Below are 57,671 nucleotides of genomic sequence, written 5' to 3' on the forward strand. Positions count from 1 at the left end.
TACATTTATCTTCCGTACAAACGATACAGCTAATAACGGTTGGAACAATGCTAAGATGCAAGTTTTTCAAAACGGCATCGTTGTTCCAGTAACCTTTGGTGGTGCTGATGTTCCAAACGGATTGATTGGAAATAATGTTACTGGACCAGCGGCTCAAGATTTTGAAGTTAAACTTTGTCCAAACATTCCTTTTGAACTAAAATGGCAAGCTCAAGGTTCAGCTCCTCAACAATGTATTGTAGCAATTATAAATCCGTTCGGACAAACCATTTATACTCATACTTTGCCTAGTAGTCCTGTTCCACCGGCGGGAACTTTGGTAGGAACTACGGTATATTCGGAAGTAGTAAATTGTTCTGTACAAGAATGTGATATTGCGCCAATAAATGTAGCAGTAGTTGCTGGAAGTTTAGGTACTACAAACGTAACAATAGATTGGGAAGCTCCGGCTACTGAAACGTTTGGATGGGATATATATGTTGTAGAAACTGGTGGAGCTGTTCCAACTGCTGCAACAGTTCCGACTTATTCTAACGTAACAACGGCAGATAAGCCATTTACGATTCCAAATGCTATCAATCCTGGATTTACACTTATTCCAGACACAGCTTATGATGTATATGTGAGAGTACAATGTACACCAAATGATTCTCCATGGTCTAGTGTTATGACTTTCACCACTATTCCAACTTGTCCTAAACCGACAGATTTGGGAGTGGTTGAAGATTCAATAACACAAACAGGAGCTACATTATCATGGACAAACGGAACACCAGGGGATAACGCTTGGGAAATCTTGCTAGTTCCTGGACTTTCAATGACACCTCCAACGGAGATGCCACCATTGAATCCTATTCCAGCAGTAGGGGATGAAATAAATGACGGGTTGTTTTATACCGTTGCCGGACCATTAACACCAACAACTTATACTGTTGTAGATGATTTGGAAGCAGCAACAATCTACTACTATTATATCAGAACAGTTTGTCCTGGTGATGATAAGAGTACTTGGGCGGGACCTTTTGTATTCCATACTGTAACTTGTGATGAAGAAACAAAATGTGAGTACAAGTTCTATCCAACAAATACAGGAGCAAACAATTGGGGCAATGGTAGAATGGAAGTAAGACAAAACGGAATTATAGTTGCCGTGATTGGAGCTTCGCAAATCAACAGTGCCAATCCAGTAATTGTAAAACTTTGTCCTGATGTTCCATTCGATTTATTTTGGAGCATCGCTGGAAACGCACCAGAAAACATTGGAATTACAATACAAAATCCTTTCCTAGATGTAATTTATACTAAACTTCCTGGACAAGGAACTGTTGAAACAATTCTTTATGACAGCATAGGAAACTGTACTGATGCTCCGTGTGCTAAACCAACTGATATTACAGTTAGTAACGTAGGGCCAACTGCTGTACAAATTACATGGACAGATAATTCACTTTCTCCATCGCTATCATTTGATTTGTATGTTGTAGAGACTGGTGGACCAGCACCAATAAATAATCCAGCAACAACACCAACTCATACAGGTGTTCAAAGTGGGGATATTTTATCAACATTGAATGGAAATTCATTATCTCCATCTACTTCTTATACATTCTATGTTAGAGCTGTTTGTTCGGATACAGATACAAGTACTTGGACAATTCAAACTCCAGTTACATTTATCACGACTCCAGTGAATGACTTGTGTATTAATGCTACTCCGGTAACTATTAATCCAGGACAAGAATGTGTAGCTGAAAATACAGCAACAGGTAATACGTATGGATCTAATTTTACAGATATTACTACGGTTGATCCTATCAGCGGAGCAGGGTGTAACCCAACCAATCAAGATGTTTGGTATAGTTTTGTAGCTACAGCAACTTCTCACACGATTGTAATTTCTAATATTGTTGCAACTCCAGAAACTGCAAATGTTACTTTAAACCATTCGGTTTTTTCAGGACCATGTGATAATATGGAATTACTTTATTGTAGTTCGCCTCTTGTTAGTGGAGCTTCTGGTTTAACAATTGGTGAAACATATTATATTAGAGTATATAAATCATCGAATATTGCATCTCAATCAGCGACTTTTGAGTTATGTATACTTTCTCCACCAGCAAATGATGAATGTTCAGGTGCTATCACAGTAACTCCAAATTCAGGACAAGAATGTTTGTCTGAAAATGTTGTTTCTTCTGGAACTTTAGGGGCTACTAATTCACCAGTTGCATTAGACCCAGCTTCTGATCCTTTAGCACCAGCTAACTTGTGTGGTCCAACAAATGACGACGTTTGGTTTAAATTTATTGCAACATCTGCAAACCATACTATCATTGTTTCAAATGTTGTACCTACACCTTCAAATGCAACTGTAAAACTAAACTATGCTTTATTTTCAGGGCCATGTGATAATTTAAATCTATTATTTTGTAGCAATACCTATACGACTCCTACTTCAGGATTAGTGATTGGAAATACCTATTATGTTAGAGTGTATAAAACAACTACAAACCCAGTTCAATCTGCAACGTTTGATATTTGCATTATTTCACCTCCTGCTAACGATGAATGTGCTAACGCAATTCCAGTAACAGTGAATCCTGAACAATTCTGTCTAGATGTAAACACGGTTAGCGGTAATACAATTGGTTCTACTGCTTCTATGCCTGATTTAACTCCACCATTATCTGGAGCGGGTTGTGGAGCATCAAACAGAGATATTTGGTATAGCTTTGTGGCTACTGCTACATCAAATATGATTAGCTTTAGTAATATCGTTACAAATCCAAGCGGTTTAGCTGCATTGCGATTGAACCACTCTGTTTTCGCAGGAACATGCGAAGGATTGGAAAAGCTATATTGTAGTACTGCAGAAGTTAGTCAGGCAACTGGATTAATTGAAGGGAATACTTATTATGTAAGGGTTTATACATCAACAACACTTAATGATCACTCATTAAGCTTCGATATGTGTATCACTTCTCCTCCTGCAAATGACGAATGTCCAGATTCAATGGAAGTAACAGTTAATACAGGACAAATATGTGCACCTGAAAATGTTATTGCTGGAAGTACATTAGGGGCTAGTCCTTCTTTACCTCAATTGACACCACCTTTAACTGGAGCCGGATGTTTTCCGAACAATAATGATATCTGGTATCATTTTGTTGCAACACAAACTTCACATGCAATTAACTTGTCAAATATTTTTATTACACCATCAAATGCTAATGTTAGCTTAAACTACGGTGTTTTCTCAGGTTCTTGCGATAATTTGACTAAACTATATTGTAGTACCAATAACTATTCTAATGCTACAGGTTTAACTATTGGAGAAACTTATTACATTAGAATCTATACTACAAATACAAATGTTCAGCATTCAATTACATTTGATTTATGTATTACTTCGCCACCAGTAAACGATGACTGTGCAAATGCAATTGTTGCACCAGTAAACGAAGACTTCTCTTGTGATGATAGAATTTTCGGAAGTACTATTGGAGCAACACAATCTCTCCCTACTATCACTGGTGCGGGATGTACAGGAACAAACGATGATGTTTGGTATAAATTTACAGCTGGTCCGGGAGGAATTCATTTTATCAATTTAAATTCTTTAGGAGCTAATAACAATACCGTTACGCTAAGTCACGCTGTATTTGCTGGAACTTGTGATGCTTTAGGAACACCTTTGTATTGTACTACAGAGCCTAACAGTACTGCAATGAATTTAACTCCAGGGCAAGACTATTATATTCGTGTTTACACCGCAGGGGTTTTAGCAGGAGACTGGGTTAATTTTAACTTGTGTATCAAAACACCTCCACCACCGGCAGAAAATGAAGATTGTGACACAGCAACACCAATTATTGCTAATATTGGAGGTCAATGTATTACTATAGGTTCAGGAAATTTAATTGAAGCAGGTCCATCCGGAGTTGCAAATACTTGTGTAGGAAATGCTGATGACGATGTTTGGTTTTCATTTGAAGCAACTTCTACTCAACATTTCATCAATATTTTTAATGTTGAGGGTACAACAAATAACCTAAACCATGCGGTTTACTCATCAGACTGTAGTGACTTAGATTTATTATACTGTTCTGCAGGAAATACATTGAATAGCACAAACGGTGGTTTTGTTGTAGGAAATACATATTTTATAAGAGTTTGGTCTAACACCAATACACCTCAGATTGTCGCTTTTGATATTTGTATCAAATCGAAATCAACTTGTGAAACAGCGGAACCATTCTGTGTAACTGATACTACACCGTTAATTTTCCCTAATTCAACTCAAGTTCCTTCAGTTGGACAAGTAGCGTGTTTGTTTACAACACCTAATCCAACCTACTATTACTTGCAAGTTCAAAATTCAGGTAACTTAGTGTTTAACATTAGACAAAGTACAGATCCAAATAACTTCCCAGCAGCAGGAGCTCCTGGTATTGATGTGGATTTCGTAGCATGGGGGCCATTCGAATCTCCAGAAGCATGTGATGAGATTGTATTAGGGCCTTGTACACCAGGATGTCCAAACAATACTGGAAATCCAAATTTCTATTTTGATGATTTGGACAACAGTAACGTTGTGGATTGTAGCTATGATGGAGCTGTAACCGAAAACTTTACAATTCAAAATGCGGTTGCTGGACAATACTATATTCTATTGTTAACTAACTTTAACCAACAGCCAGGTTATATTAGATTATCACAATCTAACTCAGGAGAGCCAAATTCTGGAACTTCTACTAACTTATGTTGTGAAGTAGATTTAGGAGAAGATATTGTAACATGCCAACCATCAGTAATTCTTGATGCGATAGGAGAACCAACAGCTGCTCCACAAGAAGATTCTTATGTATGGTACTACAATAATGGAATTATTCCAGGTGCAACTTCTTCAACTTATGAAGCAACTCAAACAGGTGTTTACAGAGCTGAAGGGTCTTGCGGATTGAACAGCGCTTCTGATGAGGTTTTTGTTGAGTTCTTGCCGGCTGTTGTTTCAACTCAACCTGCTGATTACTTAGTTTGTGATGATGCAACGAATGACGGCGTAGCTACTTTTGATTTGCAAACAATCACTCCTGCAACCGTTGTGGTAGACGGATTATTGTATTCAATTTCAATTCATGCAACAGAAGATGAAGCTTTAGAGCCTGCTTCTGCTATCGATGTAACAGTTCCTTATGAAACGGTTTCAACTACATTGTTTATCAGAATTCAGTCGAACTCTATTACAGATTGTTATACTGTTCAGCCAATTAATTTGGTAGTGAATGTTTTAGAAAACTCAGAATTTGAATATGATAACATTCAGTATTGTCAGTCAGCTGTAAACCCTTTACCGACGTTCTTGAATAACGGTATTGCTGGTAATTTCACTGCGACACCGGCTGGATTATCGATCAACCCTACAACGGGAGAAATCAATTTGGCTTCAAGTGCAGCAGGAATTTATACCATTACAAATACATTAGACAGCAATGGAGCTTGTAATCCAAGTCCATCTACATTTGTACTGACCATTGCAGCTCAAAAAGAGGCATCGTTTACTTATGATTCTACTGAGTACTGTAACGATGGAACAACAGCACCAATTTTTGGAGCTAACGCTGAAGCGGGTACATTTACCGTAGCACCTACAACAGGTCTTGATATTAATCCTACAACAGGACAAATCAATCTTACAAACAGTACTTTAGGAGTATATGTAATTACAAATACAATTGCTGCTACGGGAGGTTGTTTAGAAGATGTTGCTGAGTTTACGATTACCGTTACGGAATCTACAACTGCTACAATTGCTTATAACGATCCATTCTGTCTTTCATTGTCTGAAGTTCAAAATGTGATTTTAACAGGGAATGCTACTGGAACATTTAGTTCAACACCTGTTGGATTAAGTTTAAATGCAACAACTGGAGCAATTACTCCAAGTACAAGCACACCAGGAACTTATACTGTTAACTATTTCGTAGCTGCTCAAGGATCATGTGATGAGATTAATGCTTCAGCAACTGTTACTATTTTGGCAGCAGCAACGTATGAGTTTGTTCACGGATGTGAAGGTGGTGCCTATAAATTGATTGTTCAACCTTTAAACAATTCGTTTGATATTACAACATCAACTTTTGTATGGGCCGGAGTAGATTTTACACCTGTCGCTGATGAACCTAACGCAATTATTGTAAGATCTCAAGGAGAATATAGCGTTACGATAACTACTGCTGAAGGATGTATAACAGTTACAGATTTTGTGAATCTTACATCTATTGGCTGCCAGATCCAGAAGGGTATCTCCCCAAACAACGATGGTGACAACGACAGTTTCGACCTAAGTGCCTTCAATGTTAGGGAGATCAGCATCTTCAACCGTTACGGTACCGATGTCTACAACTATTCGAACTATGTTGACCAGTGGTATGGCCAGAGTAGCAATGGCAAGGAATTGCCAGACGGTACTTACTTCTACGTTTTCCAGACAGTGGATGGGCAGAAGGTTACGGGCTGGATCTACATCAACAGGTAAACAAACAAAACAGGAAACCAGGGATTCCGTCCCGCTAGATGCGGGACGGCTTACCCTTCAAAGAAAAAACAATCAAGGAGATGAACAAACTATATCTAGCGCTACTGGTATCGCTGCTTTCCCTGTCCGAGGCCTTTGCCCAGCAGGATCCGCACTATACCCAATACATGTACAACATGAACGTAATGAACCCTGCCTATGCGGGATCCAAGGAGAACCTTTCCTTTGGATTGCTTTACAGGAAGCAGTGGGTTGACATCGAGGGTGCACCCTCTACCTTCACGTTCTCGGGTCACACCCCTGCGGGAAAGAATGTCGGGCTCGGACTCTCGGTGATTGCCGATGAGATCGGTCCTGTAAAGGAACAGAACGTGTATGGTGATTTCTCCTACACGCTTAACCTTGGTGGCGAGCACCGCCTTGCCCTTGGTATGAAGGCAGGTTTCACCCTGCAGCAGGTTGGGCTCTTCAGCGAGATCTCCCCGACGCTTCCGGTTCCTACCGATGATGGATTCAGCGAGGACACCAACAATACGTATTTCAATCTTGGTACGGGACTTTTCTATTATACGGACAGGTACTATGTTGCCCTTTCGGTTCCGAACATGCTCAAGGCCAACCACCTTGACTTCAACGGGGTGAAGTATGGCACCGAGACCCAGCACTACTTCCTTACCGGTGGATACGTCTTTGACCTTAACCCGAACCTGAAGTTCAAGCCCTTCGCGATGCTGAAATCGGCCTTCAACTCCCCGAGCTCCCTAGACGTTTCAGCCAACTTCCTGTTCAACGAGAAGTTCGAGCTTGGCGCGACCTACAGGATTGACGACAGCTTCGGAGCGATGGTGAATGTGGCCATCAGCCCATCGATCAGGATCGGCTATGCCTATGACAACATCATCTCGGAGATCAAGACCGTTGCACCGTCCTCCCATGAGATCATACTGCTGTTCGATGTGAACTTCCCAAAGAAGGTATCACGCTCACCAAGATATTTCTAACATAAAAGCAACACCGATAATGAAAAGACTATATATCCTATTAGGTTGCGTGTTAGTAAGCGCGACCAATTTGACAGCCCAGACCAAGGAGACCAAGAAGGCCGACCTGCTCTTCAACCAGTTCGAGTATGTCGAGGCTACCGAGGAATACCTCAAGCTGGTAGAGAAGGGCAAGCAGGACCCCTATGTATACAAGCAATTGGCCGATGCCTATTACAACATGTTCAACACTGCCGAGGCGGCCAAGTGGTATGCCAAGGTAGTGGCCACCCCACAGGATGCCGAGACGTATTACAGGTATGCCCAGATGCTCAAGGCCAACGGCAAGTATGAGGAGGCCAACAAGCAGATGGCAACCTTTGCCAGCAAGGCACCAAACGACCAGAGGGCCAAGACCTTCAAGGAAAACCCGAACTACCTTCCAAGGCTATTGGACAAGCAGAAGAGCTTCGATATCAAGGCCCTGAACATCAGCAGCGAGAAGTCGGACTTCGGTCCATTCCTTGCCAATGACAATACGCTGTATTTCACCAGCTCAAGGAACAAGGCCAAGAGGACGGATGGGTGGAACGACGAGCCTTACCTTGACATCTACAAGTCGACCTTCAATGCCGACAAGACCTATGGCAAGCCTGTGGAAGTAGCAGAGCTGAACACCAGATGGCATGATGGCCCTGTGGCAATCACCGCCGATGGCAACACGATGTACTTCTCAAGGGACAGCCACGCGGAGAACAGCTTCGAGAAGGACAAGAAGCTCAAGGCAAAGTTCAGCCAGGTGCACCTTTTCAAGGCCACCAAGCAAGGTGATACCTGGGGTAACATCACGGCACTTCCCTTCAACAGCAAGAGCTATTCTGCCAGCAGCCCAAGCATCAGCAAGGACGGCAAGACGCTATACTTCTCATCGGACATGCCGGGATCCATCGGCCAGTCTGACATCTGGAAGGTATCGGTAAACGGTGACCAGTATGGCAAGCCTGAAAACCTTGGCCCAAAGGTGAACACCGAGGGCAAGGAACAGTTCCCTTTTATAACAGACGACAACGTGCTATACTTCTCTTCCAATGGAAGGCAGGGACTTGGTGGACTTGACGTGTTCTCGATCGATCTGAACACTACCGAAGAATCCAAGAATGCAGGAAAGCCCGTAAACAGCGAGAAGGATGACTTCTCCTTCTCGTTCAACACGGTAAAGAACATCGGATTCTTCGCCAGCAACAGGACCGGAACCGACAACCTGTATGAGGCCAACCCGCTTTGCAGTGTTGAGGCCACCACGGTTGTTACCGATGCCAAGACAGGAGCGTTGCTAGCCAATGCAAGGGTTGCGATACTTGATGCCAAGAAGAACGTGATCGAGACCAGGACTACCGGAGCCAACGGCGAGGTGGTCTACAATGTGGAGTGCAACACGGCCTACACGATCCAGGCAGCCAAGGACGGATATGAGAGCGGGGTATTCCCGATCATGCCAAACAAGGGTGGCAAGGTGAAGGTTGACGCCCCACTGAACCCGATCGACGTTATCGTGAAAGAAGATGTAATCGTCCTGAAGGAAATCAGTTTCGAATACAACAAGAGCAACATCACACAGGATGGAGCGTTCGAATTGGACAAGCTGGTTCAGGTGCTGAAGAACAACGACAAGTTGGTGATCATGGTAAAGGCCCACACGGACAACCGCGGAAGCGACCAGTACAACCTGGACCTGTCTGACCGAAGAGCCAAGGCTACGGTCCAGTATGTGATCTCCAAGGGTATCCCAGCCAGCAGGATCTCCGGAAAGGGCTATGGCGAGAGCGAGCCGAAGGTGGACTGCAAGGAAGCCTGCACCGAAGAGGAGCATGCACAGAACAGACGAAGCGAATTCCTTATCGTGAAATAGCACCACGGGAAACCATCATAAAGCAAGAATCCCTTCCAGGCAACTGGAAGGGATTTTTTTGGGTAATGTTTCAGATTAGGTGTTTTTGAAAAGTATCACCCTAACTCCTTGAAAAACAATGTATATTTTGAGATTCCAAATCAATTAGAGGTGACCCAACAGGTCACCTCTTCTATTTTTGAGGTCGGATAAGGCCTAAAAAAGCTTTTCTTGTATCTTAATGTATCAAAATAGGTCATGGAAATAAAATGTAATTTTTGTAATGGTAAATGCATAAGGAATGGATTTCAAAACAATGGGAAACAACGTTATAAATGTTGTATCTGTCAAAAGCGGCAACAGTCTTGCTATGGGTACAATGCTTATAAGTCAGACCTCAACCAGAACATTATCCAATTAACCAAGGAAGGCTTGGGAATAAGAAGCATTGCAAGGGTATTGAAAATATCAGCCACAACCTTACTAAAAAGGATTGTTTCGATAGCCAAGAGCATTCAGCAACCCATCATCAGTAAGGGAAAAACCTATGAGGTTGACGAGATGTGCACCTATATTAGACACAAGCGAAACTTTATCTGGCTGGTTTATGCCTTGGAAAAGGATTCTAAAAAAGTTGTGAGTTTCAATGTAGGCAAGCGGACCAATAAAACGCTAAACCGTGTTTTGGAAACTTTAAAATTATCGGAAGCAAAAAAAATATTTACTGATAGGTTGAAAAACTACAGGTATCTTATAGAGGAAAAATTGCATACTGTGAAGCGTTTCGGCACGAATCATATTGAAAGGAAGAATCTGACATTGAGAACCCACATTAAAAGATTGAATAGAAGGACTATCTGCTTTAGCAAAAGCTTGGTGATTTTGATTTCAGTTTTAAAGATGTATTTTTGGATTTGAGTAATTAAAAAGTACATTTATTTCTTAAGATTACATTCTTAGAAAAATACGGCAGTGTATCAGATGTATCGAGTACTGATTATTAAAATCTGTGGTAGAATCAACAAACTACATTGAGGAATTGAGGGTTGAAAAATGAGAAACAAAAACAGAGGAAAGTTTTTCTATTCTTCCTAAAAATCTTCTCTAACAAACTCATACCCCAAAACTTCCATAATCTTGGTGGCCTCAACTGTTTTTCCAACCGATGGTTTTTCGTGGTTAAATATTGGTGGTTCCAATTCCATTTCGAGTGTTTTTTTAGTGTAATATTGTTTTCGGGTGGGATGGAAAGGAGCTACGGCATTAAAGGTTTCTCCCCACGAGTTGGTGTCGATGATCTTCAGGATAATCCCGATGCAGTCGTCCTGATGAATCATGTTGATAGGGGCTTCAGGGTTTTCAACGTCTTTTCTTCCGGCCAGGAATCGGGCAGGATGACGGTCTTCGCCTATGAGTCCGCCAAAACGGAGCACCGTGGTCTTGAACGAAGTGTTATCCTGCAAGAGCTTTTCGGTAGCCACTAATTGCCTTCCTGATTCGGTGTCAGGATTCACAGGAGTAGCCTCGGTGATAAGTTGTGTTTCATCACTATAAACCGATGTGGAGCTGATAAAAAGCACACTTTCAACCGAAGATTGTTTGATAAACGGAATAAGGTTCTCGATCTTGGCGACAAAATTTTCTTTCTCCACACCGCGAAGCTTCGGCGGAATATCGATGATCAAAACAGACGCATTTTCGAGAAACCCCATGATGTCGCCCTGTGTTTCTTCCGCTTTAAGCGAAATCAAAAAAGGACTGATTCCGGCATTTTCGAGTAGGGCTAATTTCTCTGCCGATGTGGTGGAACCTTTTACCACAAAGTCTTTTTGTAGCAAGGCTTTCGCCAAAGGGAAACCGAGCCAGCCACAACCGAGGATGCTAATTTTCGACATTTGGTGTTGTTATAGTGTCCGAAACCGGGAGGATGATTTCGGCTTTTGGTGAAGGTTTTATTTTTTGTTTCAACACGATGGCATCGTTCAGGATAAACGGTTTTGGCATCATAGAAGCGGGACGGTTCGGGATGCTAAACATCGAACTTTCGAGCAAATCGAACGAGGATTCCATGAGCTCTAGATCGAGAACAGTGGCTTTTGGGGTGCTGAACTGCAGTTCGAGCGGTTCGTTATCGGTTACATAATAGCTCACCAAGATTCGGCCATGCCTCGGATGAATGGATCCTTCCTGACCCAGCAGCTTCTGGTTGTTGGCCCTTAGATTGTGGATAACGGCTTTTTCTTCTGCAAAAATATCATAGCGGTTTACGTTTCGATTAGGCGAAATCTTGATCTTCAAGTGCCTTTGATTGCCTATGATGGTGTCGCGAAGGAACGAGATGGTGGGTTGCTGGAGTTCCTTTTCGGGAGCGGGAGCCATAAACGATAACCCCGAATTGTATTTGCTTAGCAATGCGTTTTTATTGAGTCCGGTAGCGGGTTTTGGGTCGTCACCAAGGTAGTTTCTAGTCCACTCGTCGAGCTTCTTGTCATAGGTCGTCCAAACAGCTTTGTCTTGATCGGCATCATACACATAGAGCAGGCTGTTTGGTTTTGCAGTTCCGGCTTCAAATCCCGAGTGGATATGGGCATCTACAAAAAAACCAATTGAAACAAGCAACATCAGGAACGACCAAGCGCCTTTCTTGTTGAATTTTCCCATAACCGGCAGTAGCAATCCAAAAACCAAAACCAATAGCATGGCACTGCCAAAAAGCATTTTGAGTCCGAGCCCTACAGGAAACATTGTCACAAACGGTACGTAGATAATGAGGGCCGGAAGGGCAAATAGAAGGTTGATGAAGGTGCTGGTTCGCTGGGTGAGGATAAAATAGCTGAACATGATGAGCGAGCCGAAAACCGGAAGGATAAAAAATCCTGCACCCGGAAGGGCTATTGCCAAGGCTAGATTGATGATGATCCAAACGAGCAATGGGGCAATCGAGAAATTCATGAGTTGGTTTTCCGGGATGAATTTTCGATAGAAGAAAAATAGAATCGAGAGGGTGAGGAATAGGAAAGCACCAATGTAGGCATGGCCATTATAGGTAAAGCCTTGGAGGATTTCCTTATATTCTGGGTAGATTTCCAGGACAATTCGCCACCCTAAAAAGGTAATAAATCCTGCAACCAATAGAGCTCCGAAGAACAATACAAAGCCTTTAAGAATTTCTCTTCCGTTGAGGATTCGTTTCCCGAAGCCTACAAAGCAGAGTCCTAAAAACAAGACAAAAGCAATCACTACCAGCGGAATATTCCATGAAAAAGGGTAGCTCATGAAGGCAATTGGCGTGTTAAAATAGACCTTGTCTTCGGTTGCATCAAGGGTTTTCAAATCGATATTCGAGAAGTGATTGAGCAGTGGCATAAGGTAGGTTCCTTGATGTGCCAATGTATTTTTGCTCATGTGTTGGAGGTCGTCCTGTGCGGTATGGTAATTGAAATGCCCGTCGATAAAGGCAAAATTAAAGCCTTGGATATTGGCCCTTTCCCGAAAAACGGTCAGGTCGGTATCATTGGGCAGCATTTTGTATATGCTGTACATGAGCGAATTTGACACTGGAAACCTCGGATTGGCTTCGGTAAAAGCATTGACCATATTGGCGTTTCCTTGGTTCACTTCCATCAGCATATACGAAGGGCCGGAGCTTCCTCGTGCTTCAAAATTGATGACGACGCCCACATCTTTGGCCCATTGGTGCTGGGTGACAAAAAGTGCCGCACCGTTGAGACCGAGCTCTTCGGCATCCGAGAATAAAATGATGATATCGTTTTTGTGAGGGGTTTTGTTGTGGAGAAACGTTCGGATGCCTTCGAGGATCGTAACGATTCCCGAACCATCGTCGCTGGCGCCAAGGGATTTGGAGTGTGGGGCACTGTCATAATGTGACAAGAGCATGAGGGCTTTGGAGTTGTCGGTCCCTTTAATTCGGGCGAGGATGTTTTTAGATTTTACTAGATTTCCCCATTCGCTAAAGCTGTAGCCTTCCTGTATCGAGGTTTCCAGACCCAGAGCTTCTAGTTCTTCTTTGAGATAGCCTGCAACGGTTTTATGGTTTTTAGAACCTACATAATGGGGTTCCTGAGTGATGTTTTCGAGTTTCTTTAAAGCCCGAAGCGTCGAGAATTCCGACAAGGAACCTTCTGTTTCGGGGACAGATTGTGGCATTATTAAAAAATAGACCAAGTAGGTAGTAGCCACCAGAAACAGGGCCGATAGAAAAGAGGCATAGTATTTTTTCATTTCAAGAGAAGTTATGGGGTCAGTCTTCTGTATCTTTTTGTGTTCATCCACCAGGTATAGCCTCCTTCGAAAATAATTCCTCCCACTATAAATATCAACATTGAAACAACTACTTTCGGCATTTTAAACATTTCATCAAGGCTCCCGTCCAGGAATGAAAAGATAAAGGTAAACAGAAATATCAGGAAACCAAAAATACTGCCATGCAAAAGTGCATATCGCAATCTTCCGCGTTTCATTACAACTTCCCAGTAGGCTACAAATTTTACGTCTTTCTCTGTCATATCAAAGTTTAAAATTCTTTCTTAACCAAAATATAATAATCGTTTTCCAAAGCCATATAGCCTTGGTCATATAGGAAATAATAAATATTTCCTGTTTTAGTGTTCAACACATTGGTAAAAAACTCAAAGTCGAAACCCTTGCTCAGCAATTTGGTTCGTGTAGTTTTGGTTTTTCCGTCGAGGTTCAGTTCCATCAGGATGCGGTAATTCTTGCGTAATTTGTTGTTGATGTTCCGCATATAATTGGTGCTGTCCTTGTTCATTTTGTTGTTGTAGGCATTCCGGCAACCGTCACTGCAGAACTTCTTGTCCTCCCGACCTACAATTTTATCTCCGCATTCTAAACATGCTTTTTCCATATATTTTTTATCAGAAGCGAATAGCTTGGTTTGTATTTGGTATCCATTTCCTGCTGTCTTTCCAAAGCTTTTGTGGCTCCCGAAGCTTCGGGACCGCCACAAAAGGCTTTTCCCTTACATCAGGGCTAGTGGGAAATTTTGTTTTTTGTTTGGAGACTTTTCAGGAGTATAAATTTGTGATTGTACTAATTTAACCACAGATGACATTGATACAACGTATTTACACACCTGCTAAAATCTGTGTAATCCTTTTAATCTGTGGCAAAAAGCTCCATTTTGTTGATATTAAACGATCTACTTCAACTTTTTAATCTGATACAAATCTTTTCTTCTATCTTTCAAAATCCTCACACTTCCCATCTCGTGCAGTTTTTTCAGCATATCTAAATCGACATCGGCAATCAACGTCATCTCAGTATTTGGAGTGGCTTCGGCCTTTATTCCATTACTTGGGAATGCAAAATCAGATGGGGTGAAAACCGCAGCTTGGGCATATTGGATGTCCATGTTGTTTACTCTTGGTAAATTCCCCACACATCCTGCAATGGCTACATAACATTCGTTTTCGATGGCTCTTGCTTGAGCACAAAGTTTCACTCGCATATAAGCATTTTGGGTATCGGTAAGGAACGGAACAAAGAGGATTTCCATTCCTTCGTCAGCCATTAATCTTGATAATTCAGGGAATTCCACGTCATAGCAAATCATGATCCCAATCTTGCCGCAATCGGTATCAAAAGTTCGTATTTGTGAACCGCCTTTCATTCCCCAATATTGCACTTCGTTTGGCGTGATGTGAATCTTGGTATACATTTCGGAAGTTCCGTCGCGTTTGCATAGAAAGCCAACATTGTAGAGATTTCCATCTTCGGTAAATGGCATGCTTCCCGTAATGATGTTGATGTTATAGGCAATGGCAAATTCCTGGAATTTTTTTCGGATAGGTTCAGTAAAATGCGAGATTTCTCGGATGGCATCGGCTTCGTTCAAGTGATTGAAATCCGCCATTAATGGAGCGATAAACAATTCGGGAAACAGGCAAAAGTCACTTCCATAACCCGAAACCACATCAATAAAAAACTCCGATTGTTCGAAAAGGGCTTCCAAATTGGCTAACGGTCGCATTTGCCATTGTACCAATCCAAGACGAATAACACTTTTCCGGGAATTAATCAGCTTCGGACTTTTTTCATAATAGATATTGTTCCATTCCAGCAAAACCGCATATTCCTGCGAACTGATATCGCCTTCCAGATAGTTTTTCATGATCTTGATTACGTGGAAGTCATTGCTCAATTGGAATGAAAGTACAGGATCGTAGATTTCTTTCAGTTTCACCTTCTCAATATAATCTTTAGGAGTGGTCGTTTCGGCATGTTCAGTATATCTCGGAATCCTTCCTGCAAAAATGATGGATTTGAGATTCAATTGTTCACATAGTTCTTTTCTAGCATCATAAAGCCTTCTTCCTAGACGAATTCCTCGAAATTCAGGGTCGATAAAAACATCGATTCCATATAAGACTTCTCCGTTGAGGTCGTGTGTCGAGAAGGTATAATTTCCTGTAATTTTTTGATAAGTGTGGTTGGAAACCGCTTTTTTATAATCTACAATTAATGAAAGTGCGGCACCCACTACTTTATCGTCCACTAAAATAACCAACTGGCCTTCTGGGAAAATATCGAGTAAATTTTCGATCTCTTCCTCCATCCAGTAGGCTCCATCAATTTCACAATAGGCTTTGATCATGGAGTTTTTCAGCTGCTTGTAATCTTCTAATAATAAATTTCGGAGTTCTACTTTGTTAATTTCGGTCTGCATAAATCTTTGTTTTCTTGAAAGATAGGAAAAATATTTTCCAATTACAAACGGTTACAATTATTTACAACCGAAAGTAAACGGTTGTTAACCGACTAGTTTTTGGAATCTGCCACAACTTTGCCTCGTTGAATAATTACAATTTCAATTGCAAAATTCAATAACCATAACAAATTCAATTTTATTAATTTTTAAATTTAAAAGCCATGAATGCATTAAGAAACAGAGTACAGTTGATTGGAAACGTAGGAAACGATCCAGAGATCAAAACCTTTGAAGGCGGAAAGAAAGTAGCCAACCTGACTGTTGCTACAAACGAAAGCTACAAGAATGACAAGGGTGAAAAAGTAGAACAAACCGAATGGCACCGTGTTGTCGCCTGGGGGAAAACAGCCGAAATCATCGAACGATTTGTCACCAAAGGCAAGGAAGTTGCCATCGAAGGAAAGCTAACCCACAGGAGTTATGACGACAAGAATGGTGAAAAGCGTTACATCACGGAAGTAGTGGTGAATGATATCCTTCTTTTGGGTAATAAATAGGCGGTGTATGAAAGTGAATATTTTTACCATCCGACTCACTTCGGAAAAATTTGTTAGCGACCAAAAATTCCTGAATGATTTTCTGGAAACGGTTGAGTTCATTAAATCCGATGTTCATTTTGTGGAAGGTGATGTCAATTATTGGTCGGTTTTGATCCATTTTGAAGAAAAGAATTCTCAAAATACAACTTCTATAAAACCAATTACAATCAAAGAAGAAGATTTGGAACCTGATCAGAAAGCAATCTATGAAGAGCTAAAAAATTGGCGTTTTCAAAAGTCGCTGGATATGAATATTCCCTCATACATGGTTTGCCATAATTCTGAATTGCTAAATGTAGTAGTAAAACAGCCCAAAACGCTTTCGGATCTACGAAGGATTAAAGGTTTTGGAGAACTAAAAGTAGAAAATCATGGGGAGGAAATTCTCAAAATCATAAATGCCAAACAAAATTAAAGGGTAAAACCATTCCCTCTTCAAGGTGGAATGGTTTTTATTTTTTTAAAGAAGCGATACTTTGTTCAAGTCGTGCCAATCTATCTTCGAGTAGCATTTCCTTAGAATGCAATGCATGATGAAAAACATGTTCAATACTCCAAAGAGCTTGAATTTCGTCAGAATTTATAATAGAATCTGCTACACCATGATGATCCGCTTTTAAAATAAAAAGGTTGTTTTGGAACGAGATCCTTCTTAATACTAATTGTTGATTTGCAAGAACCATCACGAATTGATTTTCTCTGATGGTGTTTTTGTCTACTTCAATTCCGATAACAATATCTTTTGGAAAAAATTCGATAGATCCACCTGTCATCGATAGATCATCGATCATAAAAGCAAATCGATGCAGCGTTTCAATATTGGGAAGTCTCACGAGTGGGAAATGCTCAACTTTAAAACTTTCTTTATAAGTGGTAACAAATTCTAATTTCCTATCTGTTGCGATATAAGGAATGCCATCAAATTCTTTTAAAATATGAGAATCCGATTCGGTAGTCATTCGTTCATTAAATTTCAAAAGCCGATTAACGGTTAATTCTTTCGTTAGCAACTCTTCTATCCCAATGCTAAAATAATTAGCAATTTTTAAAACGGTTTCAAGTTTAGGATTGCTTCGTTCTTCTTCGTAAGCCCCTAAAGTTCCGCGTTTTAAGTCGAATATATCAGCAAATTCTTGCTGGCTTATGCCACGAACACTTCTAATTTTTTTAAGATTTTTACCAAACATCAACATTATTTTGCTAATTTTATTTGCATTAATAAATTATTCTCGTATATTTGCCTAATATATTTAGCAAAGCTACTGAAATTATGCTAACGATTTGAGTTTAATAGTGCTTAATTTGAATATTAGTATTTTGTTAAGAACTTTTTGAAACTTAATTTGTAAGTATTTTCTAAAACAGCGATTTTTATAGAATCATTATTGTAAACCTATGAAGAATTATTTCGACACCGTTAAAAATTATCTTCAAGCATTGCAGCTTGACATCAAACATGAAAATCAAAAGGAGGGGATCTTCATTGTTAGTAATGAGCAAGATGGAATCCTGAATTTGATAATTTGTGTGGCACATCCAATTGTGATTTTTGAACAATTTATTTTTGAAATCAAAAATCCCCAAAATGAGGTGTACAAAGCATTGTTGCAAAAAAACCGCGACATTATTCACGGAGCTTTTGTATTGGATGATTCAGGACGTAAAGTGATTTTTCGAGATTCGTTGCAACTTGAAAATTTAGATCAAAATGAATTTGGGGCTACGCTAAATTCGCTCAGCCTTTTGCTCAGCGAATATTCTGAACAGATTATTAATTTTTCAAAAAACACGTAATTATGAAATTTCTAAAAAGATTATTCAAGATTGGTCAGGCCGAAGTGCATTCTGCAATCGACGGAATGGAAGACCCTATAAAAATGACCGAACAAGGAATTCGTGACATGAAGGATGATTTGGATAAAAGTCTTGAGGCTTTAGCTCAAGTTAAGGCCATGAGTATCCGTGCCAAAAACGAAGTGGAAGAATATGCAAACAAAGCCGAAGACTATAACGAAAAAGCAATGCTTATTCTGAAAAAGGCTCAATCTGGAGGATTAGATGCATCCGAAGCCGATCGTTTAGCGACAGAAGCACTCATCAAAAAAGAAGAAGCAACTGCAGGACAAAACCGGGCCATTTCTGATAAGGAAAAATTTGACCAAAACGTTTTGCAGATGGAAGGCAATGTGCAAACCATCAAACAAAATATTTCCAAATGGGAGAATGAGTTGAAGATTTTACGTTCAAGGGTGAAAGTGGCTGATGCTACCAAGAGTTTGAACAAGCAAATGGCACAAATTGATAGTAACGGAACTGTGGCACTTTTGGAACGTATGAAAGAAAAAGTGAATCAAGAAGAAGCTTTGGCAGAAGCCTATGGCGAAATCGCGAATTCAGCAAAATCAATCGATCAGGAAATAGATAAAATCATAGATGTGCCTCGAACAAAAGCCTTCAGTGAATTGGAAAAATTGAAAGAACAACTGGGAATTAGTGGTCCAAAAGAATAAAATCAAATGAAAGAACTGATAGAAATTTCGTTTTCGCCAGTGAATGCCTTTTTCAGCATCATGTCTATCATCATGGTCCTGTATTGGATTTTGGTAATTGTAGCTGGAATCGATCCGGATCTTTTGAGTGTCGATTTTGACTCTGCTGATTTAGAAACCGATTTTGATCATCACACTCAAGATTTGCCAGACAGAAGCGAAACTTCAAGCGATGGTGGTTTTATGAAAATCTTGGAATTCTTCAATTTTGATGAATTGCCATTGATGTTCATCCTCACGATTATTTTCTTCAGCATGTGGCTCATCGGAGTTAATGTAACGTATTATTTAGGTGTCGAAAGTACGTTGTTGGGTTTTTTATTGTTGATTCCAAATTTTATCGTGAGTCTTTTTGTTGTAAAAATTTTCAGCAAACCTTTGTCATATCTCTACAAACAGGTCAACCACAAAGGCGAACCCGAAATTGATTTCCTTGGCAGAAGATGTGTTGTTTTTTCGTCTATGGATCAAAATAAAGTAGGTCAAATCCAACTTTCAGTCAATGGCGACCCGATGCGATTGTCAGCCAAAAGCAATACCGAAGAGCAATTAATCGCTGGTCAACAAGCCATTATTGTTGGCGAAAGCGAAGATAAAAAATACTACCTCGTAGAAAAATTTGACTATTAAAACAGTAAAAAATGATTACAATAATAGTTTGTTTAGTTGCCTATTTTTTGCAACTATTAATTGTCGTAATATCTTCTTTCTTATAAAAAAACAAAAATCAATCATAATTTAAAAACAACCAAAAACATGTTAGGAAATTCTTTACTTATTACAATGATTGCCATAATCGTGGTGGTAATCGGGCTTCTTGTTTGGATCATTTCGATGTACAAAAAAATCATCCAAGGAAAAGTAATCGTGAGAACTGGAGCTGGAGGAACAAAAGTTTTCTATAATGCAGGACTCGTAGTTCCTGTTCTGCACAAGATGGAAATCATGGATATTTCGGTAAAAAAACTCGATGTCGAAAGAACCGGAACTAACGGTTTGATTTGTAAGGATAATATTCGTGCCGATATCAAAGTGACGTTTTTCATCAAAATAAATAAATCTACAACCGATATTATAAATGTTGCCCAAACGATTGGTTGTGAAAGAGCTTCGGAAGTGGAAGTTTTGAGAACTTTATTTGATGCAAAATTCTCCGAAGCCTTAAAAACGGTCGGAAAGAAATTTGATTTCATCGAATTATATGAAGCTCGAAGCGAATTTCGTGGAGAAATAATCTCCATCATCGGTACTGATTTGAATGGATACATTCTGGATGACTGTGCCATCGATGATTTGGAACAAACTTCTTTGAGTCATTTGAAATCCGATAACATCTTGGATTCTGAAGGTATCAAGAAAATCACCGAATTGACAGCTGCCCAAAATATCAAGTCGAATCTCATTCGCAGAGACGAAGAAAAAACAATCCGCAAACAGGATGTTGAAGCTAGGGAAGCAATTTTGGCACTCGACCGACAATTAGCCGAAAAAGAAGAACAACAAAAAAGAGAAATTGCCAATATCAAATCACGCGAAGAGGCCGAAATTTTGAAAGTTGCCGAAGAAGAAAGACTAAAATCGGAAACAGCAAGGATCAACACTACTGAAAAAGTGGCTGTAGCCGAAGAAAATAAAGACCGTTTGGTAATTGTTGCCCTAAAAAACAAGGAAAGAACAGAAGCTGTCGAAACCGAAAGAGTCGAAAAAGACCGTGCTTTGGAACAAACCGAACGCGAAAGGGTCGTTACCTTGGCCCAAATCGAAAAAGACAAAGCCGTTGAGGTAGAAAAGAAAAACATCCAGGATGTTATTCGCGACAGGGTTGTTCTTGAAAAAGGAGTGGTGCAAGAACAGGAGAATATGAAAGATATCGAAGCTTTCAAAACCGCCGACAGACAGAAAAAAGTAGCCGTTACTTTGGCCGAAAAGGAAAGCGAAGAATTGTACATTAAACGCCTTAGAGCTGCCGAAGCCGAAAAAGAAGCTGCAAAACAAAGAGCAGAAGAAATCAATATTGATGCCGAAGCTCAAATGATTGCGAGTGAAAAAGAAGCTCAAGCTAGGAAAATTTTGGCGGAAGCCAAAGCCAAAGAAGATGCAACACTCGGACTTTCTGAAGCTCAAGTAATGCATGCAAAAGCCGATGCCAGCGAAAGACAAGGAATTGTAGATGCAGTTATTGTCGAGAAAATGGCTCTTGCAGAAGCAGCCGGAATGAAAGCAAAAGCCGAAGCATCTAAAGATCTTGGTTTAGCCGAAGCTGAAGTAGTTAGGGAAAAAGCCTTGGCAGAAGCAACCGGAATCGAAGAAAAAGCAAATGCAATGAAGAAACTCGACGGTGTTGGAAAAGAACACGAAGAATTCAAATTGCGTTTGAACAAGGAATTGCAGGTGGATTTGGCACACATCAACATCCAAAAAGACATTGCAGATGCTCAAGCTAGCGTGATTGGCGAAGCCTTAAAAGCTGCTAAAATTGATATTGTAGGTGGCGAAACGATGTTCTTTGACCAAATTGTGGGTCAGATTACAAGAGCAAAAGGTTTCGACAGATTGGTAAACAGTTCTGAAAATATTACAGAAATCAAAGAAGCAATTCTTGGTGATGGAACTTTGGATCAAGGAAATCTTTTGGACAAAATAAAAGGTTTTGCTGATAAATACGGCATCTCATCGGAAGATATTAAAAACCTGACCGTTTCAGGCTTGCTGCTTGAATTGCAAAGACGAAGCAGTGACGAAAGCGAACAAGGTTTGTTTTCAAACTTGATGTCGATGGCCAAGAATTTTGGCTTGACCGATAAAAAATTAGGCTAAAAATTACTTATTTTATTCCTGCAAGACTTTGGTTTTGCAGGAATTTTTAAAGACTGAATAACCAAATCAGACTTAGTTATATTAACCACCAACTACATTTTATAGTATGAATGCACTAGAAGGCGGCACTTACGAAATTATACAAAACCGTTTAGAGGCTCAAAAGAAGGATTTAATCGAAAGATTGAAACAGCTCAATGAAGCCCGAAAAGAAGTTTTTGGTAGTATCGAAACCAAACTGATTGCCAATAACCGAATCATCACCGAAAACAATTGCATTTCGAGTGATATTGTTAGCATTGGCGATTTGTGCATCTTTGGTTATAATGTTCATTTTGGACTTCGAACAGAAATCAAGGTAGAGGACGTTTTTAGTATCTACGAATTTGAAAACCAAGAATTCAAGCCTCAAAATTTGGATTTGATTAATGATGAAGCCTTTCTTTTCGATTTTCTAAATCTTTACAAATACTATCGCGATACTGAATTTAGGAAGTTTTTCATTGCCGGAAATTACCTTCACATGGTGTTTCAGTTGAGCGACAGACTTTCGGATATCAAAACCTTCAAATGGCTCATTCGTGAAAACAGCTTGGAATATATTGACAACCGGAGCGATCACGAATATAAGTTTCCGAAACAACACGATTTTATTTGGCTGGAAACTACAAGAGAAATGCAGAAGTATGGAAAACATCCTCACGTTTCCATTCTCGACAAAGTTTTTGTAGAAACCGTTGGCGGAACTTTGACCATTAAAATTGAAGACAACACGGCTTCTGGAAAAGGAATTCTGGAAGAAGAAGTGCAACATCCTGATCAAACATTAGATGATGGAAACTATAAATTTGCCGATCTTGGAAACCTGATTGCCTTGCAAATAAAACCGTTTCAAGAAGAGGCTCGTTTTTTTGTTTACAACCATAAATTACAACAAGTTCAAAAGATCGACAGTATCAAGAATGCTGCAATTTTGTTGCCAGACAATCACGGTTTGATTTTTTCCAATGGCTATTATCTCCAAACTGGAGAATACAAAATATTTGAAAACAGCCTCGAGAATTTACTTTTTCAGGAACGGATTGCTTCGCCAAACGGGGAAGATTTCATGTATGTTTTCTACGAAGAAAAATACGGTCAATATGTGCTGATTTCTTATAATTTGATTTCGCATGAAGTCAATACACCGATTATTTGCAACGGATTTACCATCTTGGAGAATGGGGAATTGTGTTATTTCAAGTCCGAAAACGAACAGACAAAAAATCATGTTGTACAAATTTGGCAAACGCCGTTCATCAAAGGCACAATTATTCCGTCACAACACAAAGACAGTTTTATTTATAAAATTGGGAATAAAGACATCGTGAAAGCAATGGCCGATTCCAATTCTATTGTCACACTTTTGAATAAAAATGATGACTACGATGGATTGTATGTGGATTTGGCAAAACTATCCCAAAACATTTTAGATGGCTATTATTGGATTGCTGGAAAGGAAACATTTGAGCTTCAGGTTCCGCTTTTGGAAATAAAAAATACGGCAAATGCCGCTATCGATGAGTTCGAAAAAGTGGTGCAATTGCGTCATCACGCCAAAGAAATTACAGAGCAAACCCAAGAAAAAGCCAACAAGCTTTTCAGCACTATAAAATCAGCACCATTAGATAATATTGATGTTTTTGTTAGTAATTTGGCGAATCTGAGAATGCTTCGAGGTGAAGTTATCAGCTTGAAAGAAGTTCGATATGTGGATGTGGCTTTTATTGCAAATATTGAGAAAGAAATCATCGAGCAAACCGAACGAATTTCGCAGCATTGCGTTACATTTCTGTTGGATGAAAAAGCTTTGGAGCCTTATCATATCCGTGTCAACGAAAAACAAAATGCTATTGAAAGTATTTCAAAAGTGGCAGAAGGAAAGAAACTAGAGCAGGAAGTCAACCAGATTACGACTGATTTGGAAATGCTGATTGACATCGTTTCTAATCTGAAAATCGAAGATACTTCACACGCGACACAAATCATCAACACGATTTCGCTGATTTTTGCCACGCTAAATAAAGTCAAAGCCGAAATCAAAAATAAGATGGGTGCTCTTGGCGGAAAAGAAGCCACGGCAGATTTTGTAGCCCAAATGAAATTGATCGATCAGAGTATTGTCAATGCTATTGATCGTGCTGATTCGCCTGAAAAAATTGCCGAATCGCTCAACAAAATGTCGGTTCAGTTGGAAGATTTGGAAGCTCGTTTTGCCGATTTCGAAGAGTTTACGGGATTAATTATCGAAAAGAGGGAGGAAATCTACACGGCTTTTGAAGCTAAGAAAAATAGCCTGATTGAAGCACGAAACAAAAAGGCAATTGCGGTTGAAAATGCTTCCAAGAGAATCTTGAAAAGTGTTGCCACAAAAGCAATGACGTTTAATTCTGCCGAAGAAATAAACGGATATTTTGCTTCTGATTTGATGATTTCTAAATTGCGTGATCTGGTAAAACAGTTGCACGATTTGGAAGATGTTGGCAAAGCCGAAACCATTGAAACCGAGCTAAAATCGGCTCGTGAAGATGCTTTGCGAAAGCTAAAAGACAAACATGAACTCTATGAAGATGGCGAAAATATCATCCGTTTAGGGAAGCATAAATTTGCAGTAAACCGTCAGGCTCTTGATTTAACTATCGTTTTTAAAGACGAAAAATTGCAGTATCATTTAACGGGAACTGATTTTTATCAACCGTTGACAAGCGAGGCTTTAAATTCAGGAAAAAAATATTGGAACCAGGATTTGATTTCTGAAAATGATCAGATTTACAGAGCTTCCTATTTGGCGTATAAGATTTTTAAAAATCATCCGATTGAGAAATTGATGGCACTGACATTTGAAAATTTGCAAAATTTGGTTGCCGATGAAACCTCAAAAAATTATGCCGAAGGTTATATCAAAGGAGTTCATGATGCTGATGCATTGTTGATTTTAAAAGTGATTTTAGAAAAACACCACGCTTTAGGAATGCTTCGATATGATTCCAAAACCAGAGCTTTTGCACGGTTTTTTTGGAATGATTTGGAAGAGGATCGAAGACAAATTTTGAATCAAAAAATAAAATCGGCAGGCGAAGTTTTATCGATTTTTACAAATAGCACGGCTTTTGACTACATTCTTTTGGAGATTGAAATAGAAGTAGGACTGTTTTTAGAAAAATATAGCTTTGCTAAAAATAGTGCTGTCAATCAGGAAAAAATGGCTTTGTATATTTTCGAAGAATTACGACAGGACGATATCTTTGTTTCGAGCTTGAAGGCGAAACAGCTTTTGGAAGATTTCAAAAAAACGCTTGAAGCAAAAGAAACACTGCTAAAATTCAAACAAGGAATTGAAAAAGCGATAGACCTTGAAGCAAAAATCCAATTAGCAACACAATGGGTTTTGTCCTATTTATCAGATGCAAAAACGGCCCATGATTTGGCTTATGCTTTCGAGATAGTGTCTTTATTGCTATTTGCGAGCGAAAGTAGCGAAAAAACAATTACGATTGAAGCCGATGCTTTAATTCAAGGATTATCAGGCTCACATTCCACAATTTCGGAAGGAAATTTCGAGTTCAATTACCATCAATTTGTGGAGTTGATGGAGCATTATTTTGAATCAGATGTCCCAGGTTTTGAAAAATTCAGAAACGAAAGACATCAGCTGACGCTTCAGTTGAAAGACGATTTACGATTGAACGAATTTGAGCCTAAAGTTCTGACTTCGTTTGTTCGGAATAAGTTGATTGATCAGGTGTATTTGCCACTTTTTGGGGATAATTTGGCCAAACAATTGGGAAGTGCGGGCGAAAATAGAAGAACCGATCGTTCAGGAATGTTGCTTTTGGTATCACCTCCAGGTTATGGAAAAACCACCTTGATGGAATATCTGGCCAACAGATTAGGACTTGTTTTCATGAAGATAAACGGTCCAGCAATTGGTCACGAAATCACTTCGGTTGATCCTGAATCGGCTACAAATTCGGCGGCAAGAGAAGAGTTGAAGAAGCTGAATTTGGCTTTGGAAATGGGAAATAATGTGATGCTTTATTTGGATGATATTCAGCATTGCAATCCAGAATTATTACAAAAATTCATTTCTCTTGCCGATGGAACCCGAAAAATAGAAGGTATTTTCAACGGAAATCCAAAAACGTATGACATGAAATCCAAGAAGTTTTGTGTTGTAATGGCCGGAAATCCTTATACAGAAACAGGTGAGAAATTCCGAATTCCAGATATGTTGGCCAACCGTGCCGATATTTATAATTTGGGGGATGTTATTGGAAATACAAGTACACTTTTTGAATTGAGTTTGATTGAAAATGCCCTGACCTCGAATCCACTTTTGACGCAATTGGCCTCAAAATCATATGAAGATTTGTATCCGCTGATTGAAATGGCTTCGAGTGGAAAAAGAGACGGTTTTGACTTGAAAGGCAATCATTCCAAACAAGATATCGAATCGTATTTGGCTATTTTAGACAAAGTCATCAAGGTTCGAAATGTAGTTTTGCAAGCCAATTCAGCTTATATTGCTTCGGCGGCAATGGAAGATGCTTATCGTGTGGAACCGCCGTTTAGACTGCAAGGTTCGTATCGCGATATGAACAAATTGGTTTCCAAAATTGTCCCTATGATGAACGATGCCGAAATCCAGACGCTTTTGCTTTCGCATTATCAAAACGAAACCCAAACGTTGACCAGTGCTGCAGAAGCCAATTTGTTGAAATTTAAGGAAATGACAAATTTACTTTCGGAAGAAGAAAAATCACGCTGGGAAGACATCAAGATTACTTTCGTGAAAAACAACAAGCTAAAAGCGTTTGGCGACAGTAACAATATGGCCCAAGTATTGTCGCAAATGACCGAGTTTACGAATCATATTGAAGGAATCAAGGAGATATTGAGATTGGGATTAGAGAAATAAAATACTTATAATCATACCGTTTTAGCTAGATGATTTAATTTAATAGTAGTTTTAGATAAAATATCTCGGTATTAATTTTTTGCCACAGATTTAAAGGATTTCACTGATTTTTTGCGATTAAAAGATAAAAATCTGCTATAATCAGTGAAATCTGTGGCATTGATCAATTAATTTAATCAATGGAGAACACTTTGATTTATCTATCCATCAATTCCTGAAAAGCATCCACAAACTGACCCAAATGAAAACCATCCATCAAGCCGTGATGCACATGAACCGACATTGCCATTGTTCGTTTTCCGTTTTCGTGAACCATCATTTTCCCAAAGGAAATTTTCGGGCAACTATCTGGAAAAGTGAAACTTCTAGCATGTGAAAGCGAGGTGAAATTTACCCACGGAATTGCCGAGAAATGAATCAGGTTGTCCTCGTCAAAAGTTCGGGTAAAAAGTCCGGTCGTGTTTCTAATTCGTTCAATTTCTGCCAATGCAATTGAAGTAAATTTTTGAAAATCAGCATCATATTCAATCAATGAAAAGCCAAATGAACCGTCTTCCCGACTGATGGTTGCCGAAGCATTTACTTTGTCGTAAACAAAAATTTTATCATCTTCAATCCTGTAACGGAAACATTCAATCGAGTTCACGACAGCGAGGGTTTTATGCAAATAATAAATAAAAAATGAAGCATTTAAGCTTTTTGCAGTTTCATAGGCTTTGGTACAATCGATCTCGACAGTTGCTCCAAAAAAAGGTTCTTCAAATTTTCTGAAAAAATCAAAATGTTCTTTTCTCGGCCAATTGTCAATGTTTAAAATGGTTTTCATTTTTAAAAAGGGAAATGTTTTATATAAGATTTAATCAAAAAAATCATCTTGGAATTTTCGCAACACATATTTTTTTGCTTTCGCATCATAATACCCCAGAATGTAGTAGTCTTTATATTTGAAAGTAGAAGCAAGGGAGATATCCTTGTTTTGATCTAAAAATTGACCAATATAATCGGTTGCAAGAACTTCCTGTTCTTTCTTCAAATATTGGGATTGAAGATCAAGATGTGTTTCAAAATAATTTACTTGAAGATTTCCGCTGTAAAAAAAATCATCCACATTCACGGCATAACCTCCAGAAATAGCAACCCCAACTCCGCTTGCAATCCCTAACATAATTCCACCTGTAGAGGCCACATCTCGTTGTCCTCCAATGGTGATAAACGAGGCATTAGGCGTTTCATAAACGGTAATGCCTATGGCTGAATAATGGATTCTTTCCAGGAATTTCTTAGTGTTTTTAATTTCTTTAGGGCGTTGCTTTCCAGTTTGGCTAAACAAAGGAGAGTTTTTATGATGAATAATATCGTCTTTTGATGTCGTAAGAGAATTGAGTATTGTTCCTGAATCATAGTCTTTTACGGCAAGAATCATTTCATCTTTGTTGGCTTTTAGCTGGTATAATTTGGCCTCACTAAAATAAGAATTTGAATTGCCTTCAACATTTTTCAACATCTCCTGCGGAAATTTTCGTTCCGAAAGTTTGTAGGTATCCAAGTCAATTTCGAAGAGCTGTGTTTCACTCATGTTATGATCGAAAGTGAAAATTATTTTTTCGTTTAGCACATAAAATTTTGCTTTTGAAGTAGAAAAATATAAAGGATTTAACTCGTCGATTTCCATTTTTTCAAGATGGTTTTCTTCTAAAAGCGACCAAAGTTTTATAGGGTTGTTTTTTCGATCGGCAATTTTATATTCAGAAAAATCAATAAATTTTTCGATTATTTTTCCATCCTGAAAAATATAAAGTTTTAATACATCTTCCGTTTTGAGAACTGATAAGATATAGAAAACATTATTTTCGTTGAAACTGCTCAACACGACTTCCTTTTCTAGAGGAATTTCAAAGGTTTTTTCAGTTGTATTTCGGTTTTGTAAATCGAAGGAAACGGCATGCAGTTTTTTAAAGTCACTGTCCAGCCAATAAATTTCGGGTTTTCCTTCTGCATTAAAACTATAACCAGAAAGTCGGTCAAAATCATTGTCAGGTCTTTTGGTGCTCATGCTGTCTTTAAAAAAAAGAGCAGTGTTGTATTTAAAGGCTGTGAGTTTTTCCTTGTCGGAAGCAAAAACAAAAACTTCGTTGGTGTTGAGGTTCACAGCATTTAAAGCCTGATGGTGGCTTGAGGCTTTTTTTAACTCCAAATCGGTAGCAATCAGTAGAGTTTGGGCAAAAGATAATGGAGTAAAACAAAGTGTAAAAAATGCAAAAAGTAATTTTTTCATGGGGTCTTTATTTTTAAAATGATGCTCAAAAACAATACCGCAAGTTTTTCAAATTTAAATTACGGGCAATTTTAACTTATAATAAGAAGGGCAAAACTTCAGTTATTTTTTCAACTGCTCTAAAGTTTTTGTGTTTCACCTCGTGGTCTATTTTTTCGTGAGCCCAAGTCGTGTGAAACGGAACATGAACGGCATGCCCACCAATTCCCAAAACAGGCAAAACATCTGATTTCAATGAATTTCCAATCATAAAAAACTCTTCAGGCTGAATTTCCAGACGCTTCAATAAATCATGATAATCTTTTTCCTGCTTGTCTGACATCACTTCGATATGGTGAAAATAATGTCCTAAACCTGAATTGTGCAATTTTCTTCTTTGGTCTAATAAATCGCCTTTTGTAGCCACAACCAATTTGTATTTTCCGTGTAAGGCTTGCAATGTTTCTTCGACCCCGTCTAATAATTCGATTGGACGTTGCAGTAATTCTTTTCCATATTCTAAAATCTTATCTACAACCTGAATGCTGATGGTTTTGTTGGATATTTTCATCGCGGCTTCAATCATCGACAGGATGTAGCCTTTGATTCCGTAACCATAAAGTGGCAAATTATCAATCTCCACCTTAAAAAGTTCCTGTGAAATACCTTGTTTTGAAAGATAATCATTCATCAAGCCACAGAATTTTTCCTCTGTTTCCTGAAAATAAGGTTCGTTCACAAATAAGGTGTCGTCTGCATCGAAAGCGATTACTTTTATGTTCATTGTATTTATGTTTAAACACAGATTTCTCAGATTTTCACAAATTAGGTTTGAGTAAAATCTGTGCTAATCTGTGAAATCTGTGTTCTGTTTTTTTAATTTATTGTCTCCCCATTCCCCACTTCAGCATCAGGATTCACAAAAACCAATTTCCCTTCGGGATTTGTAGTCATCAAAATCATTCCTTGACTTTCCACACCTCTTAAAGCTCTTGGGGCAAGATTTATCAAAACCGTAACTTTTCTACCCACAATTTCTTCTGGAGAAAAACTTTCGGCAATTCCTGAAACGATGGTTCTCACATCAATTCCAGTATCGACTTTCAACACTAAAAGTTTGTTTGCTTTAGGCATTTTCTCTGCTTCCAAGATGGTTCCAACACGCAAATCCATTTTAGCAAAATCATCATATTGAATAGCTTCTTTTTGTGGTTCTAATTTTTTATTCTCGGCTTTGTTCGCTGTTTTTGTAGCTTCCAATTTATCTATTTGTTTTTGAATTTCCTCGTCTTCGATTTTAGCGAAAAGCAATTCGGCCTCGCCAATTTTATGTCCAGCTTTTGTCAAATTCCAATCCTCAAAATCTAAATTCCAATTGTTTGGTTCGATGTTTAAAATTTTAGCCAATTTTTTAGAGGTAAATGGCAAAAATGGTTCGGATAAAGTCGCCAAAGCCGATGCAATTTGCAAGGCAACATACATCTGTGTTTTAACTCTTTCCGGATTGTCCTTAATGACTTTCCAAGGCTCTTCATCTGCCAAATATTTATTTCCTAAACGAGCCACATTCATCAATTCGCCTAAAGCTTCTCTGAATCTGTAACGCTCTACGGAACTTGCAATTACAGCTGGATACGCTTTTAATTCCGCCAAAGTTGCTTCGTCCACTTCCGAAAATTCGTTTGGATTTGGAACAATTCCGTCATAATATTTGTTCGTCAAAACCACAACACGGTTGATGAAATTACCAAAAATTGCCACCAACTCATTATTATTTCTCGCCTGGAAATCCTTCCATGTAAAATCATTATCCTTTGTTTCTGGAGCATTCGAGGTCAAAGCATAACGCAAAACATCTTGCTTATCTGGAAAATCTTCTAAGTATTCGTGCAACCAAACCGCCCAGTTTTTAGAAGTCGAAAGTTTGTTTCCTTCCAAATTCAAAAACTCATTTGCAGGAACGTTGTCTGGCAAGATATAACTTCCTTCAGCTTTCAACATAGCAGGAAAAATTACACAATGGAAAACAATATTGTCTTTCCCGATGAAATGAACCAACTTTGTATCTTGAGATTTCCAATACGGTTCCCAATCTTTTCCTTCTCTCAAAGCCCATTCTTTCGTAGAAGAAATGTAGCCAATTGGAGCGTCAAACCACACATATAATTTTTTTCCTTCGGCACCTTCAACCGGAACATCAATTCCCCAATCTAAATCTCGGGTAACGGCACGAGGCTCCAAACCACCGTCAATCCACGATTTTACCTGACCATAAACATTTGGTTTCCAGTCATTTTTATGTCCAACCAAAATCCATTCTCTCAAGAAATCCTCATATCGGTCCAAAGGCAAAAACCAGTGTTTTGTAGATTTCAAAATCGGAGTTTCGCCTGTAATGGTAGATTTTGGGTTGATCAAATCGGTAGCATTCAACGTCGAACCACAATTTTCGCATTGATCTCCGTAAGCACCTTCATTACCACATCTTGGACAAGTTCCAACCACGAAACGATCTGCTAAAAACTGATCGGCTTTCGCATCATACAATTGTTCGGTCGTTTCTTCGATAAAATCGCCATTGTCATACAATTTTCTAAAAAATTCCGAAGCCGTATCGTGGTGGATTTTCGCCGAAGTACGCGAATAATTATCAAAAGAAATTCCGAAATCTTCAAACGATTTTCTAATGATTCCGTTATATTTATCAATCACTTCCTGAGGTGTGATTCCTTCTTTTTTGGCCTTCATCGAAATCGCCACACCGTGCTCATCGCTTCCGCAAATAAACGCCACATCCTTACCCTGTAACCTCAAATAGCGTGAATAAATATCAGACGGAACATAAACGCCCGCCAAATGCCCAATGTGAATCGGACCGTTAGTATAAGGCAAAGCTGCCGTAATCGTATATCTTTTTGGATTCTGTATCATGGATTTCTTTAATAAGACTGCAAAAATAAATCATTAGCCACTAAATAACGACTAATTATATCTTTTTGTTTATTTTTGAAATAAATCCTATCTATGAAAAAGTTAGTTGTCCTTTTCTTCTTTTGTTTGCAGGTGTTAGGACAAAATAATACGGCTAACGATTCTCTAGTAAAAACAAATCCCATACTTTTTGCAGAAATTTTTGGTGGTTTTGGTGGTGGAACTTATGGAGGTGCTTGGAGTTGGAGCTTGGCTCTCAATTATCAATTTAATGAAAAAGATTTACTAACTGCACGTTATTCTGGAGTCGCAGTTGGTAAAAGAGACAATATTGTGATTGGTTTTTCGGCTATTCCGGTTTTTGTAAGAAAAGAATCGCTAGAGGAATATGCAGTGCTTTATGGTAAAAGATGGATAGATGATGGTTTTTCAGTAAGTGTTTCTAGTGGAATCTCTTTTGTGAATAGAAATTATTATGAAGAAATGGAAGATCGTTATGAAAAGCTTAATGAAGACTTTTTTGGTGTTCCTATAGAAGTAAGTTTGAAATGGTTTAAATCGAAAAAATCCAGATTTAGAGCTTATTATGGCATCATTCCCATTGGGAAAAAGAAAGTTGCTTTTGGTAGAAGTTTTGGATTTAAACTCAGTGGAAATATGGCTAAAAGTTCTTATTTTGGAATAGGAATTTCTTATGGCTTTGGGTTGCATAAAAACTATTAAAAATCATGGCAAAAGGACCAGAAAAGAACACGAAAAACAAGGCGTTGCACACCAAATTATTAAATCGAAAAAAGGCAAAACTTCAAGCTAAAAAAAAGGAAAAAGCATTACGGTTAAAAGCTTTGGTTGCCAAGATGAATCAGCAAAAGAAGGATGAAGATTCGGAAACGGCATAAATTCCTCCTCTAAATTAGAACCATTGTAAATTGACCTTTCTATCTTCAAAAACCCAACAAAAACAACAATTCCTTCAAATATATTTTGCAATCTTTGAACTCAAAAAAGTAGCATTATGAGTAAAACAAAATTAACCGTTACTAAAAACGGATTTATAAAAATTGACGGCGATTTCGAAATTGTTGACCAAGAAGGAAACGTGTATGATTTGCAAGGCAGAACCGCTCTAGGACTTTGCCGTTGCGGATTATCGGCAAACAAACCTTTTTGTGATGGAGCACACCGAAATGGTTTCGAACATGATGCAACTGCATTCGATTTGCCACCGATGAAAGCTAAATAAAGAAACTTTAAAATTATTACAGAAAGCTACATTTTAAGAATGTGGCTTTTTTGTTTCAGTTAAGTTCAAAAAACAGTAAAGACTCGATAAATTATTAGAAATTTGCATACGATACTTTAAAATTAAATAATATGGAATTCGGTAAAATAATAGTTTCAGAAAATGCAATGAATAGTGAGAATCCACATGATGTGATTCTTTCCAATATTTCGATCATCAATTTAATGCGGGAAGAAGGTGTGAACGACGATTTGATTCACGAAGATGCGTTGATGAGCTATTATCTGGATTATTATTGGACACAGCTTTCGGATGGAAACTTTGCTCAATTCGTCCACAAATCAGGTTGGGACAAAGAACTGAACGAACTCATAGAAGAAGGTTTGGCTTTGATTGGTGCCGAAAAACATTTGGAATTATTCCAACAGCAATCCAAAAAAGTAAAATTGATGAGCAGTGTCAAACTCAATAAATTTCTGAAAGGAAAATTAGAAGGTGTGAATCCAGTAAGAGATTCTTTGAACAGCGACACTTTCTTCGAATTGGAAGAAAATCTTATCACGCTAAATGCCAATTTTCTTAAATCGCATCCGGATTTTGAAGTACTTTCAGTAGATGAAATTTTTGAAACTTTAGAAGAATTTGTGGGTCACGAAATAAAAAGAGTTTAATTTATTTGGCAGAATTTTTACAGCAAGAAGTGCTACTTTTATTAAATTTACGTTCTCACGGTAATGCAATTAAACAAAAAAGAATGTTTATAAAAAAATTATTCCTACTTCTTTTATTTTTGAATCTTAATAGCTTTGTATATTCTCAAACCAAACTCACTATGCCCGAATATTTAAAAAAAGGTGACACCGTTGGCATTTTGGCCACAGCCCGAAAAATTGATTTAGTAACGCTTCAACCAGCAATCAAATTATTGGAAAGTTGGGGGCTTAAAGTCGTTATTGGAAAAACCATCGGAAAGGAACAAAATCAACTCGCTGGAGCCGATTGGCAACGAGCAACCGACTTTCAGGAAATGCTTGATAATCCTAACATCAAAGCCATTTGGGCTGCAAAAGGCGGTTATGGAACGGTTAGAATCGTGGATAGAATTGACTTTACCAATTTCAAGAAGAAACCAAAATGGATCATCGGTTTCAGTGATGTTACGGTTTTGCACAGTCATATCAATAATATGAATATTGGAACGATGCATGCTCTTATGGCAATTAGTGTAAAAACCGCTACTCCCGAAGCAATTGCCACTTTTAAAAAGGCTTTGTTCGGAGAGAAACTCGAATATCATATTCCGCATCATGCTTTCAACAAAGACGGAAAAGCTACAGGCGAATTAGTTGGCGGAAATCTTTCGGTTTTATACAGCATTCAAGGTTCGGAATCGGCAGTTGATATGAAAGGGAAAATCCTTTTCTTGGAAGATTTGGATGAATATCTATACCATATTGATCGAATGATGATGAATCTGAAACGTAATGGTTCGTTAAAAGATCTCAAAGGAATCATCATTGGCGGAATGACTTCTATGAATGATAATGACATTCCATGGGGTCATGATTCGCTGGAAATCATCCAAGATATTGTAAAAGATTTGAAAATTCCTATAATTTATAACTTTCCCGCAGGTCATATAAAAGATAATCGTGCTTTGATTCTTGGAAAAAGTGTGACGTTAGAAGTGAACGAAAAAGAATCAGTTTTAACTTTTGAATAATGGCAGAACATAACGAACTCGGAAAACTTGGCGAGGAAATGGCAGTTGAATTTCTGGAAAAGGCTGGCTATGAAATCCTTGAAACCAATTGGGTTTTTCAAAAGGCAGAGGTAGATATCATAGCTAGAAAAGACGAAACCGTTGCTATTGTTGAGGTAAAGACGCGTTCGAGTATCGATTTTGGATTGCCACAGGAATTTGTAAAGCCCAAAAAAATTCAATTGTTAGTAAAAGCTGTAAATGAATATATCACAATAAATGATTTAGATGTTGAGGTGCGTTTCGATATCATTGCAATACACAAAACGCCTAATGAGTTTGTTATAGAACACCTTGAAAGCGCTTTTTATCACTTTTAATGTAAAATATTGTGGTTAAATTTGTAACAAATTGTAATTAAATATATATTTGCAAAATCAATTCTAAATTAAAAATATGAAAACTGTTTCTTCAATAGTAGAAAATTACATTAAAACAAAACCATTTTTGTTGAGTGCATTGTCTCAAGGGATCATTAATTTGACCTCTTTGGCAAGAAATATTATGACTGAATTAGACGTGGAACTTGGCAAGGAAGTAAAACAAGGAGCTGTTGTAATGGCGTTGAAAAGACTTTCAGACGATTTGGATTTTAGAGTAAACCACAAGATTTCTAAGGTTCTAAAAAATATTGGTGAAATCACAGTTCGTTCTTCATTAGTTGATTTTAATTTTGGGGTTTCTGAAACTATCTTGAACAGTCAAGCAGAGTTAATTTCGGAAATCAACACTTATCCAGATATTTTTTATACGTCATCAAGAGGTGTAAATGAAACGAACATTGTAGTTAGCGAAAGTGTAGCTCATTTGGTTGAAAAACATTTTGCAACTGAGAAATTGTTGGAAAAAACCGATAATCTAGCTTCAATCACAATTAAACTTCCAAAAGAGAACGTTTCAACTCCAGGGGTTTATTATTTTATTTTCCAACGTTTGGCTTGGGAAGGAATCATCATCAACGAGGTAATTTCTACATCTTATGAGTTTACAATCTTCGTAGGAGACGATAAGGTAGATGTTGCTTTCAAAGTAATTAAGGATTTGAAGAATTTGTAATTCTTTTTAAATATAAAAAAAGCGTCTCGATTTTTCAAGACGCTTTTTGTTTTTAAAGCATTTCCATTAACTCCAACGCTTTTCTAACCGATTTCACATTCTCAAAAGTAAGTAACAATCGCAAGCCATTTGGTGTTTGCTTTTCTTTCATTTTTCCTAAAGTCTGGTGTTTTTGTACAAACTGCAAAACCTTATGAAAACTATTAGACTGGTAATAATCCGATTGCTGGTCCGAAACAAAATAAGCAATCATCTTCCCTTGTTTCATAATCAGTTTTTCAATTCCGAATTTTGTTGCAATCCATTTTATTTTGATGCTGTTCAATAACGACACCGCTTGTTTAGGCAAAGGTCCAAAACGGTCAATCAGTTTCTTTTCATAAGCCAATAAAGTTTCTTCATCCTTGATCAAGCTCAATTCATTATAAAGATTCAATCGTTCGGAAATATTGTTGATGTATTCGTCTGGAAATAATAATTCAAAATCCGTATCGATTTGGATGTCTTTCACAAACTCTTTCTCGGGAGCATTTTCATCTTCAGGATACAAATCCTTGAATTCATTTTCCTTCAGTTCCTCGATGGCTTCGTTCATGATTTTTTGATAGGTTTCAAAACCAATCTCGTTGATAAAACCGCTTTGTTCGCCACCCAATAAATCTCCAGCTCCACGAATTTCCAAATCCTTCATCGCGATATTGAAACCGCTTCCTAATTCACTGAATTGTTCCAAAGCTTGAATTCGTTTCCTGGCATCGTCCGTCATGGCTGAATAAGGCGGACAAATAAAATAGCAAAACGCTTTCTTATTACTTCTACCCACACGACCTCTCATCTGATGCAAATCTGAAAGTCCGAAATTATTGGCATTGTTGATAAAAATGGTGTTCGCATTCGGAACATCCAACCCACTTTCAATGATGGTTGTAGCTACCAGAACATCAAATTCACCGTTCATGAAAGCCAACATCAATTCTTCGAGTTTCTTGCCATCCATTTGTCCGTGACCGATTCCAACACGGGCTCCAGGAACCAAACGTTGAATCATTCCGGCCACTTCCTTGATATTCTCAATTCGATTATTGATGAAGAAAACCTGTCCGTTTCGTTGAATTTCATAAGAAATCGCATCACGGATTAACTCTTCGTTAAACCCAACAACATTGGTTTCAATCGGATAACGGTTAGGTGGAGGAGTAGTGATAACTGATAAATCCCTCGCTGCCATCAACGAAAATTGCAACGTTCTCGGAATTGGAGTTGCCGTCAACGTCAACGTATCGACATTGGCAGAAATCGTCTTTAATTTATCTTTTACGTTTACGCCAAACTTTTGTTCCTCGTCAATAATCAATAAACCAAGATCTTTGAAAATAACATTTTTATTGACCAATTGATGTGTTCCAATCACAATATCCAATTTTCCTTCAGCAAGCTCTTTCAGTGTTTCGGCTTTTTGCTTCGCGCTTCTAAAACGGTTCATATAGCCAATGGTTACTGGCATTTCCTTCAAACGCTCAGAAAAAGTCCTGAAGTGCTGATAGGCTAAAATCGTAGTCGGAACCAAAACCGCCACTTGTTTTCCATTGTCAACAGCTTTAAAAGCAGCACGAATCGCAACCTCCGTCTTTCCAAAACCAACATCACCACAAACCAATCGGTCCATAGGACGGTCACTTTCCATATCGGCTTTTACATCTTGTGTAGAGGTAATTTGATCGGGAGTATCTTCATAGATAAACGAACTTTCAAGTTCCATTTGCAGGTAGCTGTCTGGTTTATATTGAAATCCCTTTTCTAATCTTCGCTTTGCGTAAAGTTGAATCAAATTGAAGGCAATATGTTTTACCCTTGCCTTTGTTTTTTGTTTTAAAATCTTCCAGGCGTTCGAGCCCAGCTTGTATATTTTTGGTGGAGCTCCATCTTTTCCATTAAATTTGGAAATCTTATGAAGCGAGTGAATGCTAACGTAAACAATATCATTATCAGCATACACCAATTTAATGGCTTCCTGTGTTTTGCCTTCCACCTGAATTTTTTGCAAACCTCCAAAGCGTCCTATTCCGTGGTCGATATGGGTTACATAATCGCCAACCGAAAGCGTATTCAGTTCCTTTAAAGTAATCGTCTGTTTTTTCGAATAGCCATTCTTGATGCTGAATTTATGGTAACGCTCAAAAATCTGATGGTCGGTATAACAGGCAATTTGCAATTCCTCGTCAATAAAACCTTCATACAAAGGCATCACGACAGTATCATATCGCTTTGCAATACTTTCATAATTCACTTCGTCCAAGCTTTCAAAAATATCGTGAAAACGTTTTGCCTGTTGCTCGTTCGAGCAAAATAGGAAATTCTTGATCCCGTTCGAATGATTGTCGTTGAGGTTGTTCAACAACAAATCAAACTGTTTGTTGAACGATGGTTGAGGTTGGATATGAAATTCAAAAGATTTCTGGGTTCTGAAAATAGCCTTCGAAGCAAATTCCACCACCGTAAAATCCAATGCTTTTTTAATGAAAGAAGCCTGATTCAAAAACAATAATTCAGGTTCAGAATGCTTTATTTCTTTCGATAATTTCTCAAAAGCAACACCTGCCTTTTCAAATAATTTATCCAGTTTACTGAACAAGCCTTCCGTATTGCTTATAAAGAGAACCGTTTTCGGATTAATATATTCCAAGAAACTCTCTCGGTCTTCCTGAAAAAATTTATTTTCAACATTTGGAATGATGCTGATTTTCTTTTGCTTTTCGATGGACAATTGAGTTTCCACATCAAAACTTCGGATACTATCGACTTCATTCCCAAAAAATTCGATTCGATACGGATTGTCATTCGAAAACGAAAAAACATCTATGATTCCACCACGAACCGAGAATTCTCCGGGTTCCGTAATAAAATCAACACGCTTGAATTCATATTCAAACAAAACCTCATTGATAAAGTCAATCGAAATCTGGTCCCCAACTGCCACTTTCAAAGTATTCTTGTCCAATTCTTTCTTAGTAACCACTTTCTCGAAAATGGCTTCGGGATACGTGACAATTATGGCGGGCTTTTTTCTGGAATTGATTCGGTTTAAAACCTCTGCACGAAGCAAGATATTGGCATTGTCTACATCTTCAATCTGATAGGGATTTCGGTAGGAACCTGGATAAAACAACACATCTTCGTCGTTTATCAGCTGCTCCAAATCGTTCAAATAATAAGCCGCTTCTTCCTTGTCGTTCAAAATCAGTAGATAAGGATTCTCCGATTTTGTAAAAAGTGATTTTACCACAAACGACAACGACGAGCCAATCAATCCCTTCAAATGGATTTTTTGTTCGCGAATGTCGAGCTGTTCCGCAATCTGGTTGATTTTGGGCGATTTGTCGTAGCGGTTCTGTAAGGTTGTCGATGCTTTGCTCAATTTTTCGGCACAGTTTTGTTAATTGGAGCCGATGGAATCGCTCGTGTAGTATCGAGCATTCGAATCATGTCCGACTCTCCTTGTTCCATCGGAATTTTATCTTTCCGCACAATTTCTTCAAATTGAAGTTGCAACGAAGCTATAGCAGTATTGATTTCAGGAACCAAAGTCACCACTTTATTAGCCGGAATATTATCCAAATTCATATACAAATCCAACGAATTTATTTGAGTCGTCAAAATCGAAATCCTGCTTTTTACTTGGGGATTGTTAAACTTCGGAGGAATATTTGCATTAAGATAAAACACCTTTTGTGACAGCGTTTTCGATTTTTTCTTGAAAGCACCAATCGAACTTTTAGGTTTCTGTTTCAATTCGGTCAAAAAGCCCTTCCATTCTTCCCAATTGCTAACCCATGTTTGGGTTTCGCTATTCATTGGCCTTTCGCTAAAGTTCCAGTTTTTACTAATCGTTTCAAAAACCTGTTCTCTTTTTTCCAGATTTTTCACTCGTGCCGTTTCACGTTTTGCCTCATCATCCTGACACGAAACCCCGATAACCATCAGCAAAAAAATATAATACAACTTAATTTTCATCAAAAGCGTTTTAGAACCACAAAGTTAAAGATGAATTCCCAATTATAAGTTGTCTATTAAGAATTATTAACGAATGTTGTTTTGTTTTTAGGAGCGAAAGGCTAGGTTTTAAAATAATCCATATTCCTGCCATCCTTCCAAATCTTTTTATTTTTTTAAAGAAAAAAAATAAAAAGGATTTTCCCTCCTGTCAGGGCTAGGATAAAAACTTTAGGCTTCTATTAATCTTTCTTGAAAAGTAGCACTTGTCAAAACGATTCTGTTACATTTATAAAAACCTTTCAAAAAAGTAATTCTGGAAAGAAGATATTTTGCGAAAACGTTATCTTTGCGTCACTAAACAACACCTCAAATGAGTACTAAAATATTAATCATCGGAGCCTGTGGTCAAATTGGAACCGAGCTTACCCAAAAGCTTCGATCCATTTATGGCACCGAAAACGTAATTGCTTCCGATATTAGAAAACTAAATACCGACGTTGTCAATTCAGGACCTTTCGAGGTAGTAAACGCGTTGGATTTCAATCAAATCGAACACCTTGTCGAAAAGCATCAAATCACAGATGTTTACTTGATGGCAGCTTTACTATCGGCTACAGCCGAAAAAAATCCTGCATTTGCATGGGATTTGAATATGAATTCGCTTTTCCACGTCTTGAATTTGGCGAAAGCCGGAAAAATAAAAAAGATCTTTTGGCCTTCGAGTATCGCTGTTTTCGGACCTACGACTCCAAAGGAAAATACCCCTCAATATACCATCATGGAACCTTCAACGGTTTATGGCATCAGCAAACAATCTGGTGAAAGATGGTGTGAGTATTACCATAATATCTTTGGTGTCGATGTGAGAAGTATTCGTTATCCGGGATTAATTAGCTGGTCTTCGCCTCCTGGTGGCGGTACTACAGATTATGCTGTGGATATCTACCACAAAGCCTTGAGCGACAAAAAATATGAATGTTTCCTTTCGTCAGAAACGAAGATGCCCATGATGTATATGGACGATGCCATTAACGCGACCATCCAAATCATGCAGGCTCCTGTTGAAGCGATCAAGATCCGTTCGTCCTATAATTTAGCGGCAATGAGTTTCACGCCAACGGAAATTGCTGCCGAAATCACGAAGCATATTCCAGATTTCACAATTACATACAATCCAGACTTCCGTCAAAAAATAGCCGACAGTTGGCCAGCTAGTATTGACGATAGTAGTGCACGAGAAGATTGGGGCTGGAACCACAAATTTGATTTGGATTCGATGACTCAAGACATGCTGGAGCATTTGTCCTAAACATAAAAAACGCCATTCTAATCATGAATGGCGTTTTTCTTCAAAACTAACTCAGGGGAACTTATTCTTGAACGATAGGATCTCTCAAAGATTCTAAAACGGCTACTACATCACCAATCAAGGCTTGGTCTGTAACACCGTTTAATCCAGCGGCAGCTCCTACATATCCTATAAATTTAGTATAATCTGCATCATTTGCTTTAGTACCCATTCTTGGGTTTTGTGCAGGATCGTGTGCTTCAACCATTCCTAAACCAGAATACGTATTAGTGTCTCCTCCTCCAGTATTGGCTGAGAAAAAATCCGTAAGGTTCTTACTTAAAACAGCTACATTGGTTGCATTTCCATTTGAAACTTCACCAACAATTGGAGCAAAGTGAGCTCCTAAATTGCCATTGCTTCCTGCTACAATATCAGCAACAATTAAGGTAATAGTAGAATCTACAACTGAACGGTAGCTCAAACGACCCTGTTCGATCATTTGTCCAGGATTGTTAGGGTCAGCAACCTTAGTAGTTCCGCCTAGTTTTTCATACAGTGTTAATTCTGCTGGTGGAACAGGAGTTGGGCTATCGGCATCACCGTCACACGAGACAGCGAAAACACCCGCTCCAATGGTCATGGCGCAAAGCGCGAATTTTGAAAACTTTTTCATAATAAAGGTATTTATAGTTAATTAAAAATTCTTTTTATTCCTCTGGAAAACTTATACTTAAAACTGCTTTCATCCATTACAGGACAAACTCCTTTGGATGCAATATCTACTGGGATTACTAGCCTCTCAGCCTTGTAGTTTCCTTTTGCCATCAGTTGCGCAAACACTTGTTCTGAATTCACGGTTTTAATGTCATGATAATACACCACTACATTCTTTTCTGGAAATACTTTTGGGTTTTTTACTCCCGCAATACTCTTCATGTTCCTGTGAATTTCTTTTGCCTTGAGCGAATCTATTGGCTCCTTAAAGTCAATACGGCTAATTTGCATGGTTGCATTGTCATATTGTACTGGTTTTGCCGTAACGATATGTACAACAAGTACCGTAAACAAGATTAGAAAAATAGAAACAATACTTATTGCCGCTATTTTAATGCTTTTGTGAATTTTCATAGCTTTGATTTTATCGGTTTAAATTAAATTTACGAATACAAAAAGGCTTTGGTTTTTAAACAGTTCTTAAAAAAGTATTAAAGCTGCCTATTTATATTTTTTCTAAATAATACATTTAGAATACAATAACCCTAAATCAACAAAAAACTCCAAACAAATGAATGCTTGGAGTTCTAATTTAGGGAAGGTTATGGTGCTTTATTTTTTTGCTTTCAGGGTGTTGATTAAGGCGTCGTCAAATTTAGTTTTTTGCTTGACAACTTCATTCGTATTGTCGTTTGGTATTGTAATGGACAACACATAATGGGCAATTTTCCATTCGCCATTTTCTTTTCTCAGGATACCTGATCCACGGCATATTTTCATTTGGGTATCCAACAACTCATCAAACCAAGCGATTTTGCCGCTTTCATCTATAAAGATATTTCGTTCGATTGTGGTGAAATACCATGCTTTTCCTTTGTCAAAATGTGGTTTGGAATAGCTTTCAAATGCTTTTCTGTCCCAGTTTTCTGTAGGGTCGGTCCCGATAAAAATAGCATCATCGGTCATTAATGAAAAGTAGTTGTCAAATTTTGCTTCGGCGGCAGCCTTATGCCACTTTTCTAGTGTTTCCTCAATTATTTGCTCGTTGTTAGGTGTAGTTTGATAGGTTTTGCAGGAAATAAAAGTGGTAGCTACTAGTATTACGACAATAATTTTTTTCATAGTAAAAGGTTTTGCTACGAAAATAAAGAATTTTTATATGGCATACGCCAAAAGATTTATTTTTAGAATAGGACCTGTGTTGATACAATCAACTTTTGCTAAACCTCACGAGACTTGGGATTCGGTTGCTTTAACGAGCTCCAGCATGGGGTTGTGCAATGCGGCATCTTTATGAGGGTCGAGTGTCTCGTCGTGTTGCGAAATATCAAGACCAATATGTTCCGACTCTTCAGAGACACGAAGCGGAATAAAAAAGTTAGTTACCTTGAACAACAGTAATGATCCCAAAAACGTAAACACTGATACCAGCACCAAGGCCATCATGTGGTGACCAAAAACATTCCATCCGCCATGCACGAGGCTTGCATTTTCGCCTTGAGCAAAAATTGCTGTTAGGATCATCCCCATAATTCCGCCAACACCATGACAAGCAAATACATCTAGGGTATCGTCGATTTTTTTCATGGCTTTTGAATACAGCACCTTGTTTGAAACAATAGCGGTTATAAACCCGAAGAACATACTTTGGGGAATCGTGATAAATCCGGCGGCAGGTGTGATGGCCACGAGCCCAACAACGGCTCCGATACAAGCTCCAAGTGCCGATACTTTTCGGCCATGCAATCGGTCAAAAAACACCCATGTTAGCATGGCGGCTGCAGAAGCGGTAGTGGTAGTAGCAAAGGCCATTGCTGCAGTACCATTTGCCGCAAGGGCAGAACCTGCATTGAATCCAAACCATCCAAACCAAAGCATTCCTGTTCCTAGTAGTACAAAGGGGATGTTTGTGGGGATGTGCTTGCTGTTTTTTCTTTTTCCTAGCACTAAAGCTCCTGCTAATGCTGCAAACCCAGCACTCATGTGTACCACCGTTCCGCCTGCGAAATCCTTCACACCAAAGTAAGTGCCTAAAATTCCGTTGGGATGCCATACAGCATGACAAAGAGGTGCATAAATCAAGAGCGTGAACAAACAAATGAATAGGAGGTAAGATATAAAACGGACTCTTTCAGCAAAGGAACCCGTAATGATAGCTGGCGTGATGACGGCAAACTTCATCTGGAACAAAGCGAATAATATAAAAGGGATTGTAGATGCCATCTTGTTATGAGGCAATACATTCACATGGTCGAAAAAGGCATAGGAAGTAGGATCGCCTATGATACTATAGAATCCATCTCCAATATGAAAACCAACAGGATCTCCAAAAGCCAAACTAAACCCAACTGTAACCCAGAGAAGGCAAACCACACCGAGACATACAAAGCTTTGCAACATGGTCGAGATCACATTTTTTTTACCCACCATTCCGCCATAAAAGAAGGACAGTCCCGGTGTCATCAATAGGACAAGGCATGAGGCGGTTAGCAACCACGCAACATCAGCAGGAACAATTTGTTCGACGGTTCCAAACTGCGAAATTATCTTAGGAGTGGCTACTGCATCAGGCCATAATAAACCCGTTATGGAAACGATACTGATGATGATAAACGAAATTACCCAGCGTTTTTCTATTTTCATAACTATATATTTTTATGTTATACCCTTTTTATTTAGGGGTAAAATTATAAAAAATGTATTTATTATTTAAAACGTATTGATATTTTTAGGGGGTGTTATTTCAATTTTTGTGATTTTATCAGATATGAGTCGGTATTTTTATATTTTATATTTTTTTCTGGTCATTTACGATTTTATTGTATTTAATTCCTATCAAAACGAGACAGTAGGGGATTATGCTATATCTATTTTGCTCCCGAAATACCTTAGTAATAGAGCTATTATGCCTTTTTCAAAATCGTTTTGGTGTAGGTTGGTACATCAGCATAGTCTGAAACAAATGTTTGATGGAAGGTTAGTTTATCAATAGGATTTAAAACAAATGTTTTAAGGCATGTTAGTACATTAATATATTCTAAAACAAATGCTTCAAGATAGGTTAGTGCATTAATATGGTTTAAAATAAATGTTTCAGAACAGTATAATACACCAATATTGTATAATACAAATGTTTCAGGGTATAAAGTAGTATATCGAGTTATAGAAAAAGGGTTTTACAAAATAAAATAACCACCATTTGCTTCTGTTCAAATGGTGGTTACAAGTGTTTAGGAGGTTTTACCATATAAATGTTCCCGTAGCACCAGCTTGTAGTACCGCCGTTACAGTTTTATTTTTGTTTTGAATAGTAAATTGCTGAGTAGTACTGTTTGTATTCAAAACAATAAGCACTTGTTTTCCATCGGGTGTCGTGTAGGCCACATTTGGAAGATTGGCAACTGCTGTACTCTCTATCCGAACTGATCCGGGTCGGACGAATTTCGCAGCATGTCCCATTACATAATAAGCGATATTCCGAGTAACCTTTGAGCCATCAATCGTGATGGCTCCCATACAGGAAGTACAACCACCTTGATCCGTGTGCGGGTCATATAAAGGATCTGCAGCTAGGTTCCATTGCAAAACGTGCTTCGCCCAGTTTTGTGGTGCTCCAATGATGAGGTTTTCGATGTTCCACTTCAAGTCTTCAGGAAAATTACCCGGTCCTCCCGTCCATTGTTCAGTAAAATAGATATTCTTGTTAGGATAAGCATCGTGAACAGTTGACATGGCGGTTATTTTACCTCCATAGAGATGAAAGGCAGAGCCATCTACAAAGGCATTGGCTTCTGGATCATTGAGGATTTCCAAAGGATATTCGGGTTTGTCACAGTTGTGATCATATACTATAATCTTAGTGTTGAGTTGGGCTCTTTTGAAGGCAGGACCAAGGTTGTTCTTGATAAAAACGGCCTGATCTTTTGCCTCCATATACATGCTCGGATTGTTTCCTGGATGCAGCGGTTCGTTTTGGATCGTGATGCCATCAATCGTGATGCCTTCCTTTTTCATTTCCTGAATGTACTTCACAAAATAGTTGGCATACGCTTCATAATATTCAGGCTTCAAGCTTCCGCCTTTGGTGTTATTATTGGTTTTCATCCAAGTAGGGGCCGACCATGGTGAGGCGATGATTTGTATCTTCGGGTTGATGGCTAGGATTTGTTTTAGAAGTGGGATGAGACCCGTCCTGTGGTCATGTGCCAGACTAAACTGCTTGAGTTGAGGATCAATTTCGCCGAAGGGCAAATCATTATACGAAAAAACACGGTCGTCCAAGTCAGATGCTCCAATGCTCAATCGTAAAACACTGATCCCGATGTTCGTGCCCGTTGTGGAAAAAAGCTCTTGTAACAGGGAGTTTCTACTAGCCGTGTCCATCTTCGAAATCAATTGTGCACTACCACCATTTAGGCAATAGCCAAAACCGTCCATGGACTGAAAGGTCTTCGAAGGGTTGAGTTTTATAGTGGGATTGTTGTTCTGGCTTTCGCCAAAGACTAGCGGATTTTGTTTTTCCAGCAAAGCTGATTTGTCTCCGGTTGTCAGCCAAAAATCTACCGACGTTTTTTGTTTTGAAGTTGTCTCGGTTGCCTCGTTTAGCTTCTTGCTGCAACCTGAAAGTGAAATAAGTGCTACGAAAAAGAGTGTCTTGAAAATGGATTTCATGTATTTTAATTTTATTGGAGGCTAAAATTAAAAATATAAATTGCTTTCATTTCCCGAAAACCCTGGTTGTAGTGTTTTTGTAAAGTTTTTTTATGTTTCAATCACCCCCACAACCTCCACATCCACTGCATCCGCTATCACCTCCACATCCAGAACTACCTGAACTCTCCCAACTATTATCAAAAGAATCAGAAAATCCATAATAGTGAGAACAGGCAAAGCCATAATCACCATCTTGCTTGTCTTCTTTTGTCGTGGCTAAAAAGGCTTTGTTGATATAGTCTATCAAATCCATTCTGATGTTATCAATTAAAAAAACATTGCCATTTATGGTTTTTAGGATTTCTGTCGCCCTTTCATCAGTCGATTTTATAAGAGTTGGGAGTTCTTTTTCTAGCTGGTGGATTTCGGTGCGAATTTTTGATTCGATATCCAAACCTTGATTTGTAAGCGAATACAAGCCAAAAATTTGTTGGAATATATTTTGGCTGATGTGTCCTGTGCTTATCAGACGATTAATAATGATTGCCTTGTAATGTGAAAAATTCTTTGCGTTTTGAAATCCTATCTTAACCATACTCTGGAAAAGAATTCGGATATCATTGTCTTTCCTGAAGGGGTCTATAAAAATTGCTTCGTGATCCAATGGTCGATAGCCAAAAAATCGTCTACCATCTTCAACATATCTATATATTTGTGTTGTTCTGCCTACTTCTTTTTCGACTTCAGTGATGACTAATATTTGTTTGAGTAATAAATCCAAAAAGGTCACTTTTAATAATTCCTTCAAGTATCTTCTTCTTTCTTTTCTCAAAAGGAAGAACAATTCTGCTGGAGTAAACTTTGATAGATGTGTCATTTTTTTAAGAAATCAGGTTTAGTAATGATCCAAGTATTATTTATATCGATTCTTTGGAAATTGGTATTTTTAAATCGTATATCCGAAGAAGGCCAGATATCTGGAGGAGGAATATTTTTAAAAGTAGCCTGATAGAGATTTTTTGTTTTTAAATACCAATCCGTAAACTTTGTGTTCTCTTTTTGGCCACCTTTTGTTGGGCCGTGATGTATTTGTCGGTTGAGTATGTTTTGGCAAAAGTCGATCCAATAGGATTCTGTATAAAGAAGATGGAGATGCCAAACTTGATCGACTTGGTCAGAAGGTGTGAGTGGATGAGTGGCACTACAAATCAGCATCATGAATTTTTTATATTCTTCAATGCATCTTAAGGAGTATTCTATCGTCCAACCATTTTCTCTGGAAAGCCTGTCGCTGAAGGATAACGATGAATTGGGGTCATCCAATTCAAAATTCTTAATTTGGAGCCATAAATTTTCTTGTTCTGGACTCATGTTTTCACAATTGTTATTGCTAATTTAAGATATTTTGGAATGCAAAATTTATGGATAGAAAAATAATTAAAAAAATCCGTTTTAAGAATTTTAAACGGATTTGATGTCATGGTTTTAGAAATAAATCGGCAAGCAATTCATAGGATTTCTTCCGATCCTCAAAATCTTCGGCAATGGTAGCGATCATGACTTCATCGGTTTCATATTTTTCGGCAATCTTTTCAATTTCGACTTTAAGCCTCTCAGGTGTTCCCGCAATAAATCTTCCTCTATTATAAGTGATTCTTGCTTTTTGCTGTAGCGAATAGTTGAAGTTCTTGATCTCTTCAAATGAAGGCAAATCGCCCGAAGCACCAGATTCTATATGGAGCATTCTATAGTCGAATTCGGTGATCCAATCCTTCACCTTTTGTTCGTCTTCTGAACAGAATGCAAAAATACCTACGTTTACTTTTGGTTCTTTTAGCTCAGGGGAAGGCTTGAAATTATGCCGATAGAAATCGGCGGTTTCAGGACCACCTTCAGGATTAATGAATTGAGCAAAGGAAAGCGCCATGCCGAAATGTGCAGCAAATTGTGCACTTCCGCCGCTTGAGGTTAATAACCATAAAGCAGGGAGTTCTTCAGGACTTGGATAGGATTTTACTTTTTCATGAACCGTGTCGGGTGTTTCTTCATGGCGAAGGAAGGCTTGAAGATCGATGAGTTGCTGAAAAAATTCTTTTTCACTAAAAGTATTGGAAGGATTTAATAAATGAGACGAAAGCCTGTCGCCACCTGGAGCTCTACCAATTCCGAGGTCGATCCTTGTAGGGAACAAGGTTTCGAGCAACCCGAAATTCTCTGCAACCTTCAGGGAGCTGTGATTGGGTAGCATTATTCCGCCCGAACCTACTTTTATGGTTTTTGTTTTGGATGCCAGATAGGGGATGAGTACTTCTGGAGCGGTTCCAGCTACCATTTTAAAGTTATGATGTTCGGAAACCCAATAGCGGGTATAGCCTAATTTTTCTGCCAATTGAATCAATTCTCCAGATTCTTCAAGAGCTTGTCTTGTAGTTCCATTCCGACGAACTTGCGACTGATCGAGCACGCTTAGTTTGATATTTTTCATAGTTACAGAGTTAAGCACGATGGTTCTTAAAGTTAAGTCAAGATATTTTGTGGGCTGTTAAAGTTTTGGGCATAAAAAAAGACCGTCGGTTAGGACGGTCTTTTTAGAATATATGATTTGATATTAGTTTACTGTAATATCGTCAACTTGAACTGTTGTAGTAACTGTAGTACTTCCCGTATACTCAAAAACAAAGAAACCATTTCCAGTTAAAGATGCAGGAATAGTATAAGTTCCAGCAGTTGTGAAAGTATTTTGCGATTGTCCAGTAGCAGGATATGTAAGTCCTGTAAAACTACTAGTGATATTAATAAAATTATTAATATTTATTGCACCACCAGCTGTGTAATTTTCAGAAGTCACATAATATACTTTTAGAGCTTCACCTGCCATAAATCTAAATTGTTTAGTAAAAGAAAATGTATTTGCAGCAGTAAAATCAACAGGGACAAAGAAATAAGTTTTTCCTTCTACTCCTGGATTACCTGTTCCAGCAAATGCAGTCATTTCTATAAATTTATTTCCTGTTCCTGAAGGGAACTGTTTTAGCTGCCAATATCTAGAATTTGAAATATAGTCATTAATGTATTTTGGAAATGCAGTAAAAAGAGGATTTGTAATTGGGTAGCTCTCGAAATTTTCTGTAAATGATCCTAAATACTGAATATCTGTACCACCTACATAAGTGTTTACATGAAATCTTGGTTCAGTCAACATAATATCAGATTCATAACGTGGTGTAAATTGGTATGTTGTACCAAAGCGTGTCAATATACCTCTAATTTTTCCACTGTTTTCAGGGACAGGTTTAACAGCATATTTAGAAAAACTAGTAGATCTTACGATAATTGTTTTTCCATTCATATCTGTAATTGTATGGTTTGTTCCAGAATTTCCATTAGCAGGAAGGTGATAAGGTTGTCCAACGGCATTTGAAGTAAATTGTACGCTATCAAATTCTACAAGCATATTTAAATATTCGTTACTTCCAATAGCATCTTCGATAGAAATTCTACGAACGAATTGCTCATCATCTTCTGCTAATTCGCAAGTTCTTAAAATAGATGTTTTAACAAGAGGAGCTGGAATTCTGAAGATAGAGTTTCCGTCTAATTCACCAATTAATAATCCACCATCTTTAATTTGTATATAACGGTCTTTTAGCTTGATAAAAACTCTTCTTCCTGCTTGAAAATGAGTAGCATAATTTGCAAGGTCTAATGAAACAGTGAAAGCGGCACTGTCTTTAGTTTGCAAATGCATTGTTTTAAAGAAGTTTCCTCCTTTGTCGCTTGATACCACATAAGCTTCGATTATATCATCAGCTGTATATTGTACCGGTAAAGCCGTAGCTCCTTCAATAATTTGCTTTACTGTTTTCGTAGCAACTAAGGAATCAGCAGCAATACAGTCAAAATCTTCAAGACTTGGAGTGCTATAATCATCATCGTTCACACAGCTAGTAAGAATTCCTGCTGTTAAAACGAAGAAAAGGATTGATTTTAAAAAATTTGTTTTCATATTATTTATTTTATATAAAATTTTTATTAGAAATTGAAGTAAAAATTAAGAAAGTAAGTTCTGCCATATCCATAGAAATATTTAGGTCCAAAGGAACGTGCGGGTCCTTGCATATCTTGTTGCAATTGTTGGAAATTTGCGTTACGAGCTTGTTCAAATCCACCTGTTTTGTACTCTACATCAAAAACATTGTTTATCGAAGCAAAGAAACCAACTGTGTTTCTGTTTTTGTTGCTAATTCTCCAAGATTTTCCCCCTACTAAGTTAACTAAAGTAATTGGATCAAACTTTTCTTGTTTCAACAATTTTCTACCTTCTTCTTCAGTTGCACCATAAAACGGTAGGCCTTGAGGATCTGTAGGGTCTGTATAGAAATTTGAAGTTCTCAATAGTGGCGAAATATCTACGTAGTTATCGGCAAGGTAGTTTGCATTAGCACCAATCCACCAGAATTTTGGATCTCTATATTCTAAACCTACCGAATAGGCTTGTTGAGGTGTACCAGCTTGTTTATAATCCTTCATGCTAGCTTCTCCATAATCAATTACTCGTTGAACATTATCAACGCTTAATTTTACATTTGGATTATTGTCGAAAGTATATTGTCCGTAAGCAGCAGCACCAGTCACTTTAAGAGTAGAGGTTAGTTGGTATTCCAAACCTAATTCTCCACCAATGTTTTTTCTATTGATACCAGTTACAATTTCGGCAACGAAAGCATTTCCAGTAGAATTTAATAACTCTCCAGCTTCGTTCACAACACCAACTCCTTCAGAATAGAAGAATCCGATGTCAGTAGCATCTTGTATTTTAGAATAATAACCTGTTATTCTAGCTTTCAATTTTGGCATTCTGATGATATAACTTGCGTCTAAACTCTGAATGTTTTCGTTTTTAATATCAGCTACTACAGTATTGTTCAAACGTGCGTTTGGAAAAGTGTTTCGCATCGTTGGAGCATTTGTCATATAAATTGCATTGAAATCCAATAAATGACGTCCTGTGATTTTGTAAGTCAATCCCCCTTTGAAACCAAAGTTTTCAAAAGTTAATGATTTGCTTTTTCCAAAAGAGTTGGTTGGATAAATACCATTTTGGTATAAACCTTCTCTTTGGTAAACCGATTTAGAGAAGTTTTGTGCCAAATAGAAATCAACTTTATTGTATGAGAACTTGAATTGCGTAAATGCATCCAAGACATCAGCCGTCATAATATAATTGTATCCATAACGATCTCCTTCGCCAACTTGTCTATTTGGTGTTAGCAAGTTTGGTTGCGATTGATCACCTGCGAAAAATTGATCTACATCATTATAATATTGGCCTCCTAATAAATCCAAAACATTTTGGAAATTCTCAGATTTCAATTTTCTATAAGTTCCTCCAGCATTCAGGATGATATTATCTGATAGTTGAGAAGCTAATATTGAATTTGCAGAAAACAATTTGTCATCTGTTCTATCTTCATAAAGAATGGTAGTAGATTCACCACCATTGTTTACGTTTGCATCATAAATAGCATCCCAATTCACTTGTCTATTTGCCAAAAAAGTTTCTCTAGACGCTGCAGCGTTTGCTAAGTTTTGAGGAGTATTGCCAATATAGTCCCCAAAATCATCATGCATAGTTGAATAGTAACTTGGAAGGTTTCTATAATAGGTAGGATCAGGATTGTTGGCACCATTAAAATCAAAACGACTATTCCCTATTTTTCCAAATTGGTAGGATACGTTTGTGTTTAAGTTTGTTTTTTCGTTGATTTTCCAATAATGGCTTAAAATTAAGATTGGTTCTTCAAGATCTTTGTCTCTTGAATTTCTCTTTTTGCCATCTTGCCATCCCCAATATGAATTATATTTTATTCCAGCTAAATCATTTACTTCTTCGCTATTTGGAGAGTTTTTACCTCTACTGTTTTGAGCATAAATTGTAGTAAGATTCAAACTGTGGCTTTCGCTGATTTTTTTCTCAACACTTGCAAAAAATGAATTTGCACTATAATCAGTTCCCTCAAAGTGACCTTCTACAGCCCAACGTCTTGAAGCAGAAATTACATAAGCCCAACCGTTTTTGTCCATTCCTGAAGCATGAGTAGCCATCGCTCTCCAATTGTAGTTGGTGTTAGTTCCTGAGAATGAAATTCTAGTCCCAGGTCTGTAAATAGAAGCCCTTGTATTGATTTCTTGAGTTCCAAGAATTCCTCCAAAAGTATAATCCGATGGCGCAGATCCGTTTGTGAATTCCTGATTTCTTGTAGCATCATTCAAACCACCCCAGTTACCCCATTGTGGTCTTCCGTCATAAATTTTGTCCATTGGCATACCGTTAATCATGGTTTTGCCATATTCATTATCTAAACCTCTAATTCTGAAACGTGCTTGTCCAAAATTAAATGCCGCTGCCTGATTAAATACATCTCTTGTTGCTTGAAGCAACCCAGAAGTACTCTCTGAACCACTGTTGTCATCACCCAAATCATTTTCAGTAATGGTAATCAAGCTCAATTGCTGTTCTGAGGTAATATCTTCCTCCAAAACAATAACACCTAAATCCAAAGTAGTCCCTTCGCTAACTTCAAGGGCTAAAATTTGTCGAGAATAACCCGTACTGGTGATTTCCAGCATTTGATTTCCTACAACTACATTTTCAAAAACAAAAATACCCTGGGCATTTGTCATCTGGGTAGATGTTGTGTTTTGAATTGTTGTGACTACATTTTCTAGAGGCTTTTGTGTTTTAGAATCTACAACTTTACCAGTGATACTGGTTGTTTTGTCTTGAGACCATCCAAAAACTACTTGCATCACAAACAGAATACTAATTACAAGTTTTTTCATAAATAAATTTAAGATTAATCCGTTTTGTTAAAATAATCATTTCTTAACGGCGGCAAAGTTACATTTTAAATTAATATTATTTACTTTTGCACCCAAGTTTATGTTAAACTTCATGATAAATTAATATATCTAAGTATGAGCGTTAAAAATTCAGTAGCCGTTTTAATTGCCTTTGTCTCAATGATTACAGTCAATGCACAAGAAAAAAAGTATAAAGTGCATACGGTTGCATTCTATAATGTGGAAAATCTTTTTGACACAGTTAAAGGGCCTAATTTTGATGAAGAATACCTCCCAAGTAATGGTTGGACATCATCAAAGTATAAAAAGAAACTAAACAATCTTGGAAAAGTATTACCGATAATTGGAACTAATGATCAACAAAAGGAAGCGCCAACTTTAATTGGTGTTTGTGAAGTTGAGAATAGAAGCGTGTTGGAAGATCTTGTGAAAAATCCTCAATTGGCGTCAAAAGACTACGGGATTGTGCATTTTGATTCACCAGATGCCAGAGGAATTGACGTTGGTTTTTTATATCAAAAAAAATATTTTAAGCCAACAAGCTATAAAAACATTCCGCTTTACATTTATAAAGATCAATTGAAAGAGGTAAAGAACGATAAGTATGATGAATCGGATGACGTGAAGAAACCAGAAGTAGATCCAACAAGCAAAAGAGTTTATACTCGTGATCAATTATTGGTTACCGGAATCCTTGAAGGAGAAGAAATTCATGTAATTGTAAACCACTGGCCCTCTCGTTCAGGTGGAGAAAAAAGAAGCAGTCCTTATAGAGAAGCAGCTGGAAAACTGAACAGAAAGATAATGGACTCTTTGTTCAAAATCAATCCAGATGCTAAAATCATCACTATGGGAGATTTGAATGATGGAGCCTATAATAAGAGTGTAAAAGAAGGTATTGGAGCAAAGTTGAAAAAGACAGAAGTTCAAAAATTTGGAATCTACAATCCTTTTGAACAAATGGCAAAAGACGGTAATGCAAGTTTGTTTTACAGAGATTCAGGTGATATTTTTGATCAAATTATGGTTTCTGAGTCATTAATCAGAAACGATTATTCCTCACTTCGTTATTGGAAAGCTGGAATTTATAACAAACAATTCCTTATTACCCCTTCCGGACAATATAAGGGATATCCATTGCGAAATTCTCCAAGTGAACCAGGATATAGTGATCACTTTCCGGTTTATATTTATCTGATAAAGGAAATAAAATAAGAACAAATAAAAGGTTAGCGAGATGCTAGCCTTTTTTATTTTCCGTAAATTAGCTCTAAAATAATCAGTATGCCACTATCAAAACCTTTCAACCTCAATAAATGGATTGATGAAAACCGTCATCTCCTGAAACCTCCTGTTGGTAACAAAAATATATATGTAGATTCCCAGGATTATATCGTGATGGTTGTTGCCGGACCAAATGCCCGAAAAGATTACCATTACAACGAAACCGAAGAATTATTCTATCAATTAGAAGGAGCGATAAAAGTAATCGTTCAGGAAAATGGTGAACGAAAAGAAATGGAACTCACGGCTGGGGATATGTATCTGCATCCTGCCAAAACCCCACATTCTCCAGTTCGTTCAGAAAACTCTATTGGATTGGTAATCGAAAGGAAACGTGCTGGAAAAGGTTTCACAGATGGATTGCTTTGGTTTTGCGACAACTGTAACCATAAATTGCATGAAGTTTATTTTGAGCTACATGATATTGAAAAGGATTTTCTGCCACATTTCCAGCATTTCTACAACTCCGAACATTTGAGAACCTGCGACAAATGCGGCACCGTGATGGAAGCTGACCCGAGATATTCCATCAAGAAATAATTTTTTTTTTTGAAGCTATTCCAGCTTTCCGTTACATCCCGAAGTTTCGGGACAAAAAAAAGCCGTGTTTTTAAGCCCCAAAAAGTCCCGAAACTTCGGGACCGTTGGTCGCTTTTTTGGAGCAAAAAACACTGGCTTTTTTTATTTCCGGGCTTTCCACTTCAATCTGGGCTAGAGAAGTTTCCAAAAGTTCTAATAGTTCCCTCCTAGCCCTGATGGAGACATTGTTTGAGCTCTTGCAACTGCCGTCAGAGCTGTTGCAAAGCGAGTGGCTCCAGCAGGAATATGGGTTTCCTAAAATGCCCTAAAGCTTCGCTCCTCATAATTCAATTAGCAAAACCATATTATCAAAAATGTATTTTTAATTGGCAGAATTAATCCAAAAATCATAACTTCGCAAAAAATATTACAATTTACCATAAAATAGTTATAAATGGCAACAATAGCAAACCAGTTCGGTATGACCGAAGCCTTGAAGGAATTAGGAATCAAAGAAATAAATGAAGGAACATCAACAGGAAACAATTGGTTTTCTAATGGGGAACTTTTAGAAAGTTTTTCACCAGTTGATGGTCAATTAATTGGAAAAGTAAAAACATCAGCTGCAGCAGATTACGAAAAAGCAATGCAAACTGCAACCGAAGCTTTCAAAACTTTCCGCGTGATGCCAGCTCCACAAAGAGGAGAAATCGTGCGTCAGTTTGGAGAAAAATTACGTCAAAAGAAAGATGCTTTAGGAAAATTGGTTTCGTATGAAATGGGAAAATCTTTGCAAGAAGGTTTGGGAGAAGTTCAGGAAATGATTGACATCTGTGATTTTGCTGTTGGATTGTCACGTCAGTTGCACGGTTTGACGATGCACTCTGAACGTCCTGGACACAGAATGTATGAACAATATCATCCGCTTGGAGTTGTCGGGATTATTTCGGCATTTAACTTTCCGGTAGCCGTTTGGGCTTGGAATACGGCTTTGGCTTGGATTGCTGGTGATGTTTGCATCTGGAAACCATCTGAAAAAACACCACTTTGCGGAATTGCTTGCCAAAATATCATTGCAGAAGTTTTAAAGGAAAACAATCTTCCAGAAGGAATTTCTTGTTTAATCAACGGAGATTATAAAATTGGAGAATTGATGACGGCGGATAAAAGAGTGCCATTAGTTTCAGCTACAGGTTCTACCCGTATGGGAAAAATCGTGGCTCAAGCGGTTGCAGGACGTTTAGGTAAATCGTTATTAGAATTGGGGGGAAACAACGCCATCATCGTTACTCCAGATGCTGATATCAAAATGACGGTTATTGGTGCTGTTTTTGGAGCGGTTGGAACTGCTGGACAAAGATGTACTTCTACTCGTCGTTTGATTATTCACGACAGTATTTATGATAAGGTAAAAGATGCGATTGTTTCGGCTTACAAGCAATTGAGAATCGGAAATCCTTTGGATCAAAATAATCACGTTGGACCGCTAATTGACATGCATGCAGTTGAAATGTACAATAAAGCGTTAGAAAAAGTAGTTGCCGAAGGCGGAAAAATATTGGTTGAAGGTGGTGTTCTTTCTGGCGAGGGTTATGAAAGTGGTTGCTATGTGAAACCTGCAATTGCTGAAGCTGATAATAGTTTTGAAATCGTTCAGCACGAAACGTTTGCACCGGTTTTATATTTGTTGAAATATTCTGGTGGTGTAGAAAATGCTTTGGACGTTCAAAACGGTGTTGCTCAAGGACTTTCATCTGCAATCATGACCAATAATTTGCGTGAGGCAGAATATTTTCTTTCAGTTCAAGGTTCAGATTGTGGAATAGCCAATGTTAACATCGGAACTTCTGGTGCTGAAATTGGTGGTGCTTTTGGTGGAGAAAAAGAAACTGGTGGAGGTAGAGAATCAGGTTCTGATGCTTGGAAAATTTATATGAGAAGACAAACTAATACAATCAATTATACGACGAGTTTGCCATTGGCACAAGGAATTAAGTTTGATTTGTAGAAAATAAAAACCGTTTTTAAATAAAAAAAGACAATTTGAATTAATTTTCAAATTGTCTTTTTTTGTTTATTTGATAGAAGGTG

At 38.1% G+C, this 57,671-nt stretch carries 45 protein-coding genes (2 of these 45 cut by a window edge); 22 read left to right on the top strand and 23 right to left on the bottom strand.

All coding sequences use genetic code 11. The features are described from left to right. From G508_RS0102635 to G508_RS0102650, 4 genes are all read left to right on the top strand, one after another. Positions 1 to 6,538, top strand: the 3' portion of a protein-coding gene (locus G508_RS0102635; RefSeq protein ID WP_026703868.1) for a T9SS type B sorting domain-containing protein. 1,628 nt of this gene lie to the left of the window's left edge; 6,538 of the gene's 8,166 nt are visible here — the last part of the coding sequence; the start codon falls outside the window, past its left edge; the stop codon is at positions 6,536 to 6,538. Positions 6,539 to 6,618: 80 nt separating this feature from the next. Next, entirely contained in the window at positions 6,619 to 7,539 is a 921-nt protein-coding gene (locus G508_RS0102640; RefSeq protein ID WP_026703869.1) for a PorP/SprF family type IX secretion system membrane protein, read from the top strand. A 19-nt stretch (positions 7,540 to 7,558) separates the two neighbouring features. Further along, positions 7,559 to 9,427, top strand: a complete 1,869-nt coding sequence (locus G508_RS0102645; protein ID WP_026703870.1) for an OmpA family protein — start codon at positions 7,559 to 7,561, stop codon at positions 9,425 to 9,427. A gap of 237 nt (positions 9,428 to 9,664) precedes the next feature. After that, positions 9,665 to 10,324 (top strand): IS1 family transposase, encoded by a 660-nt coding sequence (locus tag G508_RS0102650; protein ID WP_026703871.1) that lies wholly within the window; start codon positions 9,665 to 9,667, stop codon positions 10,322 to 10,324. Between the two features lie 173 nt (positions 10,325 to 10,497). Here the strand turns inward: G508_RS0102650 and G508_RS0102655 are convergent, their stop codons facing one another. The 5 genes from G508_RS0102655 to G508_RS0102675 form a co-directional block, all read right to left on the bottom strand. Next, positions 10,498 to 11,301 (bottom strand): Rossmann-fold NAD(P)-binding domain-containing protein, encoded by an 804-nt coding sequence (locus G508_RS0102655; RefSeq protein WP_026703872.1) that lies wholly within the window; start codon positions 11,299 to 11,301, stop codon positions 10,498 to 10,500. After that, positions 11,288 to 13,648: a M28 family peptidase gene (locus tag G508_RS0102660; RefSeq protein WP_245569834.1), complete on the bottom strand. Its 2,361-nt coding sequence runs from the start codon at positions 13,646 to 13,648 to the stop codon at positions 11,288 to 11,290. The genes G508_RS0102655 and G508_RS0102660 overlap by 14 nt, the downstream gene beginning before the upstream one ends. Before the next feature lie 11 nt (positions 13,649 to 13,659). Continuing rightward, the gene (locus G508_RS0102665; protein ID WP_026703874.1) at positions 13,660 to 13,932 is read right to left on the bottom strand and encodes a hypothetical protein; all 273 of its coding nucleotides are present in this window, start codon (positions 13,930 to 13,932) and stop codon (positions 13,660 to 13,662) included. Between the two features lie 8 nt (positions 13,933 to 13,940). Continuing rightward, entirely contained in the window at positions 13,941 to 14,291 is a 351-nt protein-coding gene (locus G508_RS0102670) for a hypothetical protein (protein ID WP_026703875.1), read from the bottom strand. A gap of 294 nt (positions 14,292 to 14,585) precedes the next feature. After that, the gene (locus G508_RS0102675) at positions 14,586 to 16,112 is read right to left on the bottom strand and encodes a carbon-nitrogen hydrolase family protein (protein ID WP_026703876.1); all 1,527 of its coding nucleotides are present in this window, start codon (positions 16,110 to 16,112) and stop codon (positions 14,586 to 14,588) included. A 203-nt stretch (positions 16,113 to 16,315) separates the two neighbouring features. On the opposite strand from G508_RS0102675, the gene G508_RS0102680 reads away from it, so the two are divergent. Then, positions 16,316 to 16,651, top strand: a complete 336-nt coding sequence (locus G508_RS0102680; protein WP_026703877.1) for a single-stranded DNA-binding protein — start codon at positions 16,316 to 16,318, stop codon at positions 16,649 to 16,651. A gap of 7 nt (positions 16,652 to 16,658) precedes the next feature. Next, complete coding sequence (locus tag G508_RS0102685; RefSeq protein WP_026703878.1) at positions 16,659 to 17,108, top strand: HRDC domain-containing protein; 450 nt, start codon at positions 16,659 to 16,661, stop codon at positions 17,106 to 17,108. A 37-nt stretch (positions 17,109 to 17,145) separates the two neighbouring features. Here the strand turns inward: G508_RS0102685 and G508_RS0102690 are convergent, their stop codons facing one another. After that, positions 17,146 to 17,880 carry a helix-turn-helix domain-containing protein gene (locus G508_RS0102690; protein ID WP_169628010.1) on the bottom strand — a complete coding sequence of 245 codons (735 nt, stop codon included), beginning with the start codon at positions 17,878 to 17,880 and terminating at the stop codon, positions 17,146 to 17,148. A 208-nt stretch (positions 17,881 to 18,088) separates the two neighbouring features. Here G508_RS0102690 and G508_RS0102695 point away from each other — a divergent pair, with 208 nt between their 5' ends. The 5 genes from G508_RS0102695 to G508_RS0102715 all read left to right on the top strand — a co-directional run bounded on the left by G508_RS0102695 (position 18,089) and on the right by G508_RS0102715 (position 27,016). Beyond that, positions 18,089 to 18,487, top strand: a complete 399-nt coding sequence (locus G508_RS0102695; RefSeq protein ID WP_026703880.1) for a YbjN domain-containing protein — start codon at positions 18,089 to 18,091, stop codon at positions 18,485 to 18,487. A 2-nt stretch (positions 18,488 to 18,489) separates the two neighbouring features. Further along, positions 18,490 to 19,203, top strand: coding sequence for a PspA/IM30 family protein (locus G508_RS0102700; protein ID WP_026703881.1), 714 nt, complete (start codon positions 18,490 to 18,492; stop codon positions 19,201 to 19,203). A 6-nt stretch (positions 19,204 to 19,209) separates the two neighbouring features. Beyond that, positions 19,210 to 19,872 (top strand): OB-fold-containig protein, encoded by a 663-nt coding sequence (locus G508_RS0102705; protein ID WP_026703882.1) that lies wholly within the window; start codon positions 19,210 to 19,212, stop codon positions 19,870 to 19,872. A 126-nt stretch (positions 19,873 to 19,998) separates the two neighbouring features. Further along, a complete protein-coding gene (locus G508_RS0102710; RefSeq protein ID WP_026703883.1) occupies positions 19,999 to 22,059 on the top strand; it encodes a flotillin family protein in 2,061 nt (686 codons plus the stop codon). Positions 22,060 to 22,165: 106 nt separating this feature from the next. After that, entirely contained in the window at positions 22,166 to 27,016 is a 4,851-nt protein-coding gene (locus G508_RS0102715) for a DNA repair ATPase (RefSeq protein WP_026703884.1), read from the top strand. A gap of 196 nt (positions 27,017 to 27,212) precedes the next feature. Here G508_RS0102715 and G508_RS0102720 read toward each other — a convergent pair whose 3' ends face one another. From G508_RS0102720 to metG, 4 genes are all read right to left on the bottom strand, one after another. Beyond that, positions 27,213 to 27,842: a chloramphenicol acetyltransferase gene (locus G508_RS0102720; RefSeq protein WP_026703885.1), complete on the bottom strand. Its 630-nt coding sequence runs from the start codon at positions 27,840 to 27,842 to the stop codon at positions 27,213 to 27,215. A 30-nt stretch (positions 27,843 to 27,872) separates the two neighbouring features. After that, positions 27,873 to 29,291: a hypothetical protein gene (locus tag G508_RS0102725; RefSeq protein WP_026703886.1), complete on the bottom strand. Its 1,419-nt coding sequence runs from the start codon at positions 29,289 to 29,291 to the stop codon at positions 27,873 to 27,875. 76 nt (positions 29,292 to 29,367) lie between these two features. Beyond that, positions 29,368 to 30,054 (bottom strand): HAD family hydrolase, encoded by a 687-nt coding sequence (locus G508_RS0102730; RefSeq protein WP_026703887.1) that lies wholly within the window; start codon positions 30,052 to 30,054, stop codon positions 29,368 to 29,370. Between the two features lie 92 nt (positions 30,055 to 30,146). Then, the gene (gene metG, locus G508_RS0102735) at positions 30,147 to 32,201 is read right to left on the bottom strand and encodes a methionine--tRNA ligase (protein WP_026703888.1); all 2,055 of its coding nucleotides are present in this window, start codon (positions 32,199 to 32,201) and stop codon (positions 30,147 to 30,149) included. Between the two features lie 93 nt (positions 32,202 to 32,294). Between metG and G508_RS0102740 the strand changes: the two genes are divergently transcribed. The 7 genes from G508_RS0102740 (at position 32,295) to G508_RS0102770 (ending at position 36,262) form a co-directional block, all read left to right on the top strand. Beyond that, positions 32,295 to 32,924 carry a hypothetical protein gene (locus tag G508_RS0102740; protein ID WP_035693843.1) on the top strand — a complete coding sequence of 210 codons (630 nt, stop codon included), beginning with the start codon at positions 32,295 to 32,297 and terminating at the stop codon, positions 32,922 to 32,924. A 5-nt stretch (positions 32,925 to 32,929) separates the two neighbouring features. Further along, a complete protein-coding gene (locus G508_RS20200; protein WP_169628011.1) occupies positions 32,930 to 33,100 on the top strand; it encodes a hypothetical protein in 171 nt (56 codons plus the stop codon). A gap of 116 nt (positions 33,101 to 33,216) precedes the next feature. Continuing rightward, on the top strand, positions 33,217 to 33,444 hold the full coding sequence (locus G508_RS0102750) for a CDGSH iron-sulfur domain-containing protein (protein WP_026703890.1): 228 nt from the start codon (positions 33,217 to 33,219) through the stop codon (positions 33,442 to 33,444). A gap of 131 nt (positions 33,445 to 33,575) precedes the next feature. Beyond that, entirely contained in the window at positions 33,576 to 34,115 is a 540-nt protein-coding gene (locus G508_RS0102755) for a DMP19 family protein (RefSeq protein WP_026703891.1), read from the top strand. A gap of 161 nt (positions 34,116 to 34,276) precedes the next feature. After that, on the top strand, positions 34,277 to 35,167 hold the full coding sequence (locus G508_RS0102760) for a S66 peptidase family protein (RefSeq protein ID WP_245569835.1): 891 nt from the start codon (positions 34,277 to 34,279) through the stop codon (positions 35,165 to 35,167). Continuing rightward, a complete protein-coding gene (locus G508_RS0102765; RefSeq protein ID WP_026703893.1) occupies positions 35,167 to 35,526 on the top strand; it encodes a YraN family protein in 360 nt (119 codons plus the stop codon). The genes G508_RS0102760 and G508_RS0102765 overlap by 1 nt, the downstream gene beginning before the upstream one ends. 76 nt (positions 35,527 to 35,602) lie before the next feature. Beyond that, complete coding sequence (locus G508_RS0102770; protein WP_026703894.1) at positions 35,603 to 36,262, top strand: aspartate kinase; 660 nt, start codon at positions 35,603 to 35,605, stop codon at positions 36,260 to 36,262. Between the two features lie 52 nt (positions 36,263 to 36,314). Here the strand turns inward: G508_RS0102770 and mfd are convergent, their stop codons facing one another. Together mfd and G508_RS0102780 are read right to left on the bottom strand one after the other, a co-directional pair. Further along, positions 36,315 to 39,626, bottom strand: coding sequence for a transcription-repair coupling factor (gene mfd, locus G508_RS0102775; RefSeq protein ID WP_157485865.1), 3,312 nt, complete (start codon positions 39,624 to 39,626; stop codon positions 36,315 to 36,317). Between the two features lie 47 nt (positions 39,627 to 39,673). Further along, the gene (locus tag G508_RS0102780; RefSeq protein WP_026703896.1) at positions 39,674 to 40,273 is read right to left on the bottom strand and encodes a hypothetical protein; all 600 of its coding nucleotides are present in this window, start codon (positions 40,271 to 40,273) and stop codon (positions 39,674 to 39,676) included. Positions 40,274 to 40,625: 352 nt separating this feature from the next. On the opposite strand from G508_RS0102780, the gene G508_RS0102785 reads away from it, so the two are divergent. Continuing rightward, on the top strand, positions 40,626 to 41,564 hold the full coding sequence (locus G508_RS0102785) for an L-threonine 3-dehydrogenase (RefSeq protein ID WP_026703897.1): 939 nt from the start codon (positions 40,626 to 40,628) through the stop codon (positions 41,562 to 41,564). 61 nt (positions 41,565 to 41,625) lie between these two features. Here G508_RS0102785 and G508_RS0102790 read toward each other — a convergent pair whose 3' ends face one another. The 10 genes from G508_RS0102790 to G508_RS0102835 all read right to left on the bottom strand — a co-directional run bounded on the left by G508_RS0102790 (position 41,626) and on the right by G508_RS0102835 (position 53,756). Next, on the bottom strand, positions 41,626 to 42,219 hold the full coding sequence (locus G508_RS0102790) for a globin family protein (RefSeq protein ID WP_026703898.1): 594 nt from the start codon (positions 42,217 to 42,219) through the stop codon (positions 41,626 to 41,628). Between the two features lie 17 nt (positions 42,220 to 42,236). Next, positions 42,237 to 42,674, bottom strand: a complete 438-nt coding sequence (locus tag G508_RS0102795) for a hypothetical protein (protein WP_026703899.1) — start codon at positions 42,672 to 42,674, stop codon at positions 42,237 to 42,239. 198 nt (positions 42,675 to 42,872) lie between these two features. Next, the gene (locus G508_RS0102800; protein ID WP_026703900.1) at positions 42,873 to 43,382 is read right to left on the bottom strand and encodes a nuclear transport factor 2 family protein; all 510 of its coding nucleotides are present in this window, start codon (positions 43,380 to 43,382) and stop codon (positions 42,873 to 42,875) included. A gap of 105 nt (positions 43,383 to 43,487) precedes the next feature. Continuing rightward, a complete protein-coding gene (locus G508_RS18470) occupies positions 43,488 to 44,903 on the bottom strand; it encodes an ammonium transporter (RefSeq protein WP_084625905.1) in 1,416 nt (471 codons plus the stop codon). 597 nt (positions 44,904 to 45,500) lie between these two features. Next, the gene (locus G508_RS0102810) at positions 45,501 to 46,931 is read right to left on the bottom strand and encodes a glycoside hydrolase family 30 protein (RefSeq protein ID WP_026703901.1); all 1,431 of its coding nucleotides are present in this window, start codon (positions 46,929 to 46,931) and stop codon (positions 45,501 to 45,503) included. Positions 46,932 to 47,028: 97 nt separating this feature from the next. Further along, positions 47,029 to 47,790 carry a hypothetical protein gene (locus G508_RS0102815; RefSeq protein ID WP_026703902.1) on the bottom strand — a complete coding sequence of 254 codons (762 nt, stop codon included), beginning with the start codon at positions 47,788 to 47,790 and terminating at the stop codon, positions 47,029 to 47,031. Beyond that, positions 47,787 to 48,284, bottom strand: coding sequence for a glycine-rich domain-containing protein (locus G508_RS0102820; RefSeq protein ID WP_026703903.1), 498 nt, complete (start codon positions 48,282 to 48,284; stop codon positions 47,787 to 47,789). Before G508_RS0102820 ends, G508_RS0102815 begins: the two co-directional genes overlap by 4 nt. A 106-nt stretch (positions 48,285 to 48,390) precedes the next feature. Beyond that, on the bottom strand, positions 48,391 to 49,398 hold the full coding sequence (locus G508_RS0102825) for an LLM class flavin-dependent oxidoreductase (RefSeq protein ID WP_035693845.1): 1,008 nt from the start codon (positions 49,396 to 49,398) through the stop codon (positions 48,391 to 48,393). A 123-nt stretch (positions 49,399 to 49,521) separates the two neighbouring features. Beyond that, a complete protein-coding gene (locus tag G508_RS0102830; RefSeq protein WP_035693848.1) occupies positions 49,522 to 50,919 on the bottom strand; it encodes a DUF5689 domain-containing protein in 1,398 nt (465 codons plus the stop codon). A gap of 26 nt (positions 50,920 to 50,945) precedes the next feature. Continuing rightward, positions 50,946 to 53,756 carry a carboxypeptidase-like regulatory domain-containing protein gene (locus G508_RS0102835; protein WP_026703906.1) on the bottom strand — a complete coding sequence of 937 codons (2,811 nt, stop codon included), beginning with the start codon at positions 53,754 to 53,756 and terminating at the stop codon, positions 50,946 to 50,948. A gap of 135 nt (positions 53,757 to 53,891) precedes the next feature. Between G508_RS0102835 and G508_RS0102840 the strand changes: the two genes are divergently transcribed. From G508_RS0102840 to amaB, 3 genes are all read left to right on the top strand, one after another. Further along, positions 53,892 to 54,992: an endonuclease/exonuclease/phosphatase family protein gene (locus tag G508_RS0102840; protein WP_026703907.1), complete on the top strand. Its 1,101-nt coding sequence runs from the start codon at positions 53,892 to 53,894 to the stop codon at positions 54,990 to 54,992. A 69-nt stretch (positions 54,993 to 55,061) separates the two neighbouring features. Further along, complete coding sequence (locus tag G508_RS0102845) at positions 55,062 to 55,601, top strand: 3-hydroxyanthranilate 3,4-dioxygenase (protein WP_026703908.1); 540 nt, start codon at positions 55,062 to 55,064, stop codon at positions 55,599 to 55,601. 433 nt (positions 55,602 to 56,034) lie between these two features. Next, complete coding sequence (gene amaB, locus G508_RS0102855; RefSeq protein WP_026703910.1) at positions 56,035 to 57,588, top strand: L-piperidine-6-carboxylate dehydrogenase; 1,554 nt, start codon at positions 56,035 to 56,037, stop codon at positions 57,586 to 57,588. 40 nt (positions 57,589 to 57,628) lie between these two features. Here the strand turns inward: amaB and G508_RS0102860 are convergent, their stop codons facing one another. Beyond that, positions 57,629 to 57,671, bottom strand: the 3' end of a protein-coding gene (locus tag G508_RS0102860) for a hypothetical protein (protein WP_157485861.1). 245 nt of this gene lie beyond the right edge of the window; only the last 43 of its 288 coding nucleotides appear in the window; its start codon lies beyond the right edge, outside the window; the stop codon is at positions 57,629 to 57,631.

It is taken from the genome of Flavobacterium soli DSM 19725, from assembly GCF_000422705.1.
GTDB classification, from domain to species: Bacteria; Bacteroidota; Bacteroidia; order Flavobacteriales; family Flavobacteriaceae; genus Flavobacterium; species Flavobacterium soli.

What these genes read in the sequence shown, in the direction of transcription:
- G508_RS0102640 (WP_026703869.1), top strand. Translation starts at nt 6,619, where the DNA reads ATGAACAAACTATATCTAGCGCTACTGGTATCGCTGCTTTCCCTGTCC.
- G508_RS0102645 (WP_026703870.1), top strand. Translation starts at nt 7,559, where the DNA reads ATGAAAAGACTATATATCCTATTAGGTTGCGTGTTAGTAAGCGCGACC.
- G508_RS0102650 (WP_026703871.1), top strand. Translation starts at nt 9,665, where the DNA reads ATGGAAATAAAATGTAATTTTTGTAATGGTAAATGCATAAGGAATGGA.
- G508_RS0102655 (WP_026703872.1), bottom strand. Translation starts at nt 11,301, where the DNA reads ATGTCGAAAATTAGCATCCTCGGTTGTGGCTGGCTCGGTTTCCCTTTG.
- G508_RS0102660 (WP_245569834.1), bottom strand. Translation starts at nt 13,648, where the DNA reads ATGAAAAAATACTATGCCTCTTTTCTATCGGCCCTGTTTCTGGTGGCT.
- G508_RS0102665 (WP_026703874.1), bottom strand. Translation starts at nt 13,932, where the DNA reads ATGACAGAGAAAGACGTAAAATTTGTAGCCTACTGGGAAGTTGTAATG.
- G508_RS0102670 (WP_026703875.1), bottom strand. Translation starts at nt 14,291, where the DNA reads ATGGAAAAAGCATGTTTAGAATGCGGAGATAAAATTGTAGGTCGGGAG.
- G508_RS0102675 (WP_026703876.1), bottom strand. Translation starts at nt 16,112, where the DNA reads ATGCAGACCGAAATTAACAAAGTAGAACTCCGAAATTTATTATTAGAA.
- G508_RS0102680 (WP_026703877.1), top strand. Translation starts at nt 16,316, where the DNA reads ATGAATGCATTAAGAAACAGAGTACAGTTGATTGGAAACGTAGGAAAC.
- G508_RS0102685 (WP_026703878.1), top strand. Translation starts at nt 16,659, where the DNA reads ATGAAAGTGAATATTTTTACCATCCGACTCACTTCGGAAAAATTTGTT.
- G508_RS0102690 (WP_169628010.1), bottom strand. Translation starts at nt 17,880, where the DNA reads ATGTTTGGTAAAAATCTTAAAAAAATTAGAAGTGTTCGTGGCATAAGC.
- G508_RS0102695 (WP_026703880.1), top strand. Translation starts at nt 18,089, where the DNA reads ATGAAGAATTATTTCGACACCGTTAAAAATTATCTTCAAGCATTGCAG.
- G508_RS0102700 (WP_026703881.1), top strand. Translation starts at nt 18,490, where the DNA reads ATGAAATTTCTAAAAAGATTATTCAAGATTGGTCAGGCCGAAGTGCAT.
- G508_RS0102705 (WP_026703882.1), top strand. Translation starts at nt 19,210, where the DNA reads ATGAAAGAACTGATAGAAATTTCGTTTTCGCCAGTGAATGCCTTTTTC.
- G508_RS0102710 (WP_026703883.1), top strand. Translation starts at nt 19,999, where the DNA reads ATGTTAGGAAATTCTTTACTTATTACAATGATTGCCATAATCGTGGTG.
- G508_RS0102715 (WP_026703884.1), top strand. Translation starts at nt 22,166, where the DNA reads ATGAATGCACTAGAAGGCGGCACTTACGAAATTATACAAAACCGTTTA.
- G508_RS0102720 (WP_026703885.1), bottom strand. Translation starts at nt 27,842, where the DNA reads ATGAAAACCATTTTAAACATTGACAATTGGCCGAGAAAAGAACATTTT.
- G508_RS0102725 (WP_026703886.1), bottom strand. Translation starts at nt 29,291, where the DNA reads ATGAAAAAATTACTTTTTGCATTTTTTACACTTTGTTTTACTCCATTA.
- G508_RS0102730 (WP_026703887.1), bottom strand. Translation starts at nt 30,054, where the DNA reads ATGAACATAAAAGTAATCGCTTTCGATGCAGACGACACCTTATTTGTG.
- metG (WP_026703888.1), bottom strand. Translation starts at nt 32,201, where the DNA reads ATGATACAGAATCCAAAAAGATATACGATTACGGCAGCTTTGCCTTAT.
- G508_RS0102740 (WP_035693843.1), top strand. Translation starts at nt 32,295, where the DNA reads ATGAAAAAGTTAGTTGTCCTTTTCTTCTTTTGTTTGCAGGTGTTAGGA.
- G508_RS20200 (WP_169628011.1), top strand. Translation starts at nt 32,930, where the DNA reads ATGGCAAAAGGACCAGAAAAGAACACGAAAAACAAGGCGTTGCACACC.
- G508_RS0102750 (WP_026703890.1), top strand. Translation starts at nt 33,217, where the DNA reads ATGAGTAAAACAAAATTAACCGTTACTAAAAACGGATTTATAAAAATT.
- G508_RS0102755 (WP_026703891.1), top strand. Translation starts at nt 33,576, where the DNA reads ATGGAATTCGGTAAAATAATAGTTTCAGAAAATGCAATGAATAGTGAG.
- G508_RS0102760 (WP_245569835.1), top strand. Translation starts at nt 34,277, where the DNA reads ATGCCCGAATATTTAAAAAAAGGTGACACCGTTGGCATTTTGGCCACA.
- G508_RS0102765 (WP_026703893.1), top strand. Translation starts at nt 35,167, where the DNA reads ATGGCAGAACATAACGAACTCGGAAAACTTGGCGAGGAAATGGCAGTT.
- G508_RS0102770 (WP_026703894.1), top strand. Translation starts at nt 35,603, where the DNA reads ATGAAAACTGTTTCTTCAATAGTAGAAAATTACATTAAAACAAAACCA.
- G508_RS0102780 (WP_026703896.1), bottom strand. Translation starts at nt 40,273, where the DNA reads ATGAAAATTAAGTTGTATTATATTTTTTTGCTGATGGTTATCGGGGTT.
- G508_RS0102785 (WP_026703897.1), top strand. Translation starts at nt 40,626, where the DNA reads ATGAGTACTAAAATATTAATCATCGGAGCCTGTGGTCAAATTGGAACC.
- G508_RS0102790 (WP_026703898.1), bottom strand. Translation starts at nt 42,219, where the DNA reads ATGAAAAAGTTTTCAAAATTCGCGCTTTGCGCCATGACCATTGGAGCG.
- G508_RS0102795 (WP_026703899.1), bottom strand. Translation starts at nt 42,674, where the DNA reads ATGAAAATTCACAAAAGCATTAAAATAGCGGCAATAAGTATTGTTTCT.
- G508_RS0102800 (WP_026703900.1), bottom strand. Translation starts at nt 43,382, where the DNA reads ATGAAAAAAATTATTGTCGTAATACTAGTAGCTACCACTTTTATTTCC.
- G508_RS18470 (WP_084625905.1), bottom strand. Translation starts at nt 44,903, where the DNA reads ATGAAAATAGAAAAACGCTGGGTAATTTCGTTTATCATCATCAGTATC.
- G508_RS0102810 (WP_026703901.1), bottom strand. Translation starts at nt 46,931, where the DNA reads ATGAAATCCATTTTCAAGACACTCTTTTTCGTAGCACTTATTTCACTT.
- G508_RS0102815 (WP_026703902.1), bottom strand. Translation starts at nt 47,790, where the DNA reads ATGACACATCTATCAAAGTTTACTCCAGCAGAATTGTTCTTCCTTTTG.
- G508_RS0102820 (WP_026703903.1), bottom strand. Translation starts at nt 48,284, where the DNA reads ATGAGTCCAGAACAAGAAAATTTATGGCTCCAAATTAAGAATTTTGAA.
- G508_RS0102825 (WP_035693845.1), bottom strand. Translation starts at nt 49,398, where the DNA reads ATGAAAAATATCAAACTAAGCGTGCTCGATCAGTCGCAAGTTCGTCGG.
- G508_RS0102830 (WP_035693848.1), bottom strand. Translation starts at nt 50,919, where the DNA reads ATGAAAACAAATTTTTTAAAATCAATCCTTTTCTTCGTTTTAACAGCA.
- G508_RS0102835 (WP_026703906.1), bottom strand. Translation starts at nt 53,756, where the DNA reads ATGAAAAAACTTGTAATTAGTATTCTGTTTGTGATGCAAGTAGTTTTT.
- G508_RS0102840 (WP_026703907.1), top strand. Translation starts at nt 53,892, where the DNA reads ATGAGCGTTAAAAATTCAGTAGCCGTTTTAATTGCCTTTGTCTCAATG.
- G508_RS0102845 (WP_026703908.1), top strand. Translation starts at nt 55,062, where the DNA reads ATGCCACTATCAAAACCTTTCAACCTCAATAAATGGATTGATGAAAAC.
- amaB (WP_026703910.1), top strand. Translation starts at nt 56,035, where the DNA reads ATGGCAACAATAGCAAACCAGTTCGGTATGACCGAAGCCTTGAAGGAA.